Below are 56873 nucleotides of genomic sequence, written 5' to 3' on the forward strand. Positions count from 1 at the left end.
CCCCCACGCCCGCCCCCAACCGGTAAACTGTCGCCCTCTGTTTCCGGAACGGTTTCCATGCGCCTGTCCCGTTTCTTCGTCGACGCCCCCTTGTCCCTCGGTGACCACGCCCTGCCCGAGGCCCAGGCCCATTACCTGGGTCGCGTATTACGCCTGGGCGCGGGGGACGCGGTGCAGCTGTTCGACGGCAGCGGCGCCGAGTACCGCGGCGAGGTACTGGAGGTGGGCAAGAAGCAGGTGCGCGTGGCGCTGCATGAGCGCCTGGACGGCTTGGCCGAGTCGCCGCTGCGGCTGCACCTGGGCCAGGGCCTGTCCCGGGGCGAGCGGATGGACTGGGCGATCCAGAAGGCCACCGAACTGGGCGCCACGGAGATCACTCCGATGGTCAGTGCCCGTTGCGAAGTACGCCTGAAGGATGAGCGGGCCGACAAGCGCCTGGCCCACTGGCGGCAGGTGGCGATCAGCGCCTGCGAGCAGTGCGGGCGCTCGCGGGTGCCGGTGATCCATCCGCCCTTGGAACTGGCGGACTGGCTGGCCCGGGTGGACGCCGACCTGAAGCTGGTGCTGCATCCCCTGGCCGTGCCCCTGAGCGACCATCCCCGGCCGTCCAGCCTGGCGCTGTTGATCGGGCCCGAGGGCGGCCTGGGCGACGAGGAAGTGGAGCAGGCCCGGCAGGCGGGCTTCCAGGCCCTGCGCCTTGGCCCACGGGTGCTGCGCACCGAGACCGCGCCGGTGGTGGCCCTGAGCGTGGCCCAGCACCTGTGGGGCGATTTCTGACCCCCTGAAACGCAGAAACCGGAGCCAGGCCCCGGTTTCCGATCAGGCGACGACGAGACTCAGAGGTCTTCGAGGATGTCCGCCATGTCGTCCGCGTGCTCTTCTTCCTCGGCGAGGATTTCCTCGAACAGACGGCGAGTGGTGGGGTCGTCGTTGCCCAGGTAGGAGACGATCTCCCGGTAGCTCTCGATGGCGATGCGCTCGGCCACCAGGTTTTCGGTGACCATGTCCTTGAGGCTTTCCCCGGCCACGTACTCGGCGTGGGAACGCTGCTCAAGGCCGTTGGGGCTGAAGTCCGGCTCGCCGCCCAGTTGCATGATGCGCTCGGCGATCTTGTCCGAGTGGGCCAGTTCCTGCCCGGCGTGCTCGAGGAACTCGTCGGCCGCCACGCTGGCCTTCAGGCCGGTGGCCATGAAGTAGTGGCGCTTGTAGCGCAGGTAGCAGACCAGCTCGGTGGCCAGGGCCTCGTTGAGCAGGCGCAGCACCGTGGGGCGGTCGGCGCGGTAGTCTTCGGTCACCGCCCCGTTCTCGATGTGCCGGCGGGCACGCTCGCGCAGGGTCTGGACGTCCGTCAGCTGTGTCGTGTTCATGCTTGGTTCTCCATTGACTCATCCGGTACGAATCACCGGTCTGCGGCCGGTTTCGTCACTTGCCTTGGTGTGAGTGCCGCCGGTCGAGAAAAGTTTTATCGAGACGCGGGAGACACACGCCGGATGCGCCGCGGACGCGGCGATTCCCGGCGCCCTCATGGCGGTCGGGACGAATGGTCGCAGGCAGGTGCAACTGGCGTCAGGGACGAGGCGGGATGAACGCGAGGGAGAGAACGAAGCTGCGCCGCGCCAAGGTAGCGCGGCGCGGGAACGGCGGGCTCAGATCAGGCCGGCGTCTGCCAGCTTCTGCTCCAGGGCCACCAGGTCGGGAATGCGCACTACCTCGTCGCCCAGCTGCACGGCGTCCAGCTCCAGGGGTGCCCGCTCGGCACTGGCGCGGACCAGCTCCGGCCCCACCTTCACCGCCCGCGGGATGCCCTGCACCAGCAGGGCGATGAACTTCACGTGGGCCCGGCCACCCAGGGCGTTGATCACCGCCACCCGGGCATTGCCGCCCACCCGGGTCTCGCCGCCGGACGCAGCCTCGAAGGACAGCAGCGGCAGGCGCAGGTCGCGCCAGGCCACCTGGCCGAGGAACCAGGCCGGCATGCCCTCGACGGCCTGGGCGGCACGGTAGGGGATCAACTCGGCCACCGCCACGTTGGGCAGCAGCAGGGTGCGGTCGGACAACGGCACCAACAGCCCGGTAAGGGTGCTGGCGGCATGGGGATCGAGTACGGCTTGGCTCATGGCACGGGTTCCTGTGGGCGAAGACGGCGGGCTCAGGCCACCTGCGTCGCCAGATGATTCACCAGTTGGGCGGCCAGCTCCCGCGGCTCGCCACTGAAGCTGCTGTAGCCGCCTTCGCGCAGGCTGTCGGGCATGCTCGAACAGACGCAGCTGTCGGCGCGCTGGGTCCAGATGGCGCCGCCCTGGCGCCGCAGGTAGGCCGCCGCGGCGCTGCCATCGCTGCCCATGCCGCTGAAGGCAATGACCCCGCAGCGCTCGCCGAAGTGCTGGCCGAGGTTGAGCATCATCTGGTCGATGGAAGGGCTGTAGGGCTCCGGCCAGGGGCGCTCGCCCACCTGCATGCGGCCCTCCTCGTCGAAGCCCAGCTCGCGGCTGATGGGCACCACGATCACCTCGCCGCAGCGGACCGGGTCGCCCGGGCGCACGCCTTTCACGTGCCACTGGCTGTGACGGCCCACGGCCTGGGGCAGCGCGCTCTCGAAGTGGGGGTCGATGTGCTGGGCGTAGACGAACCCCACCGGCAGCCCGCCGGGCAGCGCGTCGAGGAACGCCTTCACCGCCGCCGGTCCGCCGAGGGACGCGGCCAGCAGCCACACCTGGCGCGCCGGCTCGCCAGCCACCAGCGGGCTGTCGGCCAGGGCCTGGGGCAGGGTCACCCGGGACGGGCGCTGGGCCTCGTCCAGCAGCGCCTGCAGGCTCGGCCCCACCGCCTGGGTGGGGTCGCCCACCAGGCGCTTGAGCTTGCCCACCAGGCGCCGCTCCCAGCGCGGGTAATGCTCGGAATGACGCTCGGGGGCATGGCCCTCGCCGAACAGCACCGGCGCGCTGGCACGCTCCAGCAGGCTGTCGATCAGCGGCGAATCCTCCGACTGGGCCAGGTCCACCAGCCACAGGTCGGCCTCGCAGGCGGCCAGGGCCTCGTCGTCGAGGCGCGCGGGGTCGCTGTTGAGCACCACGCGGTAGCCGTTGCCGGCCAGGGCCTGCTGCAGCACGTGGCGCTGCAGCGAGGTATCGGCGAGCACCGCGATGCGGGCGGCGGTCTTGTCGGTCATGGGCGTTTGGCCAACTGCTGGATGGTCTCGAGCAGCAGCGATTCCTGGTACGGCTTGCCGAGGTACTGGTTGACGCCGATGGCCATGGCCCGCTCACGGTGCTTCTCGCCGGTCCGCGAGGTGATCATGATGATCGGCAGGTCCTTCAGGCGCTCGTCGTGGCGCACCAGGGTCGCCACCTCGAAGCCGTCCATGCGTGGCATCTCGATGTCCAGCAGCATGATGTCCGGCTTGCGCTCCTGCAGCTGGGCGATGGCGTCGACCCCGTCCTTGGCGGTCAGCACGTTCATGCCGTTGCGCTCCAGCAGGCGGCTGGTGACCTTGCGCACGGTGACCGAGTCGTCCACCACCATGACCAGGGTCGGCCGCTCGTGCTCGGCTTCCAGGGGCAGCGCCGGCATGCTGGCCGAGCGTTGCAGCGGCTGGAACAGCTGCGCGTGCATGGCGCGGATGGTCGCCAGCAGGTCGAGAATCACCACCACCCGGCCATCGCCGAGGATGGTCGCGCCGGAAATCCCCGGCACGCCGGCGAACTGCGGGCCGAGGCCCTTCACCACGATCTCCCGGGAACCGGCGAGACTGTCCACCTGCACCGCCACGGCGTGCTCGGCGGAACGCACCAGGATCACCGGCAGCGGCAGGCTCTGGCCCACCAGCTTGGGGTGCTGGCCGTTGTTCAGCAGGTCGCCCAGGTACTTCAGCTCGTAGGCCTGGCCGGCGTACTCGAAGCGCGGCGCGTCCGGCTGGTAGTAGGCCTCCAGCTCGAAGGGGGAAACCCGCACGATACCCTCGATGGTGTTCAGCGGGATCGCGTAGAGGTCTTCGCCGGAGAGCACCATCAGCGCGCGGTTGACCGACACGGTGAACGGCAGGCGGATGAGGAAGCGGGTGCCCACGCCCGGACTGGACTCGATGGTCATGGAGCCGCCCAGCTGCTTCACCTCCGAGTGCACCACGTCCATGCCGACGCCACGGCCGGAAATCTGCGTGACCCGCTCGGCGGTGGAGAACCCGGCCTCGAGGATGAACTGCAGGACCTCGTGGTCGGACAGCTCGGTGTCGGTGCTGAGCATGCCCCGCTCGATGGCCTTGCGGCGCACCGCGTCGAGGCGGATGCCGCCGCCGTCGTCGCTCAGGGCGAGAACGATGTCGCCGCCCTCGCGGCCCAGTTCCAGGCGGATGGTGCCGGCGTCCGGCTTGCCGGCGGCGCGGCGCGCCTCGACCGGCTCGATGCCGTGGTCCACGGCGTTGCGCAGCATGTGCTCCAGGGGCGCGACGATGCGCTCCAGCACAGAGCGGTCCATCTCGCCTTCGGCGTTGCCGACGACGAATTCCACCTGCTTGCCCAGCTCGCCGGCCACCTGGCGGACGATCCGCCGCAGGCGCGGCACCAGGCGGTCGAAGGGCACCATGCGGGTACGCATCAGGCCTTCCTGCAACTCGGTGTTGACCCGCGCCTGCTGCAACAGCAGGGTCTCGGCGTCGCGGTTGCGCGCCGCCAGGGTTTCCTTCAGGTCCAGCAGGTCGGACGCGGACTCGAACAGGGCGCGGGACAGCTGCTGCAACTGGGAGTAGCGGTCCATCTCCAGCGGGTCGAAGTCCTCGTAGCCGGCCCGCTCCGCCTCGGCCTGGTAGCGGCTGAGGATCTGCGCCTGGGTCTCGGTGTCGAGGCGGCGCAACTGATCGCGCACCCGGTCGATGGTCGCTTCCATCTCGCCGAGGGTGAAGCTGAAGTCGCTGACCTGCTGCTCCACGCGGCCGCGGAAGATGGAGGTCTCGCCGGCCAGGTTGACCAGCCCTTCCAACAGGTCGGCCGGCACCTTCACCAGTTCCTGGGGCGCGCGGCGGGAGGCGGCGTCCTGGGCCACTTCCTCGGCGCGGCGCACGAACGGCAGCACCGTGGCCGGCGCCAGGGGCTCGGCAGGCACTTCGCTGGCGGCGGCGATGATGGGCTGGCTGAGGGACGGCATGGGCGTGGGGACGTCGGCCTGGGGCTCCGGCGACGCGGCCTCGGCTTCGCTTTCCCCCAGGCGCTGGCGCAGTTGCTCCAGTTCCGCCTGCAGGCCTTCGAAGCCGGTCTGCACGTCGACGAACAGGCTGTCCGGCCAGGGCGCGCCCTGCTGCTGGGCCTCGGCGAGGTGTTGTTCCAGGGCATGGCTGAGGTCGCCCAGGCGTTTCTGCCCGGCCAGCCGCGCGCCCCCTTTCAGGGTGTGCAGGACGCGCTGCATGTCTTCCAGCGCGGCGCCGTCGTCGCGGGCGTCTTCCCAGCGGCCGAGGGCGCCCTCCAGGGCCTCCAGCAGGTCGTCGGCCTCTTCCAGGAAAATGTCGAGGATATCCGCCTCGGCGTCCTCGTCCCGGTCGGCCAGCGCTTCCGGCTGCAGGTGGATGCTGGTGGGGACGCTCAGTTGCTCGTCGGGGTTGGCGCGGAAGCGGCGGATCGCCTCGATCAGCGCCTGGCCGTCGGGTACCCGGCGATGGTCGCGGACCGCCTCCAGCATGCCGGCGAGCCGGTCGTGGCAGTCCTGCAGCAGGCCGAACAGCGCCGGGCTGGCACGCAGGCGGCCATTACCCAGGCCTTCATAGAGGAATTCCAGTTCATGGGCCAGGTCGCCGATCTCGCGGATCTCGGCCATCCGTGCACCACCCTTGAGGGTGTGCAGGTCCCGTTGCAGGGCTTCCAGTTCCAGGCTGTTGTCGACGTCCTCCATCCAGCGCTGCAGCGAGGCGCCCGCGCTGTCGACGATGTCGAAGCCTTCCTCCAGGAAGATCTCCACCAGCTCCGGGTCGCGGTCGTCATCCAGCACCGGCTCGGCAGGACTGTAGGTCGGCGCCGGGGTCAATACAGCCCGAGGTTCCGGGTCGATGCTCGGCTGCGGAGTCTCCGCGTCATGGTCAGGCCGTTCGGCCTCGACGGCATCGGCATCGGTGTCGGTGTCGGTGTCGGTGTCGGTGTCGGTGTCGGTGTCGGTGTCGGTATCGTGGACAGGGGAAGCCGCGAATTCGGCGTCGAGCGGTTCGGCGGTATCGGTCCGGGACTTGGCGTCGGCGTCGGCGTCGGCGTCGGCGTCGGCGTCAGCGTCAGCGTCAGCGTCAGCGTCAGCGTCAGCGTCAGCGTCAGCGTCAGCGTCAGCGTCAGCGTCAGCGTCAGCGAATGTATTCGCATCGGATGCATCGGCGGGACTGTCGAGGGATGCGTCGTCGGCCGAGGCCTCGGACACATCCGCCTCGTCCAGCTCCAACACCGGCAGCTCGTCGAGTTCCACCTCGGGTAGCGGCGGCAGCTCATCGGAAGCGGTCGCCTCGAGGGCGCCCAGGTCCGAGTCATCCCGTTCGAGGGCATCGTCGGTGAGCCCGGCCGGTGCGATATCGCCTTGCTGGGACACCAACTCGTCGCCTGTCTCCCCTGCCTGCGGGTCATCCGACCCAGCCTGGGCCGCCGGCTCATCGGCGGCCTCGGGGTCCGAATGCTCGTCCAACTCCAACGCAGGGACATCGAAGTCCAGGGAGTCCGGCTCGCTCAGCAGCGACGGCTCCTCGAAGGCCTCGTCAGCAAGGACGACGTCGCCCTCGTCCCGGGAAGTCAAAGAGGCATCAGCGTCCCGGTCAGCAGCCGTCTCACCCTCTTCTTCCTCCAGGATCGGCAGGGCATCGGCGTCGACCGACGCAGCCTCCTGCTCGAATGTGGCGAAATCGGCGATCAGCGGATCGTCGGCCACTTCATCGAGGGTCGTGTCGGTGGCCAGGTCGCGGGGATCGGGCTGGCCCGGTTCCCCGTCCAGCACCGGCAGCTCATCCAGGCCCGGCAGATCCGGGCGCGCGGGTGGCGAGTCGGCCTGAACCTCGGCGATCTCCGCCTCGGCCACGGCGCGCTCGTCGCTCGGCAGCTCCGGCTCGGCGGCCGGCGCATCCTCTTCCGGCAGTGGCAGGTCGTCGAGGATCGCCGGTTCGTAGGGCTCGATCCGCGGCGCCGGGGATTCGTCGGCGGCGGTGAGGTCGCCCGGCTCGGTCAGGGAATGCGGCCGGGCATCCGCCTGGGGTCCGCGGGCGGACTCAGGGAGCGCGGCCGCCGCCGGAAAAGGGAGGGAGCCCCCCAGGCGGAAGGCATGGATCGCGTCGATCAGGTCTCGTGGGTCGACCAAGGGGCGGCCGGCCTGCAGGTCTTCCAGCAAGACGGCGAGGCGGTCGTGACTGCGTTGCAGGAGGTCGGCAAGCGCCGGCGAATGGCTGTAGCGATGGTCCACCAGGCCCTCGTAGAGGGACTCCAGCTCATGGGCCAGGTCGCCCACCGGGCGGATTTCGGCCATCCGCGCACCGCCCTTGAGGGTGTGCAGGTCCCGTTGCAGGGAGGACAGCACCAGGCGGTTGTCGGGATCGCCCAGCCAGCGCTCCAGGGCCTGGCCGGCGCTGTCGAGGATGTCCACCGCTTCCTCGAGGAAGATCTCCACCATCTCCTCGTCCAGTTCCGGGACGGCGTGAGACCGTGTGGAAACGTCCGGTGTAGCGACGTCCGACGTGGCGACGCCCGACGTAGCGACGCCCGGGATTTCCGAGGTCTCGACGGGCGCCGGCGCCAGGTCGAGCTCCTCTACCTGCAGGCCGGAGTCCGGCTCCAGCAGCGCCAGGGCCGCCGGATCGAGGGCCTCGTCCAGCAAGGCGCGCAAGGCCACGACACGTTCGTCCTGGGGCGTGACCTGCAGGCCGGCGGCGACCTGGTCCATCATGCTGATCAGGGCTTCGTGGGCGGCTTCCGCCTCGTCGAAGAAGCGTTCGCTGACCGCCAGACGGCCGCCTTCAACGGCCCCGTAGAGGTCCAGCAAGGCGCTGGTCAGGCCTTCGATCTGCGGCAGCTCGGCCATCTCGGCGCCACGGCCGAGGGTTGCCAGTTCTTCCAGCAGCGCGCCCAGTTCCTGGCGCTCCGCCGGGTGCTCGCGCCAGCGGCGCAGCAGGTCGCCGGCGTCCAGCAGGATGTCCATGCCCTCGGCGAGGAAGATGGAAATCAGCTGCGGGTCGCGGGCCTCGCCCTGTTCGCCGAGGCGCGCGGCTTCGGCACTCTCCAGGCGCTCCTGGTGCAGGCGTTGGATGCGCGCCAGCAGCTCGGGGGTACCGGGAATGGTGGCCAGCGGGTGGTGCTCCAGCTGGTCCAGGCCCAGCCGGAACAACTGCTCGGCATCGTGCAGCAGCTCCGCCTCGGACAGGTCCATGGGGATCAGGTTGGTCTTGAATTCCTTGGCCATCTTCTCCAGCGGCGTGGCGATCTCCGCGATGGGCAGGATGCCGGCCATGTGCGCGCTGCCCTTGAGGGTATGCAGGGCGCGCTGCAGGGCATCAGTCACCGGCTGCGGCAGGCGCTGGGCGCAGTCGGCGAGGAAGCCCACCAGGGTGTCCAGGTGGTTCTCCGCCTCGTTGCGGAAGATCTCCAGCAGCTGCGGGTCGAGTTCGTCGTCGGCGGCGCTGGCCTCGACAGACGGCTCGGCAACGCCGTCGACCGAGCCTTGGGGCGCGGCATCGGCCTCGGCGCGGGGCGTGTCGTCCGCTTCGGCCGGGGCCGGCGTGTCCGCGGCCGGGGCGTCGTCGGGGGACGGGACGGGGGACGGCGGCGGGCCGTCGAAGTCCGGCGGAGTCTCGCCGCGGGCCAGGGCGTGGGCCGTGGCCGCCAGGCGGTCGACGTCGTCCCGCTGGCGCTGCGCCTTGTCGGCGAACTCCTGCACCAGTTCCGGCAGCAGGGCGACCACGCCGTCCACCACGTCGTGCAGCGCCACGCTGGGCTGGATGCTGCGGTCGAGGATGCGGTTGAACAGGTTCTCGATGGACCAGGACAGTTCGCCGATGACCAGGGCGCGGACCATCCGGCCACTGCCCTTGAGGGTGTGGAAGGCGCGGCGGACTTCGGTGAGGGCCTCACGATCCTCGGGGTCGGCCTTCCAGCGCGGCAGGTACTCGCCGATGGTCTCCAGGACCTCGGTGGCCTCCTCGATGAAGACCTCCATCAGTTCCTCGTCCACCGGCTCCTCGCCGGCCGGCGGCGGCAGCAGGCTCGGCGGCACGTCGCGGGCAGGCGGGTTGATGGGCTGCACCGGCGCGGCCATCACGTCGGCCATGGACAGCGGCCGTTCCACCGGGGTCTCCGGCGCCACGGGCTCCGGCGGTGCGCTGGGCAGCTCGACTTCGGGTAGGTCGAGGGCGGCGATCTCCGCCTCGTTCAGGGCCTGGGGTGCGTCTTCCAGGCTGTCGAAGCTCAGTTCTTCCAGGACGAATCCTTCGTCCAGGGGCACGTCCTGGGTGGTGTCCAGGGTAGGCAGTGGCGCCAGGGGCTCCGGGCTCTCCAGGGTCAGGTCGAGCCGCTCGGTGTCCGGGGTCGGCTCGTCCAGCGGCGCCAGGTCCCATTCGGGCGTCGGCGCCCAGCTCTCGGCGGTGGGCTCGGCCGGCGGCTCGAAGGCCACGTCCGACAGGTCCCAGGGGTCGTCCAGGGACGACCCCGGCTCATCGGAAGCCGCGCCCTCGGAGGGGAGGTCCAGGCTGAAGGTATCCAGGTCGAACGCCGATGCGTCGGGCGCCGCCGCGTCGGGCACTGTCGCATCCGCTGCAGTTGCATCCGTTGCGTCCTCGGGGCGCGTGTCCTCGAAGAGGCTGTACCCGCCCGCCGATTCCTCGAGGGCGGCATCTTCCACCGTCGGCTGGTGGGCGGCGGGCGCTTCCAGGGCGTCCAGGCTCAGGCCGGCGGCCTCGTCCAGGCGCTCGTCCGGGAACGGCGCGTCCTGTTCCTCGGGAGCGGCCAACGGCTGCTCCAGCTCGTCCTCTTCCGCGGCCAGCACTTCCAGGTCCTGCAGCGGGTCGGCCAGGGGCGCCAGGGCCTCGTCGTCCTCGGCGTCGAGGATCGACGGGGTCGGCTCCAGGCCGTAGCCCAGGGCCCGCAGGCTGTCCTCGGCGACGTCCAGGATCAGGTCGCCCTGGGTCGCGTGGTCTTCCGCCAGGCGTTCCAGGTAGTACTCGACGGAGGTGATGGCGTCTGCCAGGGTGTCCAGGCTCTGCCAGTCCGGCACCACCTTGCGCACCAGCAGTTCTTCCTGGATGTAGCGGTTGCTGGCTTCCAGCAGGGCCGCGGCACGGGCCAGGGGGATCATCGCCAGGCCACCGCGGACCTGGGTCAGCAGGTTCGGCACCCGGGCCAGGTGTTCGTGGTTCCACTGGGAGGCGATGAACTCGATGATCGCGTCCTTGGCCTGCTCCAGACCGTTGCGCGCTTCCTTGATCACCAGCTGGTGGATCTGCGTCACGTCGGTGGTGGGCAGGTGGCTCTGCTCGCTGCGGCTGTCTTCCGCCGGGCCGCCGACCATGCCGGCCAGAGTCGCCTCGACGTACAGCAGCGCGCCAGCGACGTCCATCAGCACCGCGTCGCTGGGCTCGCGCTTGCCCAGGGACAGGCTGTGCACCACGTCGATCTGGTCGAGGATCACCTTGCGCGGCTGGACGAAGCCCAGCACCGCCAGGGTGTCGGCGATCTGCTTGAGGGGCGCCAGCTGGGCATCCAGCTCGGCCACGCCCTGGCGATCGCTGCGGACGAAGAGGTCCAGGCTGTCCTTGATCCGCACCAGTTCCTCGCAGAGGGCGGCGACCACCGAGCGCATGGCGTCGCGGTCCGGGCCGGCCAGGCGTGCCCGCTCCTCGTCCACCACGTCGTTGTCCGGCAGGGCGTCGTCGAGGCGGTAGCGATCCTTCAGGGCGCGGATGCGCGGCGACTCGGCCGGAGCCTTGGCGACGTAGAACAGCAGGTTCTTGGTCAGCTCTTCCGGGGCCGGCTGGTTGATGCCCTCGGCGCCCTGGTCCAGCAGTCGCTTGAGTTCCTTGTCCACCTGGCGCAGCAGGGTGCGCACGGAGGTGCCGTTGACCACGCTGCCGTTGGCCAGGCCCTCGACCAGGCCGGAGGCGATCTGCCACAGCGGCCCCAGGGGGGCTTCCTGGCACAAGGATTCGAGGCGGGCGAAGACCCGCGCCATGTAGCCGAGGTTGGTGGCCAGGTCCTGGTTGCGGATCACCCCCACCAGCGCCACCTGCAGCATCTGCCGCAGCTTGCGCAGCAGCACCGGCAGCTCCGCGGTGCGCAGCTGGGCCAGGGACTCGTGGGACAGCGCCGGCGCCTGGCCGGAGAGGTCGGGGGCGAACAGGCTGGTTTCCGACAGCAGCTTCTCGCCACGGGCGGCGCGCAGGTCGTTGAGCAGCGGCAGCAGCACCATAGGCAGGTCGCGGCGCGCAGTCTGGATGCGATCCAGGTACACCGGCAGTTGCAGGATGGCCTGCATCATCACTTCCAGGGCTTCGCCCTGGTTCGCCACGCGGCCGTCCATCAACGCCTGGGCGAGCTGCTCCATCTCCTCGGCGAGCAGGGCCGCGCCGTAGAACTCGACCATCTGCAGCGTGCCGTGGACCTGATGTATGTAGGTCAGGCAGAAACGCATGCGGGTCGGGTCCTGGGTGTTCTCGACGAACGCCTCCAGGGCCTGACGGGCCTGTTTCAGGGTTTCCGCGATCTCACCCTTGACCCATTCCAGGGCGACATAATCGTGCCGATCACCCATTGCGACTCCACTGTTCACCTTGAGCTACCCCTTCCGGGTAAACGCCAGAACCCGCTCGTCGGCCACCGGCTCCAGGTCCGGATGCTGCCAACCGGCCACTTCGCCCACCCCGATCACCAGCAGGCCCCCAGGCACCAGGCGCTCGGCCAGGCGGTTGAGGATCTCGCGGCGACGCCAGCGACGAAAATAGATCAGCAGGTTCTGACAAAAAATTACGTCCATGCCGGACATCGGCGCCTTGGCCAGGTCCAGCACATTCAGTCGCGCACAACACACTCGCGCGACCAGATCGGGTACTACCTTGAACCCGCCCTGCATCGGGCGGAAATAGCGCTCGGCCACTGCCGCGTCCATCGCTTCCAGCCGGCGCGCCCCGTAGAACGCGTCGCGCGCCTTGTTCAGCGCGCTCAGGCTGATGTCGGTACCGGTGACGCCGAAACGCTCCGGCCACTCGCTGCCACGCAATGCCTCGGCGGCGACCATGGCCAGGGAATACGCTTCCTCGCCGCTGGAACAGCCGACGCTCCACAAGGCCCAGGGCCGCTGCGCCACCGCCTCGACCCGCTGACGCAGGTACGCGTCGAGCACCTCGAACGACGGCGGATGGCGGAAGAAACGGGTTTCCTGGACGGTCAGGCGATCCAGCAACGTCGACCATTCCACCGCGCCCCGCGGGCCGTCGGTGACCTGGCGGTAATAACTACGGTAGTCGTCGATGCCCAGTTCGCGCATGCGCGTGCGCAGGTTGGTCTGCAGGAACGAGCGGCGCTGCTCGCCGATCACCACGCCGATGCGGTCCTCCAGCAGCGTGCGCCAGTCGTGGAACTCCGCCGCGGACATGTCCGCCAGGGGTTTCAAGGCCCAGACGCCGCTTGGCTGCATGCCGTGCCCCTCGCCCTCGTTCATGGCCGCTGGCGGCGCCCCTCAGGAACGCCGCGCCTCCTTCGCTCAGGCCTGTTCCGGGGTTTCCGGCAGGTTGAAGCCCGAAACCGACTTGCGCATCTCGCTGGCCATCTTGGCCAGGTTGCCGATGCTCTTGGCGGTCGCGGTGGTACCGGCGGACGTCTGCGAGGTGATCTCCTGGATCACGTTCATGGTGTTGGAGATGTGGCCGGCGGACGACGCCTGCTGGCGCGCCGCGTTGGAGATGTTCTGGATCAGCGCCGCGAGGGTCTTGGATACCTTCTCGATCTCTTCCAGGGCCACACCGGCATCCTGGGCCAGGCGGGCACCGCGGACCACCTCGGAAGTGGTCTGCTCCATGGAGATCACCGCCTCGTTGGTGTCGGTCTGAATGGTCTTCACCAGTGCCTCGATCTGCTTGGTCGCCGCCGAGGAACGTTCTGCGAGGCGCTGTACTTCGTCCGCTACCACCGCGAAGCCGCGGCCCGCGTCGCCGGCCATGGACGCCTGAATTGCGGCGTTCAGGGCGAGGATGTTGGTCTGGTCGGCAATGTCGTTGATCAGGCTCACGATGTCCCCGATCTCCTGGGACGATTCACCCAGGCGCTTGATCCGCTTGGAGGTGTCCTGGATCTGCTCGCGGATGTTGTCCATGCCGGTGATGGTGTTGTGCACCACCTCGTTGCCCTTGTTGGCGATGGCCACGGAACGTTCCGCCACCGCGGTGGATTCCGAGGCGTTCGCCGATACCTGGTCAATGGAGACCGCCATCTCGTTGATCGCCGCGGAGGCGCCGGCGATTTCCTGGGCCTGGTGCTCGGACGCCTCGGCGAGGTGCATGGCGGTGGCCTGGGTTTCCTGGGCCGCCGCTGCTACCTGGACCGCGGTCATGTTGATGGTCTCGACGAGGTCGCGGAGCTGGTCGATGGAGTAGTTGATGGAGTCGGCGATGGCACCGGTGAAGTCCTCCGTCACCGTGGCCGCCACCGTCAAGTCACCGTCCGCGAGGTCGGCGATCTCGTCCAGCAGCCGCAGGATCGCCGCCTGGTTCCGTTCGTTCTTCGCCGCGGTTTCCGCCAGTCGGGCCCGGGTGCTCTGCACCATCACCAGGCCGATCAGGATGATCGAACCCAGCGCCAGGGCGCCCAGCACGTAGCCGGCCAGGGTGTTGACGTAGCGACCGGCCGCCAGGTTCTCGAAGCCGATGGCCAGTTTCGAGGCCTTGTCCAGCAGGGTCTGGGAGTCGGTGAAGATGGTGTTGGCGGATTCGCGGACCTGGAACAGTTCCGGCGAGGTCTCGAGGATTTCGTCCACCGAACCGGAGACGAATTCGAACAGCTCGGAAATCTCCTGCAGGCGGTCCAGGGCTTCCTTATCGGTCACCTTGGTGATTTCCATCGCCGCGTTGCCTTCGATCATGGCGCTCAGAACGCGGCCGAACAGGCTGGCGTCGCGGCCGAACATGTCGGCGGCCTGCACCGAGTCCTGGTCACCGGCGAGCACCTTGTTCACCGAGCCGAGGATCCGTTCTGCCAACAGCGACTGACGCTGGGCCACGGCCACCTGGGCCGCGGGCGCGCCGCTTTCCAGCAGGATGTCCACGACTTCCTCGTACTCGACCTGCAGCTGCGGGATGGTTTCCGCGAGGGTCGCGGCCACCTGGTGCAGCGACAGTACGGTCTGTTCGCTGGCCAGGATGGCGTCGGCGTTCTTGCGCAGGCTGTCCCAGTCCTTCTGCACCAGGCCCATGTCCTCGCGGACGGCATCGGGTGCGGGCGGCAGGCCGCTGGCCTCGTCGCCATTGACCAGGATGCCCCAGCGCTTCTCGAAGTCGTTGCGCGCGTCCTTCAACAGGGCGAAGGCCTCGGCCTTGCCCGCCGCCGCTTCGGTGGCGTTCTTCGCGATCCGCTGGGACAGCACGCGCAGCTCGCCCGCGTGGCTGATGTACTCCTTGTCGTAGTTCGACTGAGTACCGAGATACGCGAAGTTGGCGAACAACAGTACGATCGAGACGATCAGGACCACGAAGAGTCCGGCGATCAGCGTACTGCTGCGCATACCCGCGAGAGGATTGCCTGCATTGAGTCTTTTCATTATCTGGCCCCCGCCTGGACCTACCACACACACGTTTTTTCCATGTAACGCCAAAGGACCGGCGATGCCGGTCCGACCGTAAACCGCGGATCGGGTAGCCCCCGCCGCGAGCGGGACCCGGAGGCCCCGCCTTGGATGGGGTCCACCCCATCGAGTCGCTGTGAAACGTATTGCGCCGCCCCGGACGGGCCGGCTAGACCGCCACGTCCAGGAACGCCTGGTCCTGCGCCAGCGCGTGGGGGCTGAAGACCAGCCACGGCCGCTCGCGCTGGAAAACCCCATGGATGAAGCGCTGGATCGATGCTTCCAGCGGCGGTAACTGCTCGGAGAAGCCGTCCACCGGGAAATGCTGCATGCCGTAGACTTCGTCGACGATCAGGCCGGCGAAGATCTCCCGGTGGTCGACCACCAGGACCCGCCGCTGCTTGCGCAGCGGCGACAGCTCGCTGCCGAAGAACCCGCAGAGGTCCATCACCGGCAGCAGTCGGCCACGCACGTTGGCGACACCCTTCACCCAGCCCTTGACGCCCGGCAGCAGGGTGTAGCGGGGCTCATGGAGCACCTCGCCCACCTCACCCATGGGCGCCACCAGGTAGCGGTCGCCCATGCGGAAACCGATGCCGCTCCAGGTCTGCACCGCGGCCTGCTGCGAAGGCAGGCCGGCCGCGAGCGCCCGACAGCGCTGGTCGATCTCGAGGAGGATCTGGAAGGGGGTCTGCGTGTCGGACATGCCGGGCCGTGGCCTTCTTGTTCTCGTTATGGAACGTCGTGCCCGGCGTCAGCCGGCCAGCACGGCACTCAGGGTCTTGAGCAGCGTGTCTTCGTCCACCGGCTTGGTCAGGTAGTCGCGCGCGCCCTGGCGCTTGCCCCAGACCTTGTCGGTCTCCTGGTCCTTGGTGGTGACGATGATCACCGGAATGTGGCTGGTCTCGGCATCCTTGGTCAGCTGACGGGTCGCCTGGAAGCCGTTCAGGCCGGGCATGACGATGTCCATCAACACGGCGTCCGGCTTCTCCTGGCGCGCCAGCGCCACGCCGTCGGCGCCATTTTCCGCCTTGAGGACCTGATGACCGTGCTTTTCCAGCATCGCGGTCAGCTTGTACATCTCGGTCGGAGAGTCATCAACAATCAGAATTCGAGCCATGGTGTTCCCTATGCGGAAGAGGCGTTGCGGCCGGATGGCAAGCGTCAGGAGGCTTGTTCCACCGGCGTGAAGGCCGGCACGTGCGTCTTGATGGCACCGAGCAGCTCTTCCTTGCTGAAGGGCTTGGTGAGGTACTGGTCGGACCCGACGATGCGGCCTTTGGCCTTGTCGAACAGACCGTCCTTGGAAGACAGCATGATAACCGGCGTGGATTTGAAAGCGCTGTTGTTCTTGATCAGGGCGCAGGTCTGATACCCGTCGAGCCGGGGCATCATGATGTCGACGAAGATGATGTTGGGGTGGGTGTCGGCGATCTTGGCCAGTGCATCGAACCCGTCGACGGCGGTGATGACTTCGCAACCCACTTTCTTCAGCAGAGTTTCCGCGGTGCGACGAATCGTTTTCGAATCGTCGATCACCATCACCTTCAAACCCTCGGAATGCTGTTCCATGTTCGCCCTACCATCGCCTCGGTGATTCGTTGTTTTTGCGTTCTACAGTGCGCCTGAGGCCCTACCACCGATGGGTTGCGACCCAATCTCGCGGCCTTTTTAGCACACTCTCCAAACGCAATCTATAAGCCCCGGGCGGTCAAGGTTTTCCCTTGACCGCCCGGGGCACCGGCGCCACCCTGAGCGCCTGAATTCTAGTCTCGGCAGCGTCCTGCTGCCGCTTTTCTTGCGGAGGAAAATCCCCCATGAGCGTTCGCCTCGGGATTGTCATGGACCCCATCGCGCGCATTGCCTTCAAGAAGGACAGTTCGCTGGCGATGCTGCTGGCCGCCCAGGCGCGCGGCTGGTCGCTCTTCTATATGGAACCCCAGGACCTCTACCAGAAAGCCGGCGAAGCCCGTGGACGCATGCGGGCGCTGCGGGTCTTCGAGGATGCGGGGCACTGGTTCGAGCTGGAGGCCGAGGCCGACGCGCCGTTGCACGAGCTGGACGTGGTCCTCATGCGCAAGGACCCACCCTTCGACAACGAGTTCGTCTACGCCACCTACCTGCTGGAGCAGGCGGAGCGAGCCGGCGTGCTGGTGGTCAATCGGCCGCAGAGTCTACGGGATTGCAACGAAAAATTCTTCGCCACGCAGTTTTCCCAGTGCACCCCGCCGACCCTGGTGAGCCGGCGAGCGGATATTCTGCGCGAGTTTGCCGAAGAACAGCGTGACATCATTCTCAAACCCCTGGATGGCATGGGCGGTTCGTCGATATTTCGTCACCGCGAGGGCGACCCGAACCTTTCGGTGATCCTCGAGACTCTCACCGCCCATGGCACCCAGCAGATCATGGCGCAACGCTACCTGCCGGCCATCAAGGACGGCGACAAGCGCATCCTGATGATCGACGGCGAGCCGGTGCCCTACTGCCTGGCGCGCATCCCGGCCCAGGGCGAGACCCGCGGCAACCTGGCCGCCGGCGGTCGCGGCGAGGCCCGCCCGCTCACCGAGCGCGACCGCTGGATCGCCGCCCAGGTGGGCCCGGCGCTGCGCGAGCGGGGCCTGCTGTTCGTCGGCCTCGACGTGATCGGCGAGCACCTCACCGAGATCAACGTCACCAGCCCCACCTGCATCCGCGAGATCGACCGCGCCTACGACACCCGGATCGGCGAGCGGCTGATGGACGCGATCGCCGGAAAACTGGAGGCCCGCCGCACGGCCTGACGCGCCTCGCGGCATTCGCACGGCTTTCTTTCCAGGCTGCTACCTGCTTCATAGACTTTTATCGGGACGCTGGGCAGACTGCGCGCAACCCGAGCCAAGCCGATCCGAAATGAACGCAAGCCCCTACCCAGCCGACTCCGCCCGTACCGCTGTACGCCCGGCGGATCGCCTGGGATTCACCCTGTTCCTCGCCGCGCTGCTGCACCTGGCGGTGCTCCTCGGGGTCGGCTTCTCCCTCGCCGAGCCGGCACAGATCAGCAAGACCCTGGAAATCACCCTGTCCACCTTCAAGAGCAAGGAAAAGCCCAAGGAGGCGGACTTCCTCGCCCAGGACAACCAGCAGGGCAGCGGCACCCTGGAGCACAAGGCGACGCCGAAGACCACAGAGCAGGCGCTGTTCCAGGACAGCGAGATCAAGCGCGTCACCCCGCCCACCACGCCGCGCCAGGCCGCCCATGAGGAAGCGCCCAAGGCCGCCGTGGCGACCCGCTCGCCGCAGCCGCGCAAGACCCCGGTCAAGCACGAGGAAGCCAAGCCCGAGCCGGAGGCCCGCCAGGCCCCGGTGTTCGACAGCGCCCAGCTGTCGTCGGAGATCGCCAGCCTGGAGGCGCAGCTGGCCCAGGAACGCGAGCTGTACGCCAAGCGGCCGAAGATCCACCGCCTGAACGCCGCCTCCACCATGCGCGACAAGGGCGCCTGGTACAAGGAAGAGTGGCGCAAGAAGATCGAGCGGGTCGGCAACCTCAACTACCCCGACGAGGCGCGCCGCCAGCGCATCTACGGCAGCCTGCGGCTGCTGGTGTCGATCAACCGCGACGGCACCCTCTACGAGGTGCAGGTGCTGGAATCCTCCGGCCAGACGGTGCTGGACCAGGCGGCCATGCGCATCGTGCGCCTGGCCGCGCCTTTCGCGCCGTTCGCCGGCGACCTGTCGGAATTCGACCGCCTGGAAATCATCCGCACCTGGCGCTTCGAGCGCGGCGACAAGCTCTCCAGCCGCTGAGGCGCACGGGTGCCGCCGCTCGGGCGGCAGGGCGACGGCGGTGGCTTTGCGCTGGCCGTTCGACGCTTTAAGCTTACCGTCATGAAAAGCACCGCGCCGACCTACCTCAAGCATCACCTGCTGATCGCCATGCCGCACATGGCCGATCCGAACTTCGCCCAGACCCTCATCTATGTGGTGGACCACAACGAGCAGGGCGCCATGGGCCTGGTCATCAACCGCCCCAATGGCCTGTCCCTGGGGGACGTGCTGGAGCAGCTGCGCACCGACTACGAGCCGCCGCTGCACTGCCAGGGCATCCCGATCTACGCCGGCGGCCCGGTGCAGACCGACCGCGGCTTCGTCCTGCATCCCCCCGGGCGGACCTTCCAGGCCACCGTGGAGCTGGGCGAGCTGGCGCTGTCCACCTCCCAGGACGTGCTGTTCGCCATTGCCGATGGCAGCGGGCCGGCGCGCAGCCTGGTAGCCCTGGGCTACGCCGGCTGGGAAGCGGGCCAGTTGGACGCCGAGCTGGCCGACAACGCCTGGCTGACCTGCCCCGCCGACCCGGAAATCCTCTTCGAGCTGCCCGCCGAGGCGCGCCTGGATGCCGCCGCCCGCCGCCTGGGCATCACCCTCGCGCTGCTCACCGCCCAGGCCGGCCACGCCTGATGGGCGCCGCCGCGGACAGACCGCTGCGCCTGCTGCTCGGCTTCGACTACGGCACCAAGCAGATCGGCGTGGCCGTCGGCCAGGTGGTCACCGGCCAGGCCCGGGAGCTATGCACCCTGAAGGCGCAGAACGGGGTGCCGGACTGGACCCGGGTGGAGGCCCTGGTCAAGGAATGGCAGCCCGACGCGATCGTCGTCGGCCTGCCGCTGAACATGGACGGCACCCCCAGCGAGATGAGCGCCCGCGCCGAGAAATTCGCCCGCCGCCTGAACGGCCGCTTCGGCCTGCCGGTACACACCCACGACGAACGCCTGACCACCTTCGAGGCCAAGGGCGAACGCCTGGCCCAGGGCCAGCGCGGCGGCTACCGGGAGCGCCCGGTGGACGCCCTGGCCGCCGCCCTGCTGCTGGAAGGCTGGCTGGCCCAGCACGCACACACCTGACGAGGAACGCCGATGTCCCTGCCCGATCCCGCCGACCTGCTGCCGCGGATGGCCCGCGCCCTCACCGATCACCTGCATGAGCGGCGCATCGAGGCGCCGCGCTTCATCGGCATCCACAGCGGCGGGGTGTGGGTCGCCCAGGCCCTGCTGGAAGCCCTGGGCAGCGACGCGCCGCTGGGCACCCTGGACGTCTCCTTCTACCGCGACGATTTCACCCGCAAGGGCCTGCACCCCCAGGTGCGGCCGTCGGCGCTGCCCTTCGAAGTGGAAGACCAGCACCTGGTGCTGATCGATGACGTGCTGATGAGCGGGCGCACGGTCCGTGCCGCGCTCAACGAGCTGTTCGACTACGGCCGGCCCGCCAGCGTGACCCTGGTCTGCCTGCTGGACCTGGACGACCGCGAGTTGCCGATCCGCCCCGACGTGGTCGGTGCCGGCCTGTCCCTGGCCGCCGGCGAGCGGGTAAAATTGCTCGGCCCGGCGCCGTTGCGACTCGAACGCCAGGCCCTCGCCTCCGCTTCCTGAACCCTCCGACCCCAGGGCCCGCCCCATGCCGACAGACGCCAAGCGCCCGCTGCAGCTCAACGACCAGGGCCAGTTGCGCCACTTCCTTTCCCTCGACGGCCTGCCCCGGCCGCTGCTGACCGAACTGCTGGACACCGCCGACTCGTTCCTCGAAGTGGGCGCCCGGGCGGTGAAGAAGGTCCCCCTGCTGCGCGGCAAGACGGTGTGCAACGTGTTCTTCGAAAACTCCACCCGCACCCGCACCACCTTCGAGCTAGCCGCCCAGCGGCTCTCCGCCGACGTCATCAGCCTGAACGTCTCCACCTCCTCCACCAGCAAGGGCGAGACGCTGTTCGATACCCTGCGCAACCTGGAGGCGATGGCCGCCGACATGTTCGTGGTGCGCCACAGCGATTCCGGCGCCGCCCACTTCATCGCCGAGCACGTCTGCCCGGACGTGGCGATCATCAACGCTGGCGACGGCCGCCACGCCCACCCGACCCAGGGCATGCTGGACATGCTCACCATCCGCCGCCACAAGGGCGGCTTCGAACAGCTCTCGGTGGCCATCGTCGGCGACATCCTGCATTCCCGGGTGGCCCGCTCCAACATGCTGGCGCTCAAGGCCCTGGGTTGCCCGGACATCCGCGTGATCGGCCCGAAGACGCTGCTGCCGGTGGGCGTCGAGCAATACGGCGTGCGGGTCTTCAGCGACCTGGCCCAGGGCCTGAAGGACGTCGACGTGGTGATCATGCTGCGCCTGCAGCGCGAACGCATGCAGGGCGGCCTGCTGCCCAGCGAGGGGGAGTTCTACCGCCTCTATGGCCTCACCCAGCAGCGCCTGAAGCTCGCACACCCGGACGCCATCGTCATGCACCCGGGACCGATCAACCGCGGCGTGGAGATCGAATCGGCGGTCGCCGACGGTGCCCAGTCGGTGATCCTCAACCAGGTCACCTACGGCATCGCGGTGCGCATGGCGGTGCTGTCCATGGCCATGAGCGGGCAGACCGCCCAGCGACAACTCAACCAGGAAGCCGAGGAGCAAGCCTGATGCGTATCCGTATCCTCGGGGCCCGGGTCATCGACCCTGCCAGCGGCCTGGACCGGGTCGACGACCTGTATCTCGACGCCGGGCGCATCGCCGCCCTGGGCGAGGCGCCGGCCGGCTTCGATGCCGAGCGCACCGTCGACGCCCGGGGCCTGGTGGCCGCGCCCGGGCTGGTGGACCTGTCGGTGGCCCTGCGCGAGCCGGGCTACAGCCGCAAGGGCAGCATCGCCAGCGAGACCCTGGCGGCCGCCGCCGGCGGCGTCACCAGCCTGTGCTGCCCGCCGCTGACCCGGCCGGTGCTGGACACCGCGGCGGTGGCCGAGCTGATCCTCGACCGCGCGCGGGAAGCCGGCCACGCCAAGGTGTTTCCCATCGGCGCGCTGACCAAGGGCCTGGCCGGCGAGCAACTGGCCGAACTGGTGACCCTCGGCGACGCCGGCTGCGTGGCCTTCGGCAACGGCCTGGCGCCGCTGGCGGACAACCGCACCCTGCGCCGCGCCCTGGAATACGCGGCCACCTTCGACCTGACGGTGATCTTCCATTCCCAGGACGCCGAGCTGGCGGAGGGCGGCCTGGCCCACGAGGGCGCCACGGCCAGCTTCCTCGGCCTGCCGGGCATCCCCGAAACCGCCGAGACCGTGGCCCTGGCCCGGGACCTGCTGCTGGTGGAGCAGAGCGGCGTGCGCGCCCACTTCAGCCAGCTCAGCAGCGCCCGCGGCGCGCGGATGATCGCCGAGGCCCAGGCCCGCGGCCTGCCGGTAACCGCCGACGTGGCGCTGTACCAGCTGATCCTCACCGACGAGGCCCTGGCCGGCTTCTCCAGCCTGTACCACGTGCAGCCACCGCTGCGCACCCGCGCCGACCGCGACGGCCTGCGCGAAGCGGTGCGCGACGGCACCATCCAGGCCATCGCCAGCCACCACCAGCCCCACGAACCGGACGCCAAGCTGGCGCCCTTTGGCGCCACCGAGCCGGGCATCGCCAGCGTCGAGTTGCTGCTGCCCCTGGCCCTGACCCTGGTGCAGGACGGCCTGCTGGACCTGCCGACCCTGCTCCAGCGCCTCGGCGCCGGCCCGGCCGCGGCCCTGCGCCTGCCGGCCGGCACGCTGCAGGTGGGCGGCCCGGCGGATCTGGTGCTGTTCGACCCCCAGAGCTCCACCCTGGCCGGCGAGCACTGGTTCTCCCGGGGCGACAACTGCCCCTTCATCGGCCACTGCCTGCCCGGGCAGGTGCGCTACACCCTGGTGGACGGTCGCCTCAGCTACGAGGCCTGAGCGTCCGCCCCGCCATGAAAAAGGCCGCGTGAGCGGCCTTTTTCATGGGAGCGTGACGTTACGGGTTCGGCGCCACCGGCGCCCCCTTCCAGGTGGAAGCGCTTTCGCTGGCGGTAACCTCCATGGCCTCGCGGATCGCCCGCTTGCGGTGTTCCTCGGCGCGCCGGCTGAAGTACCAGGCGAGGAAGGTGAACAGCGAGACGGACAGCAGGATCAGGCTGGCCACCGCGTTGATCTCCGGCTTCACCCCCAGGCGCACGGCGGAGAACACCTCCATGGGCAGGGTGGTGGAGCCCGGCCCGGAGACGAAGCTGGCCAGCACCAGGTCGTCCAGGGACAGGGCAAAGGACATCATCGCCCCCGCCGCCAGGGACGGCGCGATCATCGGGATGGTGATCAGCACGAAGACCTTCCACGGCTTGGCGCCCAGGTCCATGGCCGCCTCCTCGATGGACAGGTCCAGTTCCCGCAGGCGCGCCGATACCACCACCGCCACGTAGGCCGAGCAGAAGGTGGTGTGGGCGATCCAGATGGTGGAGATGCCCCGCTCCTGGGGCCAGCCGATCAACTGGGCCATGGCCACGAACAGCAGCAGCAGCGACAGACCGGTGATTACCTCGGGCATCACCAGCGGCGCGGTGACCATGCCGCCGAACAGCGTGCGGCCGCGGAAGCGCGGGATGCGGGTCAGCACGAAGGCCGCCAGGGTGCCGAGGAAGGCCGCGGAGATCGCCGTGTAGAAGGCGATTTCCAGGGAGCGCATCACCGCGTTCATCAGCTGGGTGTTGTCCAGCAGGCCGACGTACCACTTGATCGACCAGCCGCCCCACACCGTCACCAGCCGCGAGGCGTTGAACGAGTAGATCACCAGGATGACCATGGGCAGGTAGATGAACAGCAGGCCGAGCCAGAGCATCACTTGGGAGAAACCGAAGCGCTTCATACCTTGCCCTCCAGTTCCTTCGCCTGGTTACGGTTGAACAGGATGATCGGCACGATGAGGATCGCCAGCATCACCACCGCCAGGGCGGATGCCACCGGCCAGTCGCGGTTGTTGAAGAACTCCTGCCAGAGCACCTTGCCGATCATCAGGGTCTCCGGGCCGCCCAGCAGCTCGGGGATCACGAACTCGCCCACCACCGGGATGAACACCAGCATGCAGCCGGCGATGATGCCGTTCTTTGACAGCGGCACGGTGATCTTCCAGAAGTTGTTGATGTGGCTGGAGCCCAGGTCGGACGCCGCTTCCAGCAGGCTCAGGTCGTGCTTCACCAGGTTGGCGAAGAGCGGCAGGATCATGAACGGCAGGTAGGAATAGACCACGCCGATGTACACCGCGATGTCGGTGTTGAGGATCTGCAGCGGCGCGTCGATCAGGCCCAGGCCCTGCAGCACGCCATTGAGCAGGCCGTTGTTGCTGAGGATGCCCATCCAGGCATAGACGCGGATCAGGATCGCCGTCCAGGTCGGCATCATGATCAGCAGCAACAGCACGGTCTGCAGTTCCTTGTCGGCCCGGGCGATGGCGTAGGCCATGGGGTAGCCGATCAGCAGGCAGATCAGGGTGCTGAAGAACGCCATCTTCAGGGAGCCCAGGTAGGCCGCCAGGTACAGCGGGTCCTCGGTCAGCATCAGATAGTTGCCGAGGTTGAGGACGATGGACAGCTGGTTGTCGGCCCAGGTGTAGATCTCGGTGTACGGCGGGATCGCCACGTCGGCCTCGGTGAAGCTGATCTTCAGGACGATGGCGAACGGCAGCACGAAGAACAGGAACAGCCAGACGAAGGGCACGGCGATGACCCCGTGCCGGCCGTTGGGCAGGCGTCGTTTCAGGCGGCTGAGCTTCATGATTGCAGCACCACGCCGCTGTCGTCTTCCCAGTACACGGTCACCTGGTCGTTCCAGGTCGGCCGCTTGCCGTGGCGCTCGGCGTTGGCGATGAAGGCCTGCACCACCTGCCCGGAGCCCAGCTTGATGTAGTACACCGAGTGGCCGCCCAGGTAGGCGATGTCGTGCACCGTGCCGCGGGCCCAGTTGTAGTCGGGGTGCTCGTGGTCGGCCGGCAGCTGGGCGCTCATCAGCAGCTTCTCCGGGCGCAGAGCGTAGGTGACGCGCTTGTCCTGGGCCCGGGTGCTGATGCCGTGGCCGATGTAGATGGGCCGTTCCAGTTGCGGGCAGGCGATCACCGCGTGATCGGAGTCGTCGGCGATCAGCTCGCCGTCGAACAGGTTCACGTTGCCGATGAACTCGCAGACCATCCGGCTCGCCGGGGTCTCGTAGATGTCCATGGGGCTGCCGATCTGCTGGATGTAGCCCAGGTGCATGATGGCGATGCGCTGGGCCATGGTCATGGCCTCCTCCTGGTCGTGGGTCACCATCACACAGGTCACCCCCACCCGCTCGATGATCTCCACCAGCTCCAGCTGCATCTGCGAGCGCAGCTTCTTGTCCAGGGCGCCCATGGGCTCGTCCAGCAGCAGCAGCTTCGGCCGCTTGGCCAGGGAGCGCGCCAGGGCCACCCGCTGGCGCTGGCCGCCGGAGAGCTGGTGCGGCTTGCGCCGGGCGTACTGGGTCATGTGCACCAGCTTGAGCATTTCCGCCACCCGCTGGTCGACCTCGTCCTTGGACAGGCGATCCTGCTTGAGGCCGAAGGCAATGTTCTGCGCCACGGTCATGTGGGGGAACAGCGCGTAGGACTGGAACATCATGTTGATCGGCCGCTTGTAGGGCGGCATGTCGGTGATGTCCTCGCCATCGAGGAAGATCCGCCCCGAGCTGGGCCGCTCGAACCCGGCGAGCATGCGCAGCAGGGTCGACTTGCCCGAGCCGGAGCCGCCCAGCAGGGCGAAGATCTCGCCCTTGTTGATGGTCAGGGAGACGTCGTCCACCGCCACCGTCTCGTCGAACTGCTTGGTCACCCGGTCGATCTTGACCAGCACCTCTTTCGGCTGCTGCTCGCCCTCGAGGGCTTTCTTGTAGGCACCGGAGGCTATTGCCATTACCACACTCCCAGAGTCTTGCCGCCCGTCCACGACGGCGGGCGCTTGTAGTTCAGCGGACCGGGTCCGCGAGTGCTTCGAACAGGTAGGCACGCCTGGACGGCCGACGCGCGCCGGCCGTCACCGTTCGCCAGCGGTCATTTTCCCGATTTGATCTTGGTCCAGCTACGCGTCATCAGGCGCTGCACCTTGGGCGGCAGCTCGGCGGAGACGTAGAGGCGATCGAGCACCGCCTGGGGCGGATACACCGAGGCGTCGTCGCGCACGTCGGCATCCATGTAATCGCCGGCCTTCAGGTTGGGGTTGGCGTAGCCCACATGGTCGCTGACGTGGGCGATCACGTCGGGGCGCAGCAGGTAGTCGATGAAGGCATGGGCTTCCTTGGCATTGGCCGCGTCCGCCGGCACCGCCAGCATGTCGAACCAGAGGTTGCCGCCCTCTTTCGGGATGCTGTAGACGATCTTCACGCCCTTGCCCGCCTCTTCGGCGCGGTCGGCCGCCTGCAGCACGTCGCCGGAGAAGCCGGCGGCCACGCAGATGTCGCCGTTGGCCAGGTCGCCGATGTACTTGGAGGAATGGAAGTAGGTCACGTAGGGCCGCACCGCCATCAGCTTGGCCTCGGCTTTCTGGTAGTCCGCCGGGTTCTGGCTGTTGGGGTCGAGGCCCAGGTAGTTGAGCACCGCCGGCAGCATCTCGTCGGCGGAATCGAGGAACGCCACGCCGCAGCTGGAGAGCTTCTTGATGTTCTCCGGCTCGAACAGCATGGACCAGGAATCGATGTGGTCGACGCCCAGCGCCGCCTTCACCTTCTCGACGTTGTAGCCGATGCCGTTGGTGCCCCACAGGTACGGCACCGCGTACTGGTTGCCCGGGTCGTTGGCTTCAAGCTGCTTGAGCAGCTTGGGGTCGAGGTTCTGGAAATTGGGCAGCAGGCTGCGGTCGAGCTTCTGGAAGGCGCCGGCCTTGATCTGCTTGCCGAGGAAATGGTTGGAGGGCACCACCACGTCATAGCCGGTGCGGCCGGCCAGCAGCTTGCCTTCGAGGGTCTCGTTGGAGTCGAAGACGTCGTAGACCACCTTGATCCCGGTTTCCTGCTGGAACGCGGACAGGGTGTTGTCGCCGATGTAGTCGTTCCAGTTGTACACGTGGACGACCGGCTCAGCCCGCACGCCGGTGCTCAGGCACAGGGTCAGCGCGGCGACGGAGGAAATCAGCGTGTTGCGCGATGGAAGAAGCACTCGATAGCCCTCTTGTTGTTCGACCACCCGACTGCCGGGGTGGCTCGCGGTGATCCGGCGTGACGCGGCGGATGGCCGGGCGCGGCGGGGAGCCGCGCCCGGTCGCGCTCACTTGCCGGACTTGATCTTGGTCCAGCTGCGGGTCATGGCGCGCTGCACCTTGGCCGGCAGGTCGGGGAAGGTGTACAGCTTCTTCATGACGGCATCGCTGGGGTACACGCCCGGGTCGTTGCGGATCGCCTCGTCCACCAGCGAGGTGGCGGCCGCGTTGCCGTTGGGGAACTGCACGACGTTGGTGATGGAAGCCATCACCTCGGGCTTGAGCAGGTAGTTCAGGTAGGCGTGGGCGGACTCGACGTTCTCGGCGTCCTTGGGAATCGCCACCATGTCGAAGAAGCTGCCGGCGCCTTCCTTGGGAATGTTGTATTTCACGGTCACGCCGTTCTTGGCTTCCTCGGCGCGGGACTTGGCCTGGTAGATGTCGCCGGAATAGCCGATGGCCACGCAGATGTTGCCGTTGGCCAGGTCGCCGATGTACTTCGAGGAGTGGAAGTAAGTGACGCTCGGGCGGATCTTCAGGAACAGCGCCTCGGCCTTGTTCAGCTCGTCGGTCTTGTCCGAATCGGGCTTGAAGCCCAGGTAGTGCAGGCCGGCCGGGATGATCTCGGTGGGCGAGTCGAGGAAGGCCACGCCGCAGGACTTCAGCTTCTCGATGTTCTCCGGCTTGAACACCAGGTCCCAGGAATCCACCGGGGCGTCGGCGCCCAGGGCGGCCTTGACCTTCTCCGGGTTGTAGCCGATGCCGATGGTGCCCCACATGTAGGGGAAGGCGTACTGGTTGCCCGGGTCGCTGACTTCCAGGGTCTTCAGCAGGTCGGGGTTGAGGTTCTTCCAGTTGGGCAGCTTGGCCTTGTCCAGGGGCTGGTAGACGCCGGCCTTGATCTGCTTGGCGAGGAAGGAGTTGGACGGGACCACCACGTCGTAGCCGGACTTGCCGGCGAGGAGCTTGGCCTCCAGCACTTCGTTGCTGTCGTAGACGTCGTACACCACCTTGATGCCGGTTTCCTTCTGGAAGTTCTCCAGGGTGTCCGGGGCGATGTAGTCCGACCAGTTGTATACGTGCAGCACTTTGTCGTCGGCCTGAGCGAGGCCGGCAACGGTGCTCGCCAGGGCGGCGGCGAGCAGGGTCTTGCCGAAGGTCTTGATCATGCGGGTAGCTCCGTTGTTGTCTGTTATTCCGGTGGCGTCGTGCCGGGACCGCCCGGGCATCCCGAGGCGATCCGGGTGGCCGGAAGAGGCGTTTGCCCCCTGCCGGCACCCGGCGAAACGGGATCGATCCTCCCGTCGCGGGCGGCGCCTGCCTGCGCCGCGGAGCCTTGCGATTCCTTCACGTCACCACGGGGTGAGCCTGGCCAACGCACTGGCGCAGTCTGGCAAGGACCGGGGCGGTTTTACAACCGTCCCGGCGTCCCCGCCAGCCGGGCGCGGAGGCTCTAGCCCAGGATATCGCGGGCGGTGAGGTCGAGGCATTCGCGGGCCTTGCTCACCAGCTCGTCGATCTCCGCCTCGCTGATCACCAGCGGCGGCGCGATGATCATGGTGTCGCCCACCGCGCGCATCACCAGGCCGTTGGCGAAGCAGTGCCCGCGGCAGACCATGCCCGCCGACAGTTCGGAGGGGAAGCGCGCGCGGGTCTGCTTGTCCTTGACCAGTTCGATGGCACCGAGCATGCCCAGGCCGCGGACCTCGCCCACCAGCGGGTGGTCGGCCAGCTCACGCAGGCGTTTCTGCAAGTACGGTGCCGTTTTCGCCTTCACCGTCTCGAGGATCTTCTCTTCCCGCAGGATGCGCAGGTTGGCCAGGCCCACCGCCGCCGCCACCGGGTGGCCGGAGTAGGTGAAGCCGTGGTTGAAGTCGCCGCCGGCGTTGACCACGTCGAACACCTCGTCGCTGACGATCAGCCCGCCCATGGGCACGTAGCCGGAGGTGAGGCCTTTGGCGATGGTCATCAGGTCCGGGGTGTTGCCGTAGTAGTCGCTGCCGAACCACTCGCCGGTGCGGCCGAACCCGCAGATCACCTCGTCGGCGACGAACAGGATCTCGTACTTGTCGAGGATCTCGCGGATCTTCGGCCAGTAGCTGTCCGGCGGCACGATCACCCCGCCGGCACCCTGCACCGGCTCGGCGATGAAGGCGGCGACCTTGTCCTCGCCCACCTCCAGGATCTTCTTCTCCAGCTGCTCGGCCGCCCACACGCCGAATTCGTCCGGGCTCATGTCGCCGCCCTCGCCGAACCAGTAGGGTTGCGGGATGTGCACGATGCCGGGGATCGGCAGGTCGCCCTGCTCGTGCATCGCCTTCATCCCGCCCAGGCTGGCACCGGCCACGGTGGAGCCGTGGTAGCCGTTGATGCGGCCGATGATGACCTTCTTCTGCGGCTTGCCCTTGAGCGCCCAGTAATGGCGCACCAGGCGCAGCATGGTGTCGTTGCCCTCGGAGCCGGAACCGGTGAAGAACACGTGGTTCATGCCCTCCGGGGCGATGTCGGCGATGGCCTCGGCCAGTTCCAGCACCGGCGGGTGGGCGGTCTGGAAGAAGGTGTTGTAGAAGGGCAGCTCGCGCATCTGGTTGGCGGCCGCTTCCACCAGTTCCTCGCGACCGTAGCCCACCGCCACGCACCACAGGCCGGCCATGCCGTCGAGGATCTTGTGGCCCTCGCTGTCCCAGAGGTACACGCCCTCGGCCTTGGTGATGATCCGCGGGCCGTTCTCCTGCAGCTGCTTGTAGTCGCTGAACGGCGCCAGGTGGTGGTCGCGGCTGAGCGCTTGCCACTTGAGGGTCTGCGGGCTTTTCGCTGGGCGGGTCATATCGGATCTCCTGGAAAAACGGGCTCGGCGGGGCCGGGCCGGAAAGGGTGTGCGAAGGCGCGTGCCTGCGCCTTCGCGGTTCGCGTCGTGGGCCGGATCAGACCGAGAACAGCAGGAACTCGCGTTCCCAGGAACTGATCACCCGCTTGTAGTTCTCGTGCTCGGCGCGCTTCACGGCGACATAGCCGCGGATGAACTTGGTGCCGAGGTATTTCTCCAGCGGCTTGCAGTTCTCCAGGCGCTCCAGGGCGTCCTCGATGGTAAGGGGCAGGCGCAGGTTGCGTCGTTCATAACCGCGACCTTTCACCTGGGCGCTGGGCTTGATGCCCTCGGTCATGCCGATGTAGCCGCACAGCAGGCTGGCGGCGATGGCCAGGTACGGGTTGGCGTCGGCGCCGGCCAGGCGGTTCTCCACCCGGCGGTTCTGCGGGTTGGCGTCCGGCACCCGCAGGCCCACGGTGCGGTTCTCCTCGCCCCACTCCACGTTCACCGGCGCCGAGGTGTCCGGCAGGAAGCGGCGGAACGAATTGACGTTGGGCGCGAACAGCGGCAACACCTCGGGGATGAACTTCTGCAGGCCGCCGATGTGGTGCAGGAACAGCTCGCTCATGGAGCCGTCCTCGGTGGAGAAGATGTTCTTGCCGGTCTTGATGTCGATGACGCTCTGGTGCAGGTGCATGGCGCTGCCCGGCTCGTCGGTGATCGGCTTGGCCATGAAGGTCGCCGCCACGTTGTGCTTCAGCGCCGCCTCGCGCATGGTGCGCTTGAACACGGTGATCTGGTCGGCCAGGTGCAGCGCGTCGCCATGACGGAAGTTGATCTCCATCTGCGCCGGGCCTTCCTCGTGGATCAGCGTGTCCAGGTCCAGCTCCTGGGCCTCGCACCAGTCGTACATGTCCTCGAACAGCGGGTCGAATTCGTTGGCCGCGTCGATGGAGAACGACTGGCGCCCGGTCTCGGGACGGCCGGAGCGGCCCAGCGGGACCTGCAGCGGCAGGTCCGGGTCCTCGCAGCGCTTGGTCAGGTAGAACTCCATCTCCGGCGCGACGATGGGCTGCCAGCCCTTGTCGGCGTACATCTTCAGGACCTTCTTGAGGATGTTGCGCGGCGACAGCTCGATGGGGTTGCCCATCTTGTCGAAAGTATCGTGGATCACCAGGGCGGTGGGCTCGATGGCCCAGGGCACCAGGTACACGGCGCCCTCGTCCGGACGGCAGAACATGTCGATGTCCGCCGGGTCGAGCAACTCGTAATAGATGTCGTCCTCGACGTAGTCGCCGGTGACGGTCTGCAGCAGCACGCTCTCGGGGAGGCGCATGCCCTTCTCGTCGAGGAACTTGTTGGTCGGCGATATCTTGCCGCGGGCAATGCCGGTCAGGTCGCTGATCAGGCATTCGACTTCGGTGATTTTGCGTTCTTTCAGCCAGCTGGTGAGCCGGTCGAGCTTGCTAGTCATAAAGACCTCAGGGTTTAGAGCCGGACAGGGCCGGCTCAGCGTTTCCCCGCCCTCTCCCTGCAAGCCTCACCAAAGGCCTGGAAGAGGGCGAGATAATTCGGGTTGGAGCTTACTCGCCATTCGGGGTGCCATTGCACCCCCACGGCGAAGCCCCGGGCGCCTTCCACGGAGACCGCCTCGATCAGGCCGTCCGGCGCCACCGCCTCCACCCGCAGCCCCGGCGCCAGACGCGCCACGCCCTGGCCGTGGATGGAGTTCACCGCGAACGCCGCCGGCAATCCGAGCCCGGCGAACACCCCGCCGGGCTGCACCTGCACGTCGTGACGCGGGGCATATTGTACGTCCAGGGGCTGGTCGGCCGGCTCGCGGTGGTCCATCAGCCCTTCGACTTCGTGTACCTTCGGGTGCAGACTGCCTCCCAGGACCACGTTCAGTTCCTGGAAGCCCCGGCAGATGCCCAGCAGCGGAATGCCCGCGTCCAGGGCGGCGCGCAGCAGCGGCAGGGTGGTGGCGTCGCGGGCCGGATCGTGCGGGGTGCCGGGCTCGCTGGCGGAGCCCTGGTAATGGTGCGGTTCGATGTTGGACGGGGAGCCGGTGAAGAGCAGGCCGTCCAGGTTGTCCAGCAGCGCCGCCGGATCGAGGGCCGCGCCCAGGGCGGGAATGATGAGCGGCATCCCGCCGGCGGCCTCGGCCACCGCGCGAAGGTATTTGTCGCCAGCGATGTGGTAGGGATGCAGACCGATCTGCTTGGTGCAGGCGGTCACGCCGATCAACGGCAGGCGAGACATGGGACACCCGTAGTTATTGCTGTTATGGGTGAAGCGGCGGCGGAGCGTACACGCCTGGCGCGGGGCGGACTGAAGGCCCCCGGAGGCCACTCGTGACGTTCTGCGACTGCCCACAAGGTGCGACCGAGCTTAGCCTTGTTCATTTTTTTACACAATAGGGGCGTAAAAAATTGAACACACCCTGCTGAGCATCGCGCCGGCAGCGGGTTGCAGCGGGTTCCAACACCCCGCAAACGCCCCAAAAACGGCCTTGAAGCCTCTTTTTAGGGCAAAATGGTGCGCTATTGACATCCATTGGTGATTCGGATTGACTCACACCTCAATCAGCGCGTGATTGATATTTTTAACAAGATAGGTGTTCCATCATGTCGGTACCCCCGCGTGCCGTTCAGCTCAATGAAGCTAACGAGTTCCTCAAGAAACATCCCGAGGTCCAGTTCGTCGACCTCCTGATCGCGGATATGAATGGGGTGGTCAGGGGCAAGCGCATCGAGCGCGCCAGCCTGCACAAAGTCTACGAACGCGGCATCAACCTCCCCGCCTCACTGTTCGCCCTCGACATCAACGGCTCCACCGTGGAAAGCACCGGCCTCGGTCTGGACATCGGCGACGCCGACCGCATCTGCTACCCCATCCCCAACACCCTGTGCGACGAGCCCTGGCAGAAGCGCCCCACCGCGCAACTGCTGATGACCATGCACGAGCTGGAAGGCGAGCCGTTCTTCGCCGACCCGCGGGAAGTGCTGCGGCAGGTGGTGAGCAAGTTCGACGAGCTGGGCCTGACCATCTGCGCCGCCTTCGAACTGGAGTTCTACCTGATCGACCAGGAGAACGTGAACGGTCGGCCGCAACCGCCCCGCTCGCCCATCTCCGGCAAGCGCCCGCAGTCGACCCAGGTCTACCTGATCGACGACCTGGACGAATACTCCGACTGCCTGCAGGACATCCTCGAAGGCGCCAAGGTGCAGGGCATCCCGGCCGACGCCATCGTCAAGGAAAGCGCCCCGGCGCAGTTCGAGGTGAACCTGCACCACGTGGCCGACCCGCTCAAGGCCTGCGACTACGCCGTGCTGCTCAAGCGCCTGGTGAAGAACATCGCCTACGACCACGAGATGGACACCACCTTCATGGCCAAGCCCTACCCGGGCCAGGCCGGCAATGGCCTGCACGTGCACATCTCGCTGCTGGACAAGCATGGCAAGAACATCTTCTCCAGCGAGGATCCCCAGCAGAACGCCGCATTGCGTCACGCGATCGGCGGTGTGCTGGAGACCCTGCCCGCATCCATGGCCTTCCTCTGCCCCAACGTGAACTCCTACCGCCGCTTCGGCGCGCAGTTCTACGTGCCGAACTCGCCGAGCTGGGGCCTGGACAACCGCACCGTGGCCCTGCGCGTACCGACCGGTTCGTCCGACGCGGTGCGCATCGAGCATCGGGTCGCCGGGGCCGACGCCAACCCGTACCTGCTGCTCGCGGCGGTCCTGGCGGGCGTGCATCACGGCCTGACCAACCAGGTCGAGCCGAACGAGCCGGTGGAAGGCAACTCCTACGAGCAGAACGAGCAGAGCCTGCCGAACAACCTGCGCGATGCCCTGCGCGAGCTGGACGACAGCGAGATCCTGGCCCGCTACATCGACCCCAAGTACATCGACATCTTCGTCGCCTGCAAGGAAAGCGAACTGGAGGAATTCGAGCACTCCATCTCGGACCTCGAGTACAACTGGTACCTGCACACCGTCTGAGCCCCAGCGCACCGGCCCCCGAGGGGCCGGTGTCGTTTCAGCCCCTCGCTCCCCGCCTTTCACCCCGTCCCCCTTCGCTTTTGTCGCCTGCCGGCGGCGCCCCGCGGCGCCAGGCTTGCGGCGCGGTGTCCGGCTGGCGTCCAATAGCGCCGCGCCGATGTACAGGAGGTTCCCATGCCGCGCCCCGCCACCGTTCGAAAACCCCGTCCGAGCAGCCAGGCGCGGATCGCCGCCATCCTCGACGCGGCGCGACAGCTGCTCGCCCGGCACGGCATGGCCGGCCTGTCGATCTACGCCATGGCGGAACTGGCCGGGATGCCGCCCTCCTCCGTCTACCACTTCTTCGCCAATGTCGGCGCGGTGCTGCAGGCCCTTACCGCCGACGTCCACGCCGCCTTTCGCGCCTGCCTGGAAGCACCGGTGGAACACGACGCCCTGGGCGACTGGCGCGACCTCTCACGGCTGGTGGAGGAACGCATGCTCGGGGTGTACGCCGCCGACAGCGCCGCCCGCCAGCTGATCCTCGCCCAGCACGGCCTGGCCGAGGTCACCCAGGCGGACCGCCTGCACGACTTGGAGCTGGGCCGGCTGATGCGCGACCTGTTCGAACGGCATTTCCCGCTGCCGCCGCTGCCCGAGGACCTGGACGTGTTCGCCCTGGCCATGGAGCTGGGGGACCGGGTCTACGCCCGCTCCGTGCAGCAGTACGGCGACATCGTCCCGCGCTTCGCCGAGGAAGGCCGACGGGTGTTCGACGCCTACCTGGCCCTGTACCTGCCGCCGTTCCTGCCGAAGCGACCGCGCCCGCTGGATTGATCTTGCCCAGGTCGCATATACGGATATTTATCCGCAAATAAATCGAAACCCGCCATTCAATAGAAAAATTGCGCTGTCCTGGCGGATTTATATCGACTATAAATCCGGACCACACGGTCCTACGCGGGTGGCGGGCGGCCGGGTTTCGACAGGCGGTACCGCCTTCGGCCTCCTGCCCGTGAGCGCCACGCCCGTTCGCGGGTCGGATCACTATCGGTTTCCTACACGAGGTATGCCCCATGTCCCGTATCGTCTCCGTCGCCGCGACCCAGATGGCCTGTTCCTGGGACCGCGAGGCGAACATCGCCACCGCCGAGAAGCTGGTCCGCCAGGCGGCCGCCCAGGGCGCGCAGATCATCCTGATCCAGGAACTGTTCGAAACCCCGTACTTCTGCCAGAAGCCCAACCCCGAGTACCTGCAGCTGGCGACCCCGGTCGACGAGAACCCGGCGATCCGCCACTTCCAGGCCCTGGCCAAGGAACTGCAGGTGGTGCTGCCCATCAGCTTCTTCGAACTGGCTGGCCGCGCCCGTTTCAACAGCATCGCCATCATCGACGCCGATGGCCGCAACCTGGGCATCTACCGCAAGAGCCACATCCCGGACGGCCCGGGCTACCACGAGAAGTACTACTTCAACCCTGGCGACACCGGCTTCAAGGTGTGGAACACCCGCTACGCCAAGATCGGCGTGGGCATCTGCTGGGACCAGTGGTTCCCCGAGTGCGCCCGCGCCATGGCCCTGATGGGGGCGGAGATCCTTTTCTACCCCACCGCCATCGGCAGCGAGCCCCACGATGCCTCCATCACCTCCCGCGACCACTGGCAGCGGGTGCAGCAGGGCCATGCCGGCGCCAACCTGATGCCCCTGGTGGCCAGCAACCGCATCGGCAAGGAAGAGCAGGACGGCTACGACATCACCTTCTATGGCTCCTCCTTCATCGCCGACTCGTTCGGCGCCAAGGTGGAAGAATTGGACGAGACCGAGGAAGGCGTGCTGGTGCACAGCTTCGACCTGGACCGCCTGGAGCACGTGCGCAGCGCGTGGGGCTCGTTCCGCGACCGCCGGCCGAACCTCTATGCGCCGCTGAAGACCCTCGACGGCCAGCTTGAATCCTGACCCGCAGCCCCTCCTCGCGCCGGCCCCCGTGGCCGGCGCCTCCTTCCCGACTCACTGAAGGCGAGCGCCGATGAAACCCCTCGACAGCACTCCCCGGGCCGACGGCTTCCGCATGCCGGCGGAATGGGAACCCCACGTCCAGACCTGGATGGTCTGGCCGGAGCGCCCGGACAACTGGCGCCTCGGCGGCAAGCCCGCCCAGGCCGCGTTCACCGCGGTGGCCCGGGCCATCGCACGCTTCGAACCGGTCACCGTCGGCGTGTCCGCCGGCCAGTACGCGAACGCCAGTGCCCGCCTGGACGACCCCAACATCCGCGTGGTGGAGATCAGCAACGACGACGCCTGGGTGCGGGACACCGGGCCGACCTTCGTCATCGACGAGCGGGGCGAGGTGCGCGGCGTCGACTGGACCTTCAACGCCTGGGGCGGCCTGCTCGGCGGCCTGTACTTCCCCTGGCAGCGCGACGACCAGGTGGCCGGCAAGATCCTCGGCCTGGAGCGCTGTGCCCGCTACCGCACCGAGGGCTTCGTGCTGGAAGGCGGCTCGATCCACGTGGACGGCGAAGGCACCCTGATCACCACCGAGGAGTGCCTGCTCAACCGCAACCGCAACCCGCACCTGGCGCGCGCCGACATCGAGGCGGTGCTGCGCGACCACCTGGCGGTGGACACGGTGATCTGGCTGCCGGACGGTCTCTACAACGACGAGACCGACGGCCACGTCGACAACTTCTGCTGCTTCGTACGACCCGGGGAAGTGCTGCTGGCCTGGACCGACGACCCGCAGGACCCCAACCATGCCCGCTGCCAGGCGGCGCTGAAGGTGCTGGAGCAGGCCCGGGATGCCCGCGGCCGCGCGCTCACCGTGCACAAGATGCCGATCCCCGGGCCGCTGCACGCCAGCGAAGCCGAATGCGCCGGGGTCGATGCCGCGGTCGGCAGCCAGGCCCGGGAAGCCGCCGTGCGCCTGGCCGGCTCCTACGTCAACTTCCTCATCGTCAACGGTGGGGTGATCGCCCCGTCCTTCGACGATCCCCAGGACGAGGCGGCCCGCACCCTGCTGCAGCGGCTGTTCCCCGACCGCGAGGTGGTGATGGTGCCGGGCCGGGAAATCCTCCTGGGCGGCGGCAACATCCACTGCATCACCCAGCAGCAGCCGGCGCCTCGCCGCCGCTGACGCAGCGGCCCCCGCCCCGTGGCGGGGGCCGTGACCGCTGCGTCACCGTCGCCAGGCGACGACCGGTCACCTCCCGGCCCCTCGCAAAACTTGTACAAATTTTTCGCCGCGTATAGATTTTAATCATCCGCCGTCGCCTGGATCGCACCGCCGCGCCCGGTGACCTTCGCCCGCCGATCACCTCCGTCCCCTCCCCGCCGTCGAGGTCGTCATGTTCAACGCCCGCCTGAAGCACGAACTGGCCGCCTGCCAGGCCCGCCTGGCCGACCTGCTGGCCGAACGCGACGCCCTGGGCCGCTCCACGGCGATCCTCGAATACGCCCCCGACGGCACGCTGCTGGACGCCAACCCCCTGGCCCTGCAGCTGCTGGGCTACGCCCCGGGCGAGGTGCGCGGCCAGCACCATCGGCTGTTCTGCGACGCGGGCGACGCCGCCAGTGCCGACTACCGGCGCTTCTGGGACGCCCTGAAGGCCGGCGAATCCCGCCGCGGTACCTTCCGCCGCCAGGCCAAGGGCGGCCGCACGCTATGGCTGGAGGCTTGCTACGAGCCCGTGCGCGATGCCCAGGGCCGCGTGACCAAGGTGCTGGAGCAGGCCCGCGACGTCACCGCCTCGGTCAGCGAAACCCAGGAACGGCAAGGCATCCTCAAGGCACTGAACCGCTCCATGGCGGTGATCGAATTCAACCTGGCCGGCGAGGTGCAGTGGGCCAACGAGAACTTCCTGCAGACCCTGGGCTACCGCAGCCTGGACGAGATCCGCGGCAAGCATCACCGGATGTTCTGCGAGCGCAGCGAGAGCGAATCGGCGGCCTATCAGCAGTTCTGGCAGCGCCTGACCCGCGGCGAGTTCATCTCCGACCGCTTCAAGCGCCTCAGCCGCGATGGCTGCACCGTCTGGCTGCGGGCCACCTACAACCCGGTGTTCGACGACCAGGGCCGGCTGTACAAGATCGTCAAGTTCGCCACCGACACCACCGAGCAGGTCAACCGCCACCTGGCCGAGGCCCAGGCGGCGCAGATCGCCTACACCACGTCGCTGCAGACCGACGCCATCGCCCATCGCGGCGCGGACGTGGTGCAGCAGGCGGTGACCGCCATGCGCAAGGTGGCGGACGAGGTGCAGCAGGCGTCCAGCGGCATCGAGGCCCTGAGCCAGCAGTCGCAGATGATCAGCAGCCTGGTGGGCACCATCAGCGGGATCGCCGAGCAGACCAATCTGCTGGCCCTCAACGCCGCCATCGAGGCGGCCCGCGCCGGCGAACAGGGCCGCGGCTTCGCCGTGGTGGCGGACGAAGTGCGCCAGCTGGCCGGGCGTACCAGCCAGGCCACGGTGGAAATCGTCGACGTGGTGCGCAAGAACCACGCCCTTGCGGAGACCGCGGTGACCCGCATGGCCGCCAGCCGCACCCAGGCGGAACAGGGCGTCGACCTGGCCAACCAGGCCGGCGCGGTGATCGTCGAGATCCAGGACGGCGCCCGCCACGTGGTGGACGCCATCAGCCAGTTCGCTTCGACCCTGGAACAGGACGACTGACCCGCCGACGACCGGCGCATCAGCGACCCGCGCAGCGGCGCCGGACGAGCCGGCGCCTCGTCGACCTCAGAGCTTGGCGATGGACACCTCGGTGGACTTCACGAAAGCGATCACCTCCGAGCCCACCACCAGTTCCAGCTCCTTCACCGAGCGGGTAGTGATCACCGAGGTGACGATACCGGCGGCGGTCTGCACGTCGATTTCCGAGAGCACGTCGCCCTCGACGATTTCCTTGATGGTGCCCTTGAACTGGTTGCGGACGTTGATGGCTTTGATGGTCATGACACTCTCCTGGGGTAAGGGGCGGTCGCTCCTGCGAGCCGCCCGGGGCGAATCGTTTAGGGGTAGGCGCCGCTAGAGCGCCCAGCGCAGCTGCGTCGGCAGCGGCGAAACGGGGTCGGGCTGGGGCGGGCCGGACGGCAGTGCCAGGACCCGGTCGAGTACCTCGGCCTCCAGCGCCGCGAGGGCCGCGGAGCCATGCCGGCGCGGGCGCGGCAGGTCGATGGCGAGGTCGAGACCGATCTCGCCCTCCTCGATCAGGATCACCCGGTCGGCCACCGCCACCGCCTCGTGCACATCGTGGGTCACCAGCAGCACGGTGAAGCGCTGCTGCTGCCAGAGGGTCTCGATCAACTGCTGCATCTCGATGCGGGTCAGCGCATCGAGGGCGCCCAGGGGCTCGTCCAGCAGCAGCAGGCGCGGCTCGTGGATCAGCGCGCGGGCCAGGGCGACCCGCTGCTTCTGCCCGCCGGACAGCGCTGCCGGCCACTCGTGGGCGCGGTCCGCCAGGCCAACGGCCCGCAGCGCGTCTTCGGCGCGGGGCCGCCAGTCGCCGCTCAGGCCGAGACCGACGTTGTCGATCACCCGCTTCCACGGCAGCAGTCGCGCATCCTGGAACATCAGCCGGGTGTCGCCGCGGGCGGCGGCCAGGTCGGCGTCGCCCGCCAGCAGGCGCCCGCCGCTGGGGGCATCGAGGCCCGCCAGCAGGCGCAGCAAGGTGCTCTTGCCGCAGCCGCTGCGGCCCACCACGGCGACGTACTGGCCGGCCGGCACCTGCAGGTCGATACCCCGCAGCACCGGTCGCTCGCCGAAGGATTTCGACAAGCCCCGGGCTTCCAGGGGCAGGCCGCGGCCGAGCCGCGACGGGTGTTCGAGGGCGGTCATGCGCCACCTGCCTTGGCCCGGTAGGCCGGGTGCCAGCGCAGCCAGACGCGTTCCAGGCCGCGGGCGGCGAGGTCCGCCAGCTTGCCCAGCACCGCGTACAGCAGGATCGCCAGGACCACCACGTCGGTCTGCAGGAATTCCCGGGCATTCATCGCCAGGTAGCCGATACCGGCGCTGGCGGAAATGGTCTCGGCGACGATCAGCGTCAGCCACATGAAGCCCAGGCCGAAGCGCACCCCCACCAGGATCGACGGCAGCGCCCCCGGCAGGATCACCTGGCGGAACAGGGCGAAGCCGGACAGGCCGTAACTGCGGGCCATCTCCACCAGGGCCGGGTCGACGTTGCGGATGCCGTGGTAGGTGTTGAGGTACAGCGGGAACAGCGTGCCCAGGGCCACCAGGAAGATCTTCGCGCTCTCGTCGATGCCGAACCAGAGGATCACCAGGGGGATCAGCGCCAGGTGCGGCACGTTGCGGATCATCTGCACCGAGCTATCCAGCAGGCTCTCGCCCCAGCGGGACAGGCCGGTGATGAAGCCCAGCAGCAGACCGAGGCCGCCGCCGATGACGAAGCCGACCGCGGCGCGCCAGCCGCTGATGGCCAGGTGCGACCAGATCTCGCCGCTGCGCACCAGGGCCACACCGGCCTCGAACACCGCGCTGGGCGCCGGCAGGATGCGGCTGGACAACCAGCCGCTCTGCACCGCCAGCTGCCAGGCCAGCAGCAGGGTCACCGGCAGCGCCAAGGGCGCCAGGTGATGGGCCCAGCGCGCCAGGGGCCGGTCGGGGGATACGGAAACGCTCATCGCACCCTCCTCACGGCGTGGCCGCCGCCCGGGCGACGTCGGCCGGCGGCGTCCAGACCACGTCGCGGATGCTCAGGCGCTTGGGAATCAGCTTGAGCTCGGCGAAGGTGTCGGCGATGCGTTGCTGGGCTTCCACCACCGGCGGCTCGACGAAGCGGGCGCCGAAGCCCTGGCGCTTCACCGAGACCAGGGTGATCGCCGGCGGCAGGCCCAGCAGCGGCGCCACCTGGGCGGTCACCGCGTCCGGGTCGGCCTTGGCTTCCTCGCCGGCGGTGCGGATTTCCTCCACCAGGGCACCCAGCACCTGCGGGTGCCGCTCGGCGTAGCCACGGGCGGCCAGGTAGAACTGGTTGTTGTCCACCAGCCCGCTGCCGTCGCGCAGGGTGCGTGCCTGCAACTGCGCCTCCGCGGCGGCCTGGAACGGGTCCCAGATCACCCAGGCGTCGACACCGCCGCGCTCGAAGGCGGCACGGGCGTCGGCCGGGGCCAGGTACACCGGCTGGATATCGCTGTAGTGCAGGCCGGCCTCCTCCAGGGCGCGCACCAGCAGGTAATGCACGTTGGAGCCCTTGTTCAGGGCGACCTTCTTGCCCTTGAGGTCCGCCACCCGCTGCAGCGGCGAATCCTTCTGCACCAGGATCGCCTCGCCGGCCGGGGCCGGCGGTTCATGGGCGACGTAGAGCAGGTCGGCGCCGGCGGCCTGGGCGAACACCGGCGGCGTCTCGCCGGTGACGCCGAAATCGATGGAGCCCACGTTCAGCCCTTCCAGCAGCTGGGGGCCGCCGGGGAATTCGGTCCACTTCACCTCGATGCCCTGGGGCGCGAGGCGTTTCTCCAGGGTGCCCTTGGCCTTGAGCAGGACCAGGGTGCCGTATTTCTGATAACCGATCCGCAGGGTCTCGGCCTGTGCCTGTCCGACGGCGCCATACGCCCAGGTCGCGACGAACAGGGCGACCAGACTCCGGCGCAAAGTATTCCGGCGCATGAAGGCGCTCCTTTGCTGAGGGGGGATTGGAAGCCACCTGCTCGCCCGTTGACGGGCCAGTGAGGCGGGGCCGGCGGACCGGCAGTCGAGCGGGCCGCGACACGCGCGGCCTCGATCGGGAAGCGGGGTTCAGCGGTTGGGTTGCGGGGTCAGCCGCAGGTAGGGCCGGACCGCCTTGTAGCCGCGGGGGAAGCGCTGGCGGATTTCCGCCTCGTCCTGCAGCGACGGCACGATCACCACGTCGTCGCCGTCCTGCCAGTTGGCCGGAGTGGCCACCTTGTGGCTGTCGGTCAGCTGCAGGGAATCGATCACCCGCAGGATCTCGTTGAAGTTCCGGCCGGTGCTGGCCGGGTAGGTGATGATCAGCCGGACCTTCTTGTTCGGGTCGATGATGAACAGCGAGCGCACGGTCAGGGTGTCGTTGGCGTTGGGGTGGATCAGGTCGTAGAGGTCGGAGACCGCGCGGTCGGCGTCCGCGATGATGGGGAAATTCACCACCGTATGCTGGGTCTCGTTGATGTCGTCGATCCACTTCAGGTGGGAATCCACCGGGTCCACCGACAGGGCGATGGCCTTGACGCCACGGGCGGCGAATTCATCCTTCAGCTTGGCGGTGAGACCCAGCTCGGTGGTGCACACCGGCGTGAAGTCGGCCGGGTGGGAGAACAGCACGCCCCAGCTGTTGCCCAGCCACTCGTGGAAGCGGATGCGGCCTTCGCTGGAATCCTGTTCGAAGTCGGGGGCGATGTCGCCGAGGCGGATGCTCATGGAAGTGCTCCTGGAAGGTTCGAATGTGAGAGCACTATGCGGGGTCGCGATTCGAATTAAAAAGAATAAATAAAAATTTATTTATAACTTTTTGATCGTAAACCCGTTTTGCCTTACTACCTCGCTCACGCGTGCCCGACAAGAGGCAGCACGTCAGCCGAACGCAGCCGGCAGCGGTACGCCAGAACGAAAAACGGGCGCCTCCCCGCCAGGGCGAGGGGCGCCCGTCATCCCCGGGGCGGCAGGCCGCTCCGGGGGCCAGGCCGGTGTCAGAGCAGCGGCAGGGTGTAGCTGACGATCAGGCGGTTCTCGTCCTGGTCGCGCTGGCTGGCCAGCTCGCTGCGCAGCGAGGCGTTGCGCCAGGACAGGCCGAGGCCCTTGAAGGAGCCTTCCGGTACCACATAGGTCACCGCGAAGTCACGCTCCCACTCGGAGGCATCGCCGCTGGCGCTGTCGATATCGTCGCCGTGCAGGTACACCAGGGCGGTGGTCAGGCCGGGCACGCCCACCGACGCGAAGTCGTAGGCGTACTGGGCCAGCCAGGTGCGCTCGCCGGCGCGCTGGAACTTGCCGATCTGCCGATCGGTGATCAGGTAGGCGGTGGAGCCGTCGCCCTGGTTGAGGAACGGGAAGTCGCTGTTGCCATCGACCCGCTGGTAGCCGCCGCTCAGGGCGTGGCCGCCCAGGGTGTAGGTGACCATGGCGCTCCAGGTGCGGTTGTCCACCTCGCCGCGGTCGGCGTCGCCGGTGTTCCAGTAGCCGGCGCTGCGGTAGCCCTCGGCGCGGCCGGCGGCGTTGCCGTTCTTGCCGTCGGAATCGCTGAGGAAATAGCGCAGGTCGGTCTTCAGGGCGCCCACCGGCAGGGCCAGGTTGTGGGTCAGGCCGAGGAAGTGCTGTTTGTAGAAGTCGTCCAGGCTGCCGTAGTAGTACTGCGCCAGCAGGTCCTTGCTGATCTTGTAATCGCCACCGGCGAAGTAGAACTCGTTGCTGCGACGGCCGCTGGCACCGCCGGCGCCGGAAATGGCCAGGGCCTCGTCGTCGGTGGAGTTACGCCCCTTGGCGTGCTCCAGCTTGCCGCCGGTGAGGGTCAGGTTGTCGATCTCGTTGGAGGTGATCTGCGCCCCCTCGAAGGTCTGGGGCAGCAGGCGGCCATCGTTGTAGGTCACCACCGGCAGCTTCGGCTGCAGGGTGCCCAGGCGTGCCTCGGTCTTGGAGAACTTGACCTTGCCGGTCAGGCCCAGGCTGGCGAAGTCGTCCACCGCCTCGCCGTTGCTGTCGGTGGGGAACACCAGGCCGCCGCGGTTGGCGCTGGTGGGGTTGTAGTGGGTGCCCTTGCCGGAATCCAGGCGCAGGCCCAGCAGGCCGATGGCGTCGACGCCGAAGCCGACGGTGCCCTGGGTGAACCCGGAAGTGTAGTTGAAGATGAACCCCTGGCCCCACTCCTCCTGCTTGGAGGGGTCGGCCGCACCGCTGCGGTTGTCCTGGTTGATGTAGAAGTTGCGCAGGGTCACGCCCGCCTTGCTGTCCTCGATGAAGCCGGCGGCGAACGCCGACTGTGCGAGGAAGCCTGCTCCGGTGGCGACCGCCATGGCCAGAAGGGATCTTTTCATTGTGTGCATCTCGTTCAAGAGGTGGATAAGCGTTTCACCGCGTGGAAAACGGGCAGCCACGCGGGAACTGCGCGGTAAACCGCGCCTGGCCGGTTGCGCAGGAAGCGCAACGCCACGGACGAAGGCGACGGAAGTGGATCAGAGACGCCCGGGCGTCCCGTTCGGATACAGGACGGGACGAACGAACCGAATGCAGGGCAGGACGTGCAGAGAAGTCATCGGTGATACCCCAGGCGATCTTGTTATGGCGCCGGGACGACGAATGCGCCCCGGTCGAGCCGGCAAAGGCAGGGAGCGTGCCAAGCCCGATCTTCGCCCGGAAGGCCGCGCCGGCACCCGGGCGCGACGTCCCGGAATGCCGCGAAGGGTAGTGAACCTGGCGCCGATCCGCCATAAACCTTTCGTCCATGAGCGGATTTCCGCCGAGGGCCACGGATACGGCCCGGTCCTTGTTCCCTGGGTAGCCCACCACCGATGCTCCGATGAAAGTCGAATCCGTTCCGCAAGCGTAGCCTGCGGCGATGGGCGCGACTGTAGTGGGCGCTCCTAATAATTAAAAAGAATTTTTTATCCCTTGCTCATTCCCCAGACATATAAGCGGCTCATTGAAAAAACCTCAGACAGGCCGGGCGTTGCGCACCGACAACTGGGTATTGAGGGTCCAGAAATCGTAGAGCACCCCAACGCCCAGCAGGCCGAAGGTCATCAGGTACAGCAAGCCGGTGATCCACTTGCCTTGGTACATGCGGTGCACCCCGAAGGCGCCGAGGAACGTGAGGAGTATCCACGCCACGTTGTAGTCCAGCGGGCCGGCGTGGAAGCGCAGGTCCGCCTCGCGATCCATAGACGGGATCAGCACCAGGTCGATGATCCAGCCGATGAACAGCAGGCCGAAGGTGCAGAACCAGATGGTGCCGGTGACCGGCCTGCCGTAATAGAAGCGGTGAGCACCGAGAAAACCGAAGATCCACAGCAGGTAGCCGATGACCTTGCTGTGGGTGTCCTGATTCGCCTGCACCGGGATCGGCTGCATGAGGAAGGCTCCTGGGGGAATGGAACCGTTTCGACCCGTCCCGGCCGTCAGGGTGCCGGAAGAAACCGCCGAACGGCCCCGGCTCCACCTTGCGGCCCCCGCCATCCCACCTCGATACTGTATGGAAATACAGCCAGCGAAGCCGACCATGCAGTTGATCGACAAGCTCACCGTTCTCGCCGACGCCGCCAAGTACGATGTGTCCTGCGCCAGCAGCGGCGCGCCCAAGCGCAGTTCCAAGGGCAAGGCGGGGCTGGGCGCCACCGACGGCATGGGCATCTGCCACAGCTTCACGCCGGACGGGCGCTGCGTGGCGCTGCTGAAGATCCTGCTGACCAACTTCTGCCTCTATGACTGCCAGTACTGCGTCAATCGCCGCTCCAGCGATGTGCCGCGGGCGCGCTTCACGCCGGAGGAGGTGGTCCGCCTGACCCTGGACTTCTACCGGCGCAACTGCATCAGCGGCCTGTTCCTCAGCTCCGGCATCATCCGCTCGGCGGACTACACCATGGAGCAGCTGGTGGAGGTGGCCCGGCTGCTGCGGGAAGAGCACGAGTTCCGCGGCTACATCCATCTCAAGACCATTCCCGACGCCGCCCCGGAACTGATCGCCGCGGCCGGGCGCTATGCCGACCGGCTCTCGGTGAACATCGAGCTGCCCAGCGAAAGCAGCCTGGTGCGCCTGGCACCGGAGAAGAACGTCGGCACCATCAAGCAGGCCATGGGCGCCATCCGCCTCGGCGAGGAAGAAGCCCAGGCCGAGCGGCGCGCCCCGAGCTTCGCCCCCGCCGGGCAGAGCACCCAGATGATCGTCGGCGCCGACGCTACCGATGATCGCACCATCCTGCACACGGCGCAGACCCTGTACGGCGCCTACCGGCTGAAGCGGGTCTACTACTCGGCCTTCAGCCCGATCCCCCAGAGCCCCGCCAGCGTGCCGTTCGAGGCGCCGCCGCTGCTGCGGGAGCACCGCCTGTACCAGGCCGACTTCCTCCTGCGCGGCTACGGCTTCAGCGCCAACGAACTGCTGGGGGAACCCGGCAACCTGTCCCTGGACATCGACCCCAAGCTGGCCTGGGCTCTGGCCAACCGAGCGCAGTTCCCGGTGGACCTCAACCGCGCCGAGCCACGGCTGATCGCCCGGGTCCCGGGCATCGGCGTGCTCACCGCCAAGCGCCTGGTGGAACTGCGCCGGCAGCGGCGCATCCGCTATGCCGACCTGATCCGCCTGCGCTGCTCCATGGACAAGCTCAAGCCCTTCATCGTCGCCCACGACTACCGGCCGGCCGCCGCCGGGGCGGACTCCACCGCGCTGCGCCGGGCGCTGCGGGAAACGCCGGCGCAAATGGCCCTGTGGTGATGCAGCCGGTCCGTTTTTCCGGGCAGTTCGCCGACTGGCGCCGCGTCAGTCGGCGTCTGCTGGCCAGCGGCGCGGCGCCCGCCTCCCTCACCTGGCAGGTGGACGGCGACGGCGAGGACCTGTTCGCGGATGCTCCCATGGCGGCCGACGAGGCCGCGGCCAATACCCCGGTGCGGGTGCCCCGGGACCTGCCGGCCCTGCTGGAGCAGGCGGCGCGGTTCCGCGCCGAGGACCGCTGGGCGCTGCTCTACCGGATTCTCTGGCGTGTCTGCGGCGGCGACCGCACGGCGATGCTGGCGGGCGACCCGGACGGCGGCGAACTGCACCGGCGGATCAAGGCGGTGCGCCGCGAGGCCCATCACCTGCATGCCTTCCTGCGCTTTCGCGAGCGGGATGCGGCCCTGGGCGCGCCCCAGTTCGTCGCCTGGCACGACACGGCCCACGACGTCCTGGACCTGGGCGCCGAGCACTTCGCCAAGCGCATGGGGCGGCACACTTGGCTGGTGGCGACACCGGAAGGCGTGGCCCGCTTCGACGGCCAGCGCCTGCACTACCAGCGCCCCTGCCCGGCGGACATCCGCGCCTTCGCCGAAGGCCTGCGGGACGACGGCGAGGCGCTCTGGCAGGCGTACTACACCAGCACCTTTAACCCGGCGCGGCTCAACCCCAAGGTCATGCTCAACCACATGCCGGCGCGCTTCTGGAAGCACCTGCCGGAAGGGCCGTTGATCCCCGACCTGATGAGCCGCGCCCGGGCCGGCCAGCAACGGCTGGCCCAGACCGCCGCAGTGGGCGAGCAACCGGGCCGCCAGGTGCTGATCGCCCGGGAGCGGGCCCAGCCCCAGCGGCAGCTGCCCTCCTCCCTGGACACCTGCCGCAACTGCGACATCTGGCGCGACGCGACCCAGGCGGTGCCCGGCCAGGGTCCGGCACAGGCGAGCATCATGCTGGTGGGCGAGCAGCCCGGCGACCATGAGGACCTGGCGGGCCGGCCCTTCATCGGCCCCGCCGGCGAGGTGCTGGCCCGCGCCCTCGCCGCCGCCGGCCTGAGCCGCGACGCACTGTACCTGACCAATGCCGTGAAGCACTTCAAGTGGGAGCCCCGGGGCGGCCCCACGGGGCGCTCGGCGACCCGCAAGCACGCCACGCCCAAGCCGGCGGAGATCCGCGCCTGCCACGGCTGGCTGGACAAGGAAGTGCGGGAGGTGAACCCACGGGTGATCGTCGCCCTGGGTCGCACGGCCCTGGCGTCCCTGCTGGAGGTGCACGACCCGCAGCGCCTGCGCCTGGCCGACTTCACCGGGCGCCCGTTCCGGCACCTGGGTCGCTGGATCCTGGTGGGCCCGCACCCGGCCGCCATCCTCCGCGCCCAGGATGGCGGTGCGGCGTTGTATGACACCCTGGTCCAGGCCCTGGCGGAGGCCGCCCGGCTCCAGCAGGAAACCGAAGACTCAGCCGCCGCGCTCGACGGGTGAGACGAGGAATGCGGCGTCGGCACGACCCCGCTGGCACCCCTGATTCGAATACCCTTCTCCGCGCGCCCACAGGTCAAACGTTCCCGCTGCAAAGGTGCTCGCCGGCTACGCTGGAGAGGCCGGTGAGCCTGTCGGCTGCCTGTAGTCAGACGTGTTGCCTTCAGCCTCGACCGGAGGAGGAGCCACCCACCGGCATGCCCATCGGGGACACGCGCATGATTCTGCGCGAGCTGGCAGGCTTGGCGGAAGGCAGAGGCTGACCGGTGAGGCCAGGAAGGAAGAAGGAAAGAAAGCAGGGCGGCGCCGGCGCGCCACCCCGGGTCGGTCAGCGGAAACGCCGGCCGGGATCGTCTTCGCTGATTTCCAGGCTCAGCCCCTGGGCGACGTTGCTCAGGTGGTCGCCATCGGTCTCCGAGCCCAGCTTGATCAGCAGGCGCAGGTCGTTGGCGGAGTCGGCGTGGGCCAGGGCGTCCTCGTAGGTGATCTCGCCCTGCACGTAGAGGTTGTACAGCGCCTGGTCGAAGGTCTGCATGCCCTGCTCGGTGGAGCGCTTCATCAGCGGCTTGAGCTCGTGCACCTCGCCCTTGCGGATCAGGTCGGCGGCCAGCGGGGTGTTCAGCAGCACCTCGATCACCGCGCGGCGGCCTTTGCCATCCGGCGTCGGCACCAGCTGCTGGGCGACGATGGCGCGCAGGTTCAGGGACAGGTCCATCCACACCTGCTGCTGCCGGTCGGCCGGGAAGAAGTGGATGATCCGGTCCAGGGCCTGGTTGGCGTTGTTGGCGTGGAGGGTCGCCAGGCACAGGTGGCCGGTCTCGGCGAAGGCCACGGCGTAGTCCATGGTTTCCCGGGTCCGCACCTCGCCGATCATGATCACGTCCGGCGCCTGGCGCAGGGTGTTCTTCAGCGCCACCTCGAAGGATTCGGTGTCGATGCCCACCTCGCGCTGGGTGACGATGCAGCTCTGGTGCTGGTGGATGTACTCGATCGGGTCCTCGATGGAGATGATGTGGCCGCTGGTATTGCGGTTGCGGTAGCCGATCATCGCCGCCAGGGAGGTGGACTTGCCGGTGCCGGTGGCGCCGACGAAGATCACCAGGCCACGCTTGGTCAGCGCCAGCTTCTTGAGGATTTCCGGCAGCTTGAGGTCGTCGAGGGTCGGGATGTTGGTCTCGATCCGGCGCAGCACCATGCCCACCAGGTTGCGCTGGTAGAAGGCGCTGACCCGGAAGCGGCCGATGCCCCGGGCGCTGATGGCGAAGTTGCACTCGTGGTTCTCGGCGAAGTCACGGCGCTGTTGCTCGTTCATCACCCCCAGCACGGTCTCGCGGGTCTGCTCCGGCGACATGGCCGTCTTGGTCACCGGCATGATCTTGCCGTTGACCTTCATCGAGGGCGGGACCCCCGCGGTGATGAAGAGGTCGGAGCCGCCTTTTTCCACCATCAGGCGCAGCAGTTTTTCGAATTCCATTTGGTTCACCTAACCACGCCGACCTCGGCCGCCACGGGCGGGATGCCGGCGCGGGCGTGCAGACGCCACCGGCCCGGACGGACGTCCCTCGCGGGCGTCGTCCTCGATTGCTTAGAAGTTTTCCGGGTTCTTGGACTTTTCCCGGGCGTTCTCGCGGCTGATCAGCCCCTTGGCCACCAGGTTCTTCAGGCAGGCGTCGAGGGTCTGCATGCCGAGGCCGCCGCCGGTCTGGATCGCCGAGTACATCTGCGCCACCTTGTCCTCGCGGATCAGGTTTCGGATCGCCGGGGTGCCGATCATGATCTCGTGGGCCGCCACCCGGCCGCCGCCGATCTTCTTGATCAGGGTCTGGGAGATCACCGACTGCAGGGACTCGGAGAGCATCGAGCGGACCATGGATTTCTCCTCCGCCGGGAACACGTCCACCACCCGGTCGATGGTCTTGGCCGCCGAGGTGGTGTGCAGGGTGCCGAACACCAGGTGGCCGGTCTCCGCGGCGGTCAGCGCCAGGCGGATGGTCTCCAGGTCGCGCATCTCACCCACCAGGATGATGTCCGGGTCTTCCCGCAGCGCCGAGCGCAGCGCCTCGTTGAAGCCGAGGGTGTCGCGGTGCACCTCGCGCTGGTTGATCAGGCACTTCTTCGACTCGTGGACGAACTCGATGGGGTCTTCCACTGTGAGGATGTGGTGGTACTTGGTGGCGTTCAGGTAGTCCAGCATCGCCGCCAGGGTGGTGGACTTGCCGGAACCGGTGGGGCCGGTGACCAGCACAAGGCCGCGGGGCACGTCGGAGATCTTCTTGAAGATGTCGCCCATGCCCAGGTCTTCCATGCTCAGGACCTTGGACGGAATGGTCCGGAACACCGCGCCGGCGCCGCGGTTCTGGTTGAACGCGTTGACCCGGAAGCGCGCCACGCCCGGCACCTCGAAGGAGAAGTCGGTCTCGAGGAACTCCTCGTAGTCCTTGCGCTGCTTGTCGTTCATGATGTCGTAGATCAGCGCGTGGACCTGCTTGTGGTCCATGGCCGGGAGGTTGATCCGGCGCACGTCGCCATCCACCCGGATCATCGGAGGCAGACCGGCGGAAAGGTGCAGGTCCGAAGCGCCCTGCTTGGCGCTGAACGCCAGCAGCTCGGTAATATCCATGGGGGCTCCCCAATTCCAGCAAGCGATGGTCGGCCGTCGAGGGTCGGCAGGGGCGGCCGACGCGCATGGCCGGCCTCGCTCGCAACGCTTTTGAACGGCCTGTTAGAATGCCGCGGACCCAAGACGGCCGGGCTATAGAGCGCAGGTAATGTCCACGATAGCAGAGAATATTGCAAAGGTTCGCGCGCGTATCCGTGAGGCGGCGCAAGCCTTCGGACGAGAAAGTGCGGAGATCGGCCTGCTGGCGGTCAGCAAGACCAAACCGGCGCCGGCGATCCGCGAAGCGTTCGCCGCCGGCATCGCCGATTTCGGTGAGAATTATCTGCAGGAAGCCCTGGCCAAGCAGGACCTGTTGCAGGACCTGCCGCTGCACTGGCATTTCATCGGTCCGATCCAGTCCAACAAGACCCGCGCCCTCGCCGAGCGCTTCGACTGGGTGCATGCCGTGGACCGCCTGAAGATCGCCGAACGCCTCTCCGCCCAACGCCCCGACCACCTGCCGCCGCTCCAGGTGTGCCTGCAGGTGAACGTCAGCGGCGAGGCCAGCAAGTCCGGCTGCGCCCCCGAGGAACTGCCAGCCCTGGCCGCCGCCGTGGCGCGCCTGCCCCGCGTGCGCCTGCGCGGCCTGATGGCGATTCCCGAACCCACCGACGACCCTGCCGAGCAACGCGCCGCCTTTGCCCGCCTGCGCCAACTGCGGGACGACCTGGGCATGGACCTGGACACCCTGTCCATGGGCATGAGCCACGACCTGGAGGCCGCCATCGCCGAGGGCGCCACCTGGGTGCGCATCGGCACCGCGCTGTTCGGCGCCCGCGACTATGGCACCCTCCCCGACACGACTCCGCACAGTTAGATAAAGGAAGCTTTCCATGAGCACATCCCGCATCGCCTTCATCGGCGCCGGCAACATGGCCGCCAGCCTGATCGGCGGCCTGCGCGCCCAGGGCCTGGCGGCCGACCGCATCCATGCCAGCGACCCCGGCGCGGACCAGCGGGCAAAGCTCGCCGCCGAGCACGGCATCGCCCTGTACGCCGACAACGCCGACGCGGTGGCGGGCGCCGACATCGTGGTGCTGGCGGTCAAGCCCCAGGTGATGCGCAGCGTCTGCGAACAGCTCGGCCCGCACCTGCCGGCCCATGTGCTGGTGGTGTCCATCGCCGCCGGCATCACCTGCGCCAGCCTCGCCGCCTGGCTGGGCGGCGAGGCACCACGACCCATCGTGCGCTGCATGCCGAATACCCCGGCGCTGCTGCGCCAGGGCGTCAGCGGGCTGTACGCCAACCCGGCGGTCTCCGCCGCCCAGCGCCAGCAAGCGGAAGAACTGCTGAGCGCGGTGGGCGTGGCGCTGTGGCTGGACGAGGAACACCAGCTGGACGCGGTGACCGCCGTCTCCGGCAGCGGCCCTGCCTACTTCTTCCTGCTCATCGAGGCCATGACCGCCGCCGGCGCGCAGCTGGGCCTGCCCCGCGAAGTAGCCGAACGGCTGACCCTGCAGACCGCCCTGGGCGCCGCCCGCATGGCCCTGGACGGGGACACCGATGCCGCCGAACTGCGCCGCCGCGTCACCTCGCCCAACGGCACCACCGAGGCGGCGATCAAGACATTCCAGGCCGGTGGCTTCGAAGCCCTGGTCCAACACGCCCTGGAGGCGGCCGCGCGCCGCTCCGCGGAACTGGCCGGGCAACTGGGCAACTGAGCGATTAGACGAACCACGGAGCGACCATGATCGGACTGAACACCGCCCTCATCTACGTGCTGCAGACCCTCGGCAGCCTCTACCTGCTGATCGTGCTGCTGCGCTTCATCCTGCAACTGGTGCGTGCGGACTTCTACAACCCCCTGAGCCAGTTCGTGCTGAAGGCCACCCAACCGTTGCTGCGGTCGCTGCGGCGGATCGTGCCCGGCTTCGGCGGCCTCGACCTGGCCTCGCTACTGCTGGCCATCCTGGTGCAGATGCTGCTGATGCTGGTGACCCTGGCGCTGATGGGCTACGGCGTCGCCGGCTTCCTGCCCAACGTGCTGGTCTGGTCGCTGATCGGCGTGACCTCGCTGTTCCTCAAGGTGTTCTTCTTCGCCCTGATCGTCAGCGTGATCCTCTCCTGGGTGGCACCCGGCAGCTACAACCCCGGCGCGCAGCTGATCAACCAGATCTGCGAACCGCTGCTGAGCCCGTTCCGGCGCATCCTGCCGAACCTGGGCGGCCTGGACCTCTCGCCGATCTTCGCCTTCATCGCGCTGAACCTGCTGGACATGCTGGTGATCGGCAACCTGGCGGCGATGACCCAGATGCCGAAGATCCTCAGCCCGTTCATGTGAGGCACGGCGGGCCATGGCCTTCTTCCGCTGGGACGGCGAGGACCTGATCCTCGACTGCCACCTGCAGCCCCGCGCCAGCGGCGACGCCTTCGCCGGGCTGCACGGCGAGCGGCTGAAGATCCGCCTCACCGCGCCGCCGGTGGACGGCAAGGCCAACGCCCACCTGCTGGCGTTCCTCGCCGACGCCTTCGGCGTGGCCAAGAGCCAGGTCAGCCTGGAAAGCGGCGAGCTGAACCGGCAGAAGCGGGTTCGGGTGCGCCAGCCGAAGCGCCTGCCTGACCTGCCGGGGCTGGCCCGCCAGGGCTGAGCCGGGCCGGCCGCCGGCGAATACGCCACCCGTGGGTGGCGACCCGACCGCCGCGCCGGAATACCTGCGGCACACGAACGCCCGGGGCTGCCCGCCTGGGGCTACCCGCCTGGGGCCGCCCGCCTGGGGCCGCCCGCCTGGAACGACCCATCCGGAGTTGCCCGCCCGCACCCATCCACCCAAAACGGCCCGCCCGCAGATGCCCACCAGGGCCGCCCAGCGAGAACCGACCGCTCGGTACCCCGCCGCGACCTTACGCCCTCCCGGCCGATTGACGCGCCTGGCGCCCCCCGCATAATGCCGCGACGTTTCTGCGCCCGCCCGACGGCGGCGCACCCACCCCCCACGAGGAAGTCCGGATGAGCATGGAGCGTCTCAGCCAGCAGGTCGATGCCTACGTCGCCTGGAAGCGCGAACTGATCCGCGAGATCATCCGCTACCGCTCCTGGCTGGAACACAACCGGCTCAACTCCGACGCGGTCCACGCCAAGCTCGAGCGCGCCCTGCGCCTGCTGCGCACCGACCACATCACCCTGGCCTTCGTCGGCGAGTTCTCCCGCGGCAAGACCGAGCTGATCAACAGCCTGTTCTTCTCCCAGTACGGCCAGCGCATGCTGCCGTCCCAGGCCGGGCGCACCACCATGTGCCCCACCGAACTGTTCTTCGACCCCCGCTCGGAACGCGCCTATATCCGCCTGCTGCCCATCGAGACGCGCATGGCCGACGCCAGCGTCGCGCAGTTCAAGCGGGTGCCGCGCCACTGGGTGAACATCCCCCTGGACCCGGACGACCCGGAGAACATGGCCCGGGCTTTCGCCCAGGTTGCCCGCAGCAAGCCGATGCCGGTGGAGCAGGCGATCCAGTTGGGCTTCCACCCCGACGCCCTGGAGCCGGACGACAAGCCTGACCACGTGCGGGTGCCGGCCTGGCGCCATGCCCTGGTGAACATCGACCACCCGCTGCTGCGCCAGGGCCTGCGCATCCTCGACACCCCGGGCCTGAACGCCCTGGGCAGCGAGCCGGAACTGACCCTGTCCATGCTGCCTGCGGCCCAGGCGGTGATCTTCCTGCTCTCCGCCGACACCGGCGTCACCGCCAGCGACATGGATATCTGGCAGCAGCACGTCCGCCTGCTGGACGAGGACACCCAGACCAGCCTGTTCGCCGTGCTGAACAAGATCGACGTGCTGTGGGACGACCTGGCCGGCGAGGCCGCCGTGCAGCAGGCGATCCAGCGCATCCAGGACGGTACCGCACGGCAGCTCGGCCTGCGCCGGGAGGACGTGCTGCCGCTGTCGGCCAAGCAGGCGCTGCTGGCCAAGGTCCGCGACGACCGCGCGCTGCTCGAGCGCAGCCAGCTGGGGCCCCTGGAGACGCTGCTCTGCGAGCGCATCGTGGCGCGCAAGGAACGGCTGATCGAGGACCGCGTGGTGGCCCAGGTACTGGGCCTGCTGCAGAACAGCCAGCACGCCCTGAGCCTGCGCCTGGAGCGCATCCGCGACCAGCGCACGCTGCTCGCCGGGCACCAGCAGGACAATGGCCAGATGCTCTTCGAGCTGACCGCCCGCACCAAGGACGACCACGCCCAGCACCATCGCCGGCTGCTGGGCCTGAAGACCAACCAGCGCCTGCTCAAGCGCCAGGGCGACCTGCTGCGCATGGCAGTGCGCTCCGACCGCCTGGAGCAGCACCTGCAGAAGGTCCGGCACAACCTCACCGGCAGCTGGACCACCCTGGGCATCAACCAGGCGATCCTGCATTTCTTCCGCTCGGTGGAAAGCGACCTGCAGACCTTCCAGCACGAGGCGGACATGGCCAACCGCATGGTGGCCGCCATCTACCGCCGCCACAGCGAGGAGAACCCGCTCCACGGCATGGACGCGCCGCACTTCGATGTGCGCCGCTACCAGCGCGACCTGGCCCACCTGCGGGACAAGGCCGACCGCTTCCGCCTGCAGGTGAAGACCCTGCTCACCGAACAGCGCTCCCTGACCCGGCGCTTCTTCGCCACCTTGGTGCAGGAAGTGATCGGCCTGCACCAGCGCCTGCGCCGGGAAGCCGCCCAGTGGGCCAACGACGCGCTGATGCCGCTGATGCAGCACACCCTGGAGCACAAGCAACTGCTGGAGAGCCACATGCTGCGGCTCAAGGCCCTGGCCCAGGAAACCCAGAGCGCCAGCCAGCGGGTGCAGCAGCTCGGCCATTACGCCGAGGAACTGGAAGCCCAGCTGGCCCAGGCCAACGACATGCTGCGCATCCTCCGCCGGCCGGCGCCGATCCAGCGCCAGGGCAAGGTGGTGACCCTGCCGGGCGCAGCGCGTCCGCCCAGCCTGGAACAGGCCTGAGGGCTGCGGGAGGCGCGCCGCGTCGGGCCGGCGGCCGCCTTGCCGCGGGGGGCGGCGCTCTTTAGACTGGCGCCTCTTCCGCACCCAGAGCTGGCCCGATGCCCTCCGTCTTTCCCGAAGATTCCGTTGGCCTGGTCACCCCGCGCACCCTGCGCTTCAGCGAACCGCTGACCCTCGCCTGCGGACGCAGCCTGGCCGACTACGACCTGGTCTACGAGACCTACGGCGAACTGAACGCCGCCCGCAGCAACGCGGTGCTGATCTGCCATGCCCTGTCGGGCCACCACCACGCTGCCGGCTACCACCACGAAGACGACCGCAAGCCCGGCTGGTGGGACAGCTGCATCGGCCCCGGCAAGCCCATCGACACCCGCAAATTCTTCGTCGTCGCCCTGAACAACCTGGGCGGCTGCAACGGCTCCACCGGCCCCACCAGCCCCAACCCGGCCACCGGCCGGCCGTACGGCGCGGACTTCCCGGTGGTGACGGTAGAGGACTGGGTGCACAGCCAGGCGCGCCTGGCCGACCAGCTGGGCATCGAACGCTGGGCGGCGGTGGTGGGCGGCAGCCTCGGCGGCATGCAGGCCCTGCAATGGACCATCAGCTACCCGCAGCGGGTGCGCCACTGCGTGGCCATCGCCTCGGCGCCCAAGCTGTCGGCGCAGAACATCGCCTTCAACGAGGTGGCGCGCCAGGCGATCCTCTCCGACCCGGACTTCCACGACGGTCACTTCCAGGAACACGGTACCCTGCCCAAGCGCGGGCTGATGCTGGCGCGCATGGTGGGCCACATCACCTACCTGTCCGATGACGCCATGGGCGAGAAATTCGGCCGCGGGCTGAAGAACGACAAGCTGGCCTACGACTTCCACAGCGTGGAATTCCAGGTGGAGAGCTACCTGCGCTACCAGGGCGAAGAGTTCTCCGGGCGCTTCGACGGCAACACCTACCTGCTGATGACCAAGGCCCTGGACTACTTCGACCCGGCCGAGGCCCACGGCGGCGACCTGGCCAAGACCCTGGCGGTGGCCGAGGCGGACTTCTGCGTGATGTCCTTCACCACCGACTGGCGCTTCTCCCCGGCCCGCTCCCGGGAGATCGTCGACGCGCTGACCGTGGCCCGCAAGAACGTCTGCTACCTGGAAATCGACGCGCCCCAGGGTCACGACGCCTTTCTCATCCCGATCCCCCGCTACCTGCAGGGGTTCGGCGCCTACATGAACCGGATTCTGGTGTGACCCCGATGCGTGCCGACCTGGACATCATTCAAGAATGGATTCCCGCCGGCAGCCGGGTCCTCGACCTGGGCTGCGGCGACGGCGAGCTGCTCGCCTGGCTGCGCGACCACAAGCAGGTCAGCGGCTACGGCCTGGAGATCGACCCCGAGAACATCGCCCGCTGCGTGGAAAAGGGCGTCAACGTCATCGAGCAGGACCTGGACAAGGGCCTGGGCAACTTCACCAGCGACAGCTTCGATGTGGTGGTGATGACCCAGGCGCTACAGGCGGTGCACTACCCCGACCGCATCCTCGAGGAAATGCTGCGGGTCGGTCGCCAGTGCATCATCACCTTCCCCAACTTCGGCCACTGGCGTTGCCGCTGGTACCTGGCGAGCAAGGGGCGCATGCCGGTCTCCGAATTCCTGCCCTATACCTGGTACAACACGCCGAACATCCACTTCTGCACCTTCGAGGACTTCGAGGCGCTCTGCCACCAGTTGCAGGTGAAGGTCATGGACCGCCTGGCCGTCGACCGCGAGCACCGCCACGGCTGGGCCAGCCGCGCCTGGCCGAACCTGCTGGGGGAAATCGGCATCTACCGGGTCAGCAGCCCCCGCGCCCAGGACCACCGCATCGCCGTCTGACCCTCGACACCC

47 protein-coding genes and 2 pseudogenes are annotated in these 56873 nt (G+C 68.2%); 23 read left to right on the forward strand and 26 right to left on the reverse strand.

Annotated elements, in window-relative coordinates; translation table 11 throughout:
- Window positions 1-57: 57 nt before the first annotated feature.
- The gene (locus FM069_RS16655) at window positions 58-777 is read left to right on the forward strand and encodes a 16S rRNA (uracil(1498)-N(3))-methyltransferase (protein ID WP_143489501.1); all 720 of its coding nucleotides are present in this window, start codon (window positions 58-60) and stop codon (window positions 775-777) included.
- A 59-nt stretch (window positions 778-836) separates the two neighbouring features.
- On the opposite strand, the gene FM069_RS16660 is transcribed toward FM069_RS16655, so the two are convergent.
- The 9 genes from FM069_RS16660 to pilG all read right to left on the reverse strand — a co-directional run bounded on the left by FM069_RS16660 (window position 837) and on the right by pilG (window position 16335).
- Window positions 837-1367: a ferritin-like domain-containing protein gene (locus tag FM069_RS16660; protein WP_143489502.1), complete on the reverse strand. Its 531-nt coding sequence runs from the start codon at window positions 1365-1367 to the stop codon at window positions 837-839.
- Window positions 1368-1646: 279 nt separating this feature from the next.
- Window positions 1647-2117 carry a chemotaxis protein CheW gene (locus tag FM069_RS16665; RefSeq protein WP_143489503.1) on the reverse strand — a complete coding sequence of 157 codons (471 nt, stop codon included), beginning with the start codon at window positions 2115-2117 and terminating at the stop codon, window positions 1647-1649.
- Window positions 2118-2149: 32 nt separating this feature from the next.
- Window positions 2150-3169, reverse strand: a complete 1020-nt coding sequence (locus FM069_RS16670; protein ID WP_143489504.1) for a chemotaxis protein CheB — start codon at window positions 3167-3169, stop codon at window positions 2150-2152.
- A complete protein-coding gene (locus FM069_RS16675; RefSeq protein ID WP_143489505.1) occupies window positions 3166-11742 on the reverse strand; it encodes an Hpt domain-containing protein in 8577 nt (2858 codons plus the stop codon). The genes FM069_RS16670 and FM069_RS16675 overlap by 4 nt, the downstream gene beginning before the upstream one ends.
- A 24-nt stretch (window positions 11743-11766) precedes the next feature.
- A complete protein-coding gene (locus FM069_RS16680) occupies window positions 11767-12624 on the reverse strand; it encodes a protein-glutamate O-methyltransferase (RefSeq protein WP_143489506.1) in 858 nt (285 codons plus the stop codon).
- Between the two features lie 66 nt (window positions 12625-12690).
- The gene (locus FM069_RS16685; protein WP_143489507.1) at window positions 12691-14739 is read right to left on the reverse strand and encodes a methyl-accepting chemotaxis protein; all 2049 of its coding nucleotides are present in this window, start codon (window positions 14737-14739) and stop codon (window positions 12691-12693) included.
- Window positions 14740-14932: 193 nt separating this feature from the next.
- Complete coding sequence (locus FM069_RS16690) at window positions 14933-15469, reverse strand: chemotaxis protein CheW (RefSeq protein ID WP_143489508.1); 537 nt, start codon at window positions 15467-15469, stop codon at window positions 14933-14935.
- A gap of 48 nt (window positions 15470-15517) precedes the next feature.
- On the reverse strand, window positions 15518-15883 hold the full coding sequence (gene pilH, locus FM069_RS16695; RefSeq protein WP_143489509.1) for a twitching motility response regulator PilH: 366 nt from the start codon (window positions 15881-15883) through the stop codon (window positions 15518-15520).
- A gap of 44 nt (window positions 15884-15927) precedes the next feature.
- Window positions 15928-16335 carry a twitching motility response regulator PilG gene (gene pilG, locus FM069_RS16700; protein ID WP_143489510.1) on the reverse strand — a complete coding sequence of 136 codons (408 nt, stop codon included), beginning with the start codon at window positions 16333-16335 and terminating at the stop codon, window positions 15928-15930.
- Between the two features lie 245 nt (window positions 16336-16580).
- Between pilG and gshB the strand changes: the two genes are divergently transcribed.
- The 7 genes from gshB to FM069_RS16735 all read left to right on the forward strand — a co-directional run bounded on the left by gshB (window position 16581) and on the right by FM069_RS16735 (window position 22469).
- Complete coding sequence (gshB, locus tag FM069_RS16705; protein WP_143489511.1) at window positions 16581-17543, forward strand: glutathione synthase; 963 nt, start codon at window positions 16581-16583, stop codon at window positions 17541-17543.
- A gap of 109 nt (window positions 17544-17652) precedes the next feature.
- A complete protein-coding gene (locus FM069_RS16710) occupies window positions 17653-18546 on the forward strand; it encodes an energy transducer TonB (protein ID WP_143489512.1) in 894 nt (297 codons plus the stop codon).
- 81 nt (window positions 18547-18627) lie between these two features.
- A complete protein-coding gene (locus FM069_RS16715; RefSeq protein WP_143489513.1) occupies window positions 18628-19197 on the forward strand; it encodes a YqgE/AlgH family protein in 570 nt (189 codons plus the stop codon).
- A complete protein-coding gene (gene ruvX, locus FM069_RS16720) occupies window positions 19197-19640 on the forward strand; it encodes a Holliday junction resolvase RuvX (RefSeq protein ID WP_143489514.1) in 444 nt (147 codons plus the stop codon). Before FM069_RS16715 ends, ruvX begins: the two co-directional genes overlap by 1 nt.
- A 12-nt stretch (window positions 19641-19652) precedes the next feature.
- Window positions 19653-20165, forward strand: a complete 513-nt coding sequence (gene pyrR / locus FM069_RS16725; protein WP_143489515.1) for a bifunctional pyr operon transcriptional regulator/uracil phosphoribosyltransferase PyrR — start codon at window positions 19653-19655, stop codon at window positions 20163-20165.
- 25 nt (window positions 20166-20190) lie between these two features.
- Window positions 20191-21198: an aspartate carbamoyltransferase catalytic subunit gene (locus FM069_RS16730; protein ID WP_143489516.1), complete on the forward strand. Its 1008-nt coding sequence runs from the start codon at window positions 20191-20193 to the stop codon at window positions 21196-21198.
- Window positions 21198-22469 carry a dihydroorotase gene (locus tag FM069_RS16735; protein WP_143489517.1) on the forward strand — a complete coding sequence of 424 codons (1272 nt, stop codon included), beginning with the start codon at window positions 21198-21200 and terminating at the stop codon, window positions 22467-22469. The genes FM069_RS16730 and FM069_RS16735 overlap by 1 nt, the downstream gene beginning before the upstream one ends.
- 58 nt (window positions 22470-22527) lie before the next feature.
- Here the strand turns inward: FM069_RS16735 and FM069_RS16740 are convergent, their stop codons facing one another.
- The 8 genes from FM069_RS16740 to FM069_RS16775 form a co-directional block, all read right to left on the reverse strand.
- The gene (locus tag FM069_RS16740) at window positions 22528-23412 is read right to left on the reverse strand and encodes an ABC transporter permease subunit (protein ID WP_143489518.1); all 885 of its coding nucleotides are present in this window, start codon (window positions 23410-23412) and stop codon (window positions 22528-22530) included.
- Window positions 23409-24290, reverse strand: a complete 882-nt coding sequence (locus tag FM069_RS16745; RefSeq protein ID WP_178106796.1) for an ABC transporter permease subunit — start codon at window positions 24288-24290, stop codon at window positions 23409-23411. Before FM069_RS16745 ends, FM069_RS16740 begins: the two co-directional genes overlap by 4 nt.
- A 23-nt stretch (window positions 24291-24313) precedes the next feature.
- Window positions 24314-25468 (reverse strand): polyamine ABC transporter ATP-binding protein, encoded by a 1155-nt coding sequence (potA, locus tag FM069_RS16750; RefSeq protein ID WP_143489520.1) that lies wholly within the window; start codon window positions 25466-25468, stop codon window positions 24314-24316.
- Window positions 25469-25605: 137 nt separating this feature from the next.
- Complete coding sequence (locus FM069_RS16755) at window positions 25606-26682, reverse strand: polyamine ABC transporter substrate-binding protein (RefSeq protein WP_143489583.1); 1077 nt, start codon at window positions 26680-26682, stop codon at window positions 25606-25608.
- 132 nt (window positions 26683-26814) lie between these two features.
- Window positions 26815-27915 (reverse strand): polyamine ABC transporter substrate-binding protein, encoded by a 1101-nt coding sequence (locus tag FM069_RS16760; RefSeq protein ID WP_143489521.1) that lies wholly within the window; start codon window positions 27913-27915, stop codon window positions 26815-26817.
- A 284-nt stretch (window positions 27916-28199) separates the two neighbouring features.
- On the reverse strand, window positions 28200-29573 hold the full coding sequence (locus FM069_RS16765) for an aspartate aminotransferase family protein (protein ID WP_143489522.1): 1374 nt from the start codon (window positions 29571-29573) through the stop codon (window positions 28200-28202).
- 97 nt (window positions 29574-29670) lie between these two features.
- Window positions 29671-31029: a glutamine synthetase family protein gene (locus FM069_RS16770; protein ID WP_143489523.1), complete on the reverse strand. Its 1359-nt coding sequence runs from the start codon at window positions 31027-31029 to the stop codon at window positions 29671-29673.
- 35 nt (window positions 31030-31064) lie between these two features.
- Window positions 31065-31817 (reverse strand): gamma-glutamyl-gamma-aminobutyrate hydrolase family protein, encoded by a 753-nt coding sequence (locus FM069_RS16775; protein WP_143489524.1) that lies wholly within the window; start codon window positions 31815-31817, stop codon window positions 31065-31067.
- A 365-nt stretch (window positions 31818-32182) separates the two neighbouring features.
- On the opposite strand from FM069_RS16775, the gene FM069_RS16780 reads away from it, so the two are divergent.
- The 6 genes and pseudogenes from FM069_RS16780 to FM069_RS22380 form a co-directional block, all read left to right on the forward strand.
- Window positions 32183-33559, forward strand: a complete 1377-nt coding sequence (locus tag FM069_RS16780; RefSeq protein WP_143489525.1) for a glutamine synthetase family protein — start codon at window positions 32183-32185, stop codon at window positions 33557-33559.
- 174 nt (window positions 33560-33733) lie between these two features.
- Window positions 33734-34375 carry a TetR/AcrR family transcriptional regulator gene (locus tag FM069_RS16785; protein ID WP_143489526.1) on the forward strand — a complete coding sequence of 214 codons (642 nt, stop codon included), beginning with the start codon at window positions 33734-33736 and terminating at the stop codon, window positions 34373-34375.
- 239 nt (window positions 34376-34614) lie between these two features.
- Window positions 34615-35493, forward strand: coding sequence for an N-carbamoylputrescine amidase (gene aguB, locus FM069_RS16790; protein ID WP_143489527.1), 879 nt, complete (start codon window positions 34615-34617; stop codon window positions 35491-35493).
- Between the two features lie 70 nt (window positions 35494-35563).
- Window positions 35564-36670 (forward strand): agmatine deiminase, encoded by a 1107-nt coding sequence (gene aguA / locus FM069_RS16795; protein WP_143489528.1) that lies wholly within the window; start codon window positions 35564-35566, stop codon window positions 36668-36670.
- A gap of 211 nt (window positions 36671-36881) precedes the next feature.
- Window positions 36882-37649, forward strand: a pseudogene (locus FM069_RS22375) (PAS domain-containing protein); the annotation flags it as partial.
- A 144-nt stretch (window positions 37650-37793) separates the two neighbouring features.
- A pseudogene (locus FM069_RS22380) lies at window positions 37794-38207 on the forward strand (methyl-accepting chemotaxis protein); the annotation flags it as partial.
- Window positions 38208-38273: 66 nt separating this feature from the next.
- Here the strand turns inward: FM069_RS22380 and FM069_RS16805 are convergent.
- From FM069_RS16805 to FM069_RS16835, 7 genes are all read right to left on the reverse strand, one after another.
- Window positions 38274-38489, reverse strand: coding sequence for a TOBE domain-containing protein (locus FM069_RS16805; protein ID WP_143489530.1), 216 nt, complete (start codon window positions 38487-38489; stop codon window positions 38274-38276).
- 72 nt (window positions 38490-38561) lie between these two features.
- Window positions 38562-39371, reverse strand: coding sequence for an aliphatic sulfonates ABC transporter ATP-binding protein (gene ssuB, locus FM069_RS16810; protein WP_143489531.1), 810 nt, complete (start codon window positions 39369-39371; stop codon window positions 38562-38564).
- Window positions 39368-40177 carry an aliphatic sulfonate ABC transporter permease SsuC gene (ssuC, locus tag FM069_RS16815; RefSeq protein ID WP_178106792.1) on the reverse strand — a complete coding sequence of 270 codons (810 nt, stop codon included), beginning with the start codon at window positions 40175-40177 and terminating at the stop codon, window positions 39368-39370. Before ssuC ends, ssuB begins: the two co-directional genes overlap by 4 nt.
- A gap of 10 nt (window positions 40178-40187) precedes the next feature.
- On the reverse strand, window positions 40188-41162 hold the full coding sequence (locus FM069_RS16820) for a sulfonate ABC transporter substrate-binding protein (RefSeq protein WP_143489532.1): 975 nt from the start codon (window positions 41160-41162) through the stop codon (window positions 40188-40190).
- A 129-nt stretch (window positions 41163-41291) separates the two neighbouring features.
- The gene (locus tag FM069_RS16825; RefSeq protein WP_143489533.1) at window positions 41292-41930 is read right to left on the reverse strand and encodes a peroxiredoxin; all 639 of its coding nucleotides are present in this window, start codon (window positions 41928-41930) and stop codon (window positions 41292-41294) included.
- A gap of 269 nt (window positions 41931-42199) precedes the next feature.
- On the reverse strand, window positions 42200-43540 hold the full coding sequence (locus FM069_RS16830) for an OprD family porin (protein ID WP_143489534.1): 1341 nt from the start codon (window positions 43538-43540) through the stop codon (window positions 42200-42202).
- Window positions 43541-44156: 616 nt separating this feature from the next.
- Window positions 44157-44573 carry an NINE protein gene (locus FM069_RS16835; protein ID WP_143489535.1) on the reverse strand — a complete coding sequence of 139 codons (417 nt, stop codon included), beginning with the start codon at window positions 44571-44573 and terminating at the stop codon, window positions 44157-44159.
- Window positions 44574-44721: 148 nt separating this feature from the next.
- Here FM069_RS16835 and FM069_RS16840 point away from each other — a divergent pair, with 148 nt between their 5' ends.
- A complete protein-coding gene (locus tag FM069_RS16840) occupies window positions 44722-45933 on the forward strand; it encodes a putative DNA modification/repair radical SAM protein (RefSeq protein ID WP_143489536.1) in 1212 nt (403 codons plus the stop codon).
- A complete protein-coding gene (locus tag FM069_RS16845) occupies window positions 45933-47408 on the forward strand; it encodes a UdgX family uracil-DNA binding protein (RefSeq protein WP_143489537.1) in 1476 nt (491 codons plus the stop codon). The genes FM069_RS16840 and FM069_RS16845 overlap by 1 nt, the downstream gene beginning before the upstream one ends.
- Window positions 47409-47733: 325 nt before the next feature.
- Here FM069_RS16845 and FM069_RS16850 read toward each other — a convergent pair whose 3' ends face one another.
- Together FM069_RS16850 and pilT are read right to left on the reverse strand one after the other, a co-directional pair.
- On the reverse strand, window positions 47734-48879 hold the full coding sequence (locus FM069_RS16850; RefSeq protein WP_143489538.1) for a PilT/PilU family type 4a pilus ATPase: 1146 nt from the start codon (window positions 48877-48879) through the stop codon (window positions 47734-47736).
- Window positions 48880-48990: 111 nt separating this feature from the next.
- A complete protein-coding gene (gene pilT / locus FM069_RS16855) occupies window positions 48991-50025 on the reverse strand; it encodes a type IV pilus twitching motility protein PilT (RefSeq protein ID WP_143489539.1) in 1035 nt (344 codons plus the stop codon).
- Window positions 50026-50173: 148 nt separating this feature from the next.
- Between pilT and FM069_RS16860 the strand changes: the two genes are divergently transcribed.
- From FM069_RS16860 to metW, 7 genes are all read left to right on the forward strand, one after another.
- Window positions 50174-50881, forward strand: a complete 708-nt coding sequence (locus tag FM069_RS16860; protein ID WP_143489540.1) for a YggS family pyridoxal phosphate-dependent enzyme — start codon at window positions 50174-50176, stop codon at window positions 50879-50881.
- 16 nt (window positions 50882-50897) lie between these two features.
- Window positions 50898-51725: a pyrroline-5-carboxylate reductase gene (proC, locus tag FM069_RS16865; protein WP_143489541.1), complete on the forward strand. Its 828-nt coding sequence runs from the start codon at window positions 50898-50900 to the stop codon at window positions 51723-51725.
- Between the two features lie 26 nt (window positions 51726-51751).
- The gene (locus FM069_RS16870; protein WP_143489542.1) at window positions 51752-52345 is read left to right on the forward strand and encodes a YggT family protein; all 594 of its coding nucleotides are present in this window, start codon (window positions 51752-51754) and stop codon (window positions 52343-52345) included.
- Window positions 52346-52358: 13 nt separating this feature from the next.
- A complete protein-coding gene (locus tag FM069_RS16875) occupies window positions 52359-52652 on the forward strand; it encodes a DUF167 domain-containing protein (protein ID WP_143489543.1) in 294 nt (97 codons plus the stop codon).
- A 359-nt stretch (window positions 52653-53011) separates the two neighbouring features.
- Window positions 53012-54997: a dynamin-like GTPase family protein gene (locus tag FM069_RS16880; protein ID WP_143489544.1), complete on the forward strand. Its 1986-nt coding sequence runs from the start codon at window positions 53012-53014 to the stop codon at window positions 54995-54997.
- Between the two features lie 98 nt (window positions 54998-55095).
- Complete coding sequence (metX, locus tag FM069_RS16885) at window positions 55096-56235, forward strand: homoserine O-succinyltransferase MetX (protein ID WP_143489545.1); 1140 nt, start codon at window positions 55096-55098, stop codon at window positions 56233-56235.
- A 5-nt stretch (window positions 56236-56240) separates the two neighbouring features.
- Window positions 56241-56861 (forward strand): methionine biosynthesis protein MetW, encoded by a 621-nt coding sequence (gene metW, locus FM069_RS16890; protein ID WP_143489585.1) that lies wholly within the window; start codon window positions 56241-56243, stop codon window positions 56859-56861.
- Window positions 56862-56873 lie beyond the last annotated feature (12 nt).

Origin of the sequence: Pseudomonas mangiferae, from assembly GCF_007109405.1 — a bacterium.
Taxonomy (GTDB): domain Bacteria; phylum Pseudomonadota; class Gammaproteobacteria; order Pseudomonadales; family Pseudomonadaceae; genus Pseudomonas_T; species Pseudomonas_T mangiferae.

Coding starts and splice junctions, on each gene's coding strand:
- FM069_RS16655 (WP_143489501.1), top strand. CDS start 58: ATGCGCCTGTCCCGTTTCTTCGTCGACGCCCCCTTGTCCCTCGGTGAC.
- FM069_RS16660 (WP_143489502.1), bottom strand. CDS start 1,367: ATGAACACGACACAGCTGACGGACGTCCAGACCCTGCGCGAGCGTGCC.
- FM069_RS16665 (WP_143489503.1), bottom strand. CDS start 2,117: ATGAGCCAAGCCGTACTCGATCCCCATGCCGCCAGCACCCTTACCGGG.
- FM069_RS16670 (WP_143489504.1), bottom strand. CDS start 3,169: ATGACCGACAAGACCGCCGCCCGCATCGCGGTGCTCGCCGATACCTCG.
- FM069_RS16675 (WP_143489505.1), bottom strand. CDS start 11,742: ATGGGTGATCGGCACGATTATGTCGCCCTGGAATGGGTCAAGGGTGAG.
- FM069_RS16680 (WP_143489506.1), bottom strand. CDS start 12,624: ATGCAGCCAAGCGGCGTCTGGGCCTTGAAACCCCTGGCGGACATGTCC.
- FM069_RS16685 (WP_143489507.1), bottom strand. CDS start 14,739: ATGAAAAGACTCAATGCAGGCAATCCTCTCGCGGGTATGCGCAGCAGT.
- FM069_RS16690 (WP_143489508.1), bottom strand. CDS start 15,469: ATGTCCGACACGCAGACCCCCTTCCAGATCCTCCTCGAGATCGACCAG.
- pilH (WP_143489509.1), bottom strand. CDS start 15,883: ATGGCTCGAATTCTGATTGTTGATGACTCTCCGACCGAGATGTACAAG.
- pilG (WP_143489510.1), bottom strand. CDS start 16,335: ATGGAACAGCATTCCGAGGGTTTGAAGGTGATGGTGATCGACGATTCG.
- gshB (WP_143489511.1), top strand. CDS start 16,581: ATGAGCGTTCGCCTCGGGATTGTCATGGACCCCATCGCGCGCATTGCC.
- FM069_RS16710 (WP_143489512.1), top strand. CDS start 17,653: ATGAACGCAAGCCCCTACCCAGCCGACTCCGCCCGTACCGCTGTACGC.
- FM069_RS16715 (WP_143489513.1), top strand. CDS start 18,628: ATGAAAAGCACCGCGCCGACCTACCTCAAGCATCACCTGCTGATCGCC.
- ruvX (WP_143489514.1), top strand. CDS start 19,197: ATGGGCGCCGCCGCGGACAGACCGCTGCGCCTGCTGCTCGGCTTCGAC.
- pyrR (WP_143489515.1), top strand. CDS start 19,653: ATGTCCCTGCCCGATCCCGCCGACCTGCTGCCGCGGATGGCCCGCGCC.
- FM069_RS16730 (WP_143489516.1), top strand. CDS start 20,191: ATGCCGACAGACGCCAAGCGCCCGCTGCAGCTCAACGACCAGGGCCAG.
- FM069_RS16735 (WP_143489517.1), top strand. CDS start 21,198: ATGCGTATCCGTATCCTCGGGGCCCGGGTCATCGACCCTGCCAGCGGC.
- FM069_RS16740 (WP_143489518.1), bottom strand. CDS start 23,412: ATGAAGCGCTTCGGTTTCTCCCAAGTGATGCTCTGGCTCGGCCTGCTG.
- potA (WP_143489520.1), bottom strand. CDS start 25,468: ATGGCAATAGCCTCCGGTGCCTACAAGAAAGCCCTCGAGGGCGAGCAG.
- FM069_RS16760 (WP_143489521.1), bottom strand. CDS start 27,915: ATGATCAAGACCTTCGGCAAGACCCTGCTCGCCGCCGCCCTGGCGAGC.
- FM069_RS16765 (WP_143489522.1), bottom strand. CDS start 29,573: ATGACCCGCCCAGCGAAAAGCCCGCAGACCCTCAAGTGGCAAGCGCTC.
- FM069_RS16770 (WP_143489523.1), bottom strand. CDS start 31,029: ATGACTAGCAAGCTCGACCGGCTCACCAGCTGGCTGAAAGAACGCAAA.
- FM069_RS16775 (WP_143489524.1), bottom strand. CDS start 31,817: ATGTCTCGCCTGCCGTTGATCGGCGTGACCGCCTGCACCAAGCAGATC.
- FM069_RS16780 (WP_143489525.1), top strand. CDS start 32,183: ATGTCGGTACCCCCGCGTGCCGTTCAGCTCAATGAAGCTAACGAGTTC.
- FM069_RS16785 (WP_143489526.1), top strand. CDS start 33,734: ATGCCGCGCCCCGCCACCGTTCGAAAACCCCGTCCGAGCAGCCAGGCG.
- aguB (WP_143489527.1), top strand. CDS start 34,615: ATGTCCCGTATCGTCTCCGTCGCCGCGACCCAGATGGCCTGTTCCTGG.
- aguA (WP_143489528.1), top strand. CDS start 35,564: ATGAAACCCCTCGACAGCACTCCCCGGGCCGACGGCTTCCGCATGCCG.
- FM069_RS16805 (WP_143489530.1), bottom strand. CDS start 38,489: ATGACCATCAAAGCCATCAACGTCCGCAACCAGTTCAAGGGCACCATC.
- ssuB (WP_143489531.1), bottom strand. CDS start 39,371: ATGACCGCCCTCGAACACCCGTCGCGGCTCGGCCGCGGCCTGCCCCTG.
- ssuC (WP_178106792.1), bottom strand. CDS start 40,177: ATGAGCGTTTCCGTATCCCCCGACCGGCCCCTGGCGCGCTGGGCCCAT.
- FM069_RS16820 (WP_143489532.1), bottom strand. CDS start 41,162: ATGCGCCGGAATACTTTGCGCCGGAGTCTGGTCGCCCTGTTCGTCGCG.
- FM069_RS16825 (WP_143489533.1), bottom strand. CDS start 41,930: ATGAGCATCCGCCTCGGCGACATCGCCCCCGACTTCGAACAGGATTCC.
- FM069_RS16830 (WP_143489534.1), bottom strand. CDS start 43,540: ATGAAAAGATCCCTTCTGGCCATGGCGGTCGCCACCGGAGCAGGCTTC.
- FM069_RS16835 (WP_143489535.1), bottom strand. CDS start 44,573: ATGCAGCCGATCCCGGTGCAGGCGAATCAGGACACCCACAGCAAGGTC.
- FM069_RS16840 (WP_143489536.1), top strand. CDS start 44,722: ATGCAGTTGATCGACAAGCTCACCGTTCTCGCCGACGCCGCCAAGTAC.
- FM069_RS16845 (WP_143489537.1), top strand. CDS start 45,933: ATGCAGCCGGTCCGTTTTTCCGGGCAGTTCGCCGACTGGCGCCGCGTC.
- FM069_RS16850 (WP_143489538.1), bottom strand. CDS start 48,879: ATGGAATTCGAAAAACTGCTGCGCCTGATGGTGGAAAAAGGCGGCTCC.
- pilT (WP_143489539.1), bottom strand. CDS start 50,025: ATGGATATTACCGAGCTGCTGGCGTTCAGCGCCAAGCAGGGCGCTTCG.
- FM069_RS16860 (WP_143489540.1), top strand. CDS start 50,174: ATGTCCACGATAGCAGAGAATATTGCAAAGGTTCGCGCGCGTATCCGT.
- proC (WP_143489541.1), top strand. CDS start 50,898: ATGAGCACATCCCGCATCGCCTTCATCGGCGCCGGCAACATGGCCGCC.
- FM069_RS16870 (WP_143489542.1), top strand. CDS start 51,752: ATGATCGGACTGAACACCGCCCTCATCTACGTGCTGCAGACCCTCGGC.
- FM069_RS16875 (WP_143489543.1), top strand. CDS start 52,359: ATGGCCTTCTTCCGCTGGGACGGCGAGGACCTGATCCTCGACTGCCAC.
- FM069_RS16880 (WP_143489544.1), top strand. CDS start 53,012: ATGAGCATGGAGCGTCTCAGCCAGCAGGTCGATGCCTACGTCGCCTGG.
- metX (WP_143489545.1), top strand. CDS start 55,096: ATGCCCTCCGTCTTTCCCGAAGATTCCGTTGGCCTGGTCACCCCGCGC.
- metW (WP_143489585.1), top strand. CDS start 56,241: ATGCGTGCCGACCTGGACATCATTCAAGAATGGATTCCCGCCGGCAGC.